The 57671-nt window shown below is 66.9% G+C and carries 41 protein-coding genes, 1 tRNA gene and 2 pseudogenes (1 of these 44 cut by a window edge); 21 read left to right on the top strand and 23 right to left on the bottom strand.

Translation table 11 applies throughout. The features are described from left to right. The 6 genes from pknB to ACIBTS_RS31205 all read right to left on the bottom strand — a co-directional run. A protein-coding gene (gene pknB, locus ACIBTS_RS31230; RefSeq protein ID WP_399323786.1) for a Stk1 family PASTA domain-containing Ser/Thr kinase crosses the window boundary here: on the bottom strand, positions 1–1946 show its 5' portion. 28 nt of this gene lie to the left of the window's left edge; only the first 1946 of its 1974 coding nucleotides appear in the window; it begins with the start codon at positions 1944–1946; its stop codon lies beyond the left edge, outside the window. 169 nt (positions 1947–2115) lie between these two features. Further along, complete coding sequence (locus ACIBTS_RS31225) at positions 2116–3585, bottom strand: peptidoglycan D,D-transpeptidase FtsI family protein (protein ID WP_399323785.1); 1470 nt, start codon at positions 3583–3585, stop codon at positions 2116–2118. After that, positions 3582–5021, bottom strand: coding sequence for an FtsW/RodA/SpoVE family cell cycle protein (locus ACIBTS_RS31220; RefSeq protein WP_399323783.1), 1440 nt, complete (start codon positions 5019–5021; stop codon positions 3582–3584). The genes ACIBTS_RS31225 and ACIBTS_RS31220 overlap by 4 nt, the downstream gene beginning before the upstream one ends. Positions 5022–5048: 27 nt before the next feature. Then, positions 5049–6632 carry a Stp1/IreP family PP2C-type Ser/Thr phosphatase gene (locus ACIBTS_RS31215; RefSeq protein ID WP_399323781.1) on the bottom strand — a complete coding sequence of 528 codons (1584 nt, stop codon included), beginning with the start codon at positions 6630–6632 and terminating at the stop codon, positions 5049–5051. A 92-nt stretch (positions 6633–6724) separates the two neighbouring features. Next, the gene (locus ACIBTS_RS31210) at positions 6725–7243 is read right to left on the bottom strand and encodes an FHA domain-containing protein (RefSeq protein ID WP_069769333.1); all 519 of its coding nucleotides are present in this window, start codon (positions 7241–7243) and stop codon (positions 6725–6727) included. Between the two features lie 10 nt (positions 7244–7253). Next, positions 7254–8147: an FhaA domain-containing protein gene (locus ACIBTS_RS31205; protein ID WP_399323778.1), complete on the bottom strand. Its 894-nt coding sequence runs from the start codon at positions 8145–8147 to the stop codon at positions 7254–7256. A 447-nt stretch (positions 8148–8594) separates the two neighbouring features. Between ACIBTS_RS31205 and ACIBTS_RS31200 the strand changes: the two genes are divergently transcribed. Continuing rightward, positions 8595–8681, top strand: a tRNA-Leu gene (locus ACIBTS_RS31200). A 199-nt stretch (positions 8682–8880) separates the two neighbouring features. On the opposite strand, the gene ACIBTS_RS31195 is transcribed toward ACIBTS_RS31200, so the two are convergent. Together ACIBTS_RS31195 and ACIBTS_RS31190 are read right to left on the bottom strand one after the other, a co-directional pair. Beyond that, complete coding sequence (locus ACIBTS_RS31195; RefSeq protein ID WP_399323776.1) at positions 8881–10641, bottom strand: hypothetical protein; 1761 nt, start codon at positions 10639–10641, stop codon at positions 8881–8883. A gap of 2 nt (positions 10642–10643) precedes the next feature. Continuing rightward, positions 10644–11555, bottom strand: coding sequence for a hypothetical protein (locus ACIBTS_RS31190; RefSeq protein ID WP_399323774.1), 912 nt, complete (start codon positions 11553–11555; stop codon positions 10644–10646). Between the two features lie 111 nt (positions 11556–11666). Here ACIBTS_RS31190 and ACIBTS_RS31185 point away from each other — a divergent pair, with 111 nt between their 5' ends. Beyond that, positions 11667–11978 (top strand): helix-turn-helix domain-containing protein, encoded by a 312-nt coding sequence (locus tag ACIBTS_RS31185; RefSeq protein WP_399323772.1) that lies wholly within the window; start codon positions 11667–11669, stop codon positions 11976–11978. A gap of 206 nt (positions 11979–12184) precedes the next feature. On the opposite strand, the gene ACIBTS_RS31180 is transcribed toward ACIBTS_RS31185, so the two are convergent. Both ACIBTS_RS31180 and ACIBTS_RS31175 read right to left on the bottom strand, forming a co-directional pair. Next, positions 12185–12814, bottom strand: coding sequence for a hypothetical protein (locus ACIBTS_RS31180; RefSeq protein ID WP_399323770.1), 630 nt, complete (start codon positions 12812–12814; stop codon positions 12185–12187). A 155-nt stretch (positions 12815–12969) separates the two neighbouring features. Then, the gene (locus ACIBTS_RS31175; RefSeq protein WP_399323768.1) at positions 12970–15534 is read right to left on the bottom strand and encodes an AAA family ATPase; all 2565 of its coding nucleotides are present in this window, start codon (positions 15532–15534) and stop codon (positions 12970–12972) included. Between the two features lie 328 nt (positions 15535–15862). Here ACIBTS_RS31175 and ACIBTS_RS31170 point away from each other — a divergent pair, with 328 nt between their 5' ends. The 4 genes from ACIBTS_RS31170 to ACIBTS_RS31155 all read left to right on the top strand — a co-directional run bounded on the left by ACIBTS_RS31170 (position 15863) and on the right by ACIBTS_RS31155 (position 24329). Continuing rightward, entirely contained in the window at positions 15863–16315 is a 453-nt protein-coding gene (locus tag ACIBTS_RS31170; RefSeq protein ID WP_399323767.1) for an NUDIX domain-containing protein, read from the top strand. A 28-nt stretch (positions 16316–16343) separates the two neighbouring features. Then, a complete protein-coding gene (locus ACIBTS_RS31165; RefSeq protein WP_399323847.1) occupies positions 16344–16802 on the top strand; it encodes a hypothetical protein in 459 nt (152 codons plus the stop codon). Between the two features lie 322 nt (positions 16803–17124). Then, entirely contained in the window at positions 17125–20337 is a 3213-nt protein-coding gene (gene drmD, locus ACIBTS_RS31160; RefSeq protein ID WP_399323765.1) for a DISARM system SNF2-like helicase DrmD, read from the top strand. After that, entirely contained in the window at positions 20334–24329 is a 3996-nt protein-coding gene (locus tag ACIBTS_RS31155; protein WP_399323763.1) for an Eco57I restriction-modification methylase domain-containing protein, read from the top strand. The genes drmD and ACIBTS_RS31155 overlap by 4 nt, the downstream gene beginning before the upstream one ends. Positions 24330–24366: 37 nt before the next feature. On the opposite strand, the gene ACIBTS_RS31150 is transcribed toward ACIBTS_RS31155, so the two are convergent. After that, positions 24367–25236, bottom strand: a complete 870-nt coding sequence (locus tag ACIBTS_RS31150; RefSeq protein ID WP_399323762.1) for a type IIL restriction-modification enzyme MmeI — start codon at positions 25234–25236, stop codon at positions 24367–24369. 133 nt (positions 25237–25369) lie between these two features. Here ACIBTS_RS31150 and ACIBTS_RS31145 point away from each other — a divergent pair, with 133 nt between their 5' ends. The 8 genes from ACIBTS_RS31145 to ACIBTS_RS31110 all read left to right on the top strand — a co-directional run bounded on the left by ACIBTS_RS31145 (position 25370) and on the right by ACIBTS_RS31110 (position 36158). After that, positions 25370–26155 carry a tyrosine-type recombinase/integrase gene (locus ACIBTS_RS31145; RefSeq protein WP_369390615.1) on the top strand — a complete coding sequence of 262 codons (786 nt, stop codon included), beginning with the start codon at positions 25370–25372 and terminating at the stop codon, positions 26153–26155. A 241-nt stretch (positions 26156–26396) separates the two neighbouring features. Then, positions 26397–30119, top strand: coding sequence for a DISARM system helicase DrmA (drmA, locus tag ACIBTS_RS31140; protein ID WP_369390616.1), 3723 nt, complete (start codon positions 26397–26399; stop codon positions 30117–30119). Beyond that, a complete protein-coding gene (gene drmB, locus ACIBTS_RS31135) occupies positions 30116–32143 on the top strand; it encodes a DrmB family protein (protein ID WP_399323759.1) in 2028 nt (675 codons plus the stop codon). Before drmA ends, drmB begins: the two co-directional genes overlap by 4 nt. After that, entirely contained in the window at positions 32136–32876 is a 741-nt protein-coding gene (gene drmC / locus ACIBTS_RS31130; RefSeq protein WP_369390618.1) for a DISARM system phospholipase D-like protein DrmC, read from the top strand. Before drmB ends, drmC begins: the two co-directional genes overlap by 8 nt. A gap of 156 nt (positions 32877–33032) precedes the next feature. Then, a complete protein-coding gene (locus ACIBTS_RS31125; RefSeq protein ID WP_399323757.1) occupies positions 33033–34136 on the top strand; it encodes a helix-turn-helix domain-containing protein in 1104 nt (367 codons plus the stop codon). Further along, positions 34133–34672, top strand: a complete 540-nt coding sequence (locus ACIBTS_RS31120) for a hypothetical protein (protein ID WP_369390620.1) — start codon at positions 34133–34135, stop codon at positions 34670–34672. Before ACIBTS_RS31125 ends, ACIBTS_RS31120 begins: the two co-directional genes overlap by 4 nt. A gap of 175 nt (positions 34673–34847) precedes the next feature. Next, positions 34848–35168 (top strand): hypothetical protein, encoded by a 321-nt coding sequence (locus ACIBTS_RS31115; protein ID WP_399323754.1) that lies wholly within the window; start codon positions 34848–34850, stop codon positions 35166–35168. Positions 35169–35300: 132 nt separating this feature from the next. Beyond that, positions 35301–36158, top strand: coding sequence for a methionyl-tRNA formyltransferase (locus ACIBTS_RS31110; RefSeq protein WP_369390622.1), 858 nt, complete (start codon positions 35301–35303; stop codon positions 36156–36158). On the opposite strand, the gene ACIBTS_RS31105 is transcribed toward ACIBTS_RS31110, so the two are convergent. The 4 genes from ACIBTS_RS31105 to ACIBTS_RS31090 all read right to left on the bottom strand — a co-directional run bounded on the left by ACIBTS_RS31105 (position 36159) and on the right by ACIBTS_RS31090 (position 43568). Next, entirely contained in the window at positions 36159–38558 is a 2400-nt protein-coding gene (locus tag ACIBTS_RS31105; RefSeq protein ID WP_399323752.1) for an ATP-binding protein, read from the bottom strand. Continuing rightward, entirely contained in the window at positions 38555–39139 is a 585-nt protein-coding gene (locus ACIBTS_RS31100; RefSeq protein ID WP_399323750.1) for a DUF6879 family protein, read from the bottom strand. The genes ACIBTS_RS31105 and ACIBTS_RS31100 overlap by 4 nt, the downstream gene beginning before the upstream one ends. A gap of 28 nt (positions 39140–39167) precedes the next feature. After that, positions 39168–39434, bottom strand: a complete 267-nt coding sequence (locus ACIBTS_RS31095) for a hypothetical protein (RefSeq protein WP_358597452.1) — start codon at positions 39432–39434, stop codon at positions 39168–39170. A 330-nt stretch (positions 39435–39764) separates the two neighbouring features. Continuing rightward, positions 39765–43568, bottom strand: coding sequence for an AAA family ATPase (locus tag ACIBTS_RS31090; protein WP_399323748.1), 3804 nt, complete (start codon positions 43566–43568; stop codon positions 39765–39767). A gap of 179 nt (positions 43569–43747) precedes the next feature. On the opposite strand from ACIBTS_RS31090, the gene ACIBTS_RS31085 reads away from it, so the two are divergent. From ACIBTS_RS31085 to ACIBTS_RS31075, 3 genes are all read left to right on the top strand, one after another. Then, a complete protein-coding gene (locus tag ACIBTS_RS31085) occupies positions 43748–44632 on the top strand; it encodes a DNA-processing protein DprA (protein ID WP_399323746.1) in 885 nt (294 codons plus the stop codon). A 13-nt stretch (positions 44633–44645) separates the two neighbouring features. Then, a complete protein-coding gene (locus ACIBTS_RS31080; protein ID WP_399323744.1) occupies positions 44646–45395 on the top strand; it encodes a hypothetical protein in 750 nt (249 codons plus the stop codon). A 215-nt stretch (positions 45396–45610) separates the two neighbouring features. Continuing rightward, positions 45611–45799: a hypothetical protein gene (locus ACIBTS_RS31075; protein WP_399323742.1), complete on the top strand. Its 189-nt coding sequence runs from the start codon at positions 45611–45613 to the stop codon at positions 45797–45799. A gap of 324 nt (positions 45800–46123) precedes the next feature. Here the strand turns inward: ACIBTS_RS31075 and ACIBTS_RS31070 are convergent, their stop codons facing one another. Then, positions 46124–46537, bottom strand: coding sequence for a hypothetical protein (locus ACIBTS_RS31070; RefSeq protein ID WP_399323740.1), 414 nt, complete (start codon positions 46535–46537; stop codon positions 46124–46126). A 900-nt stretch (positions 46538–47437) separates the two neighbouring features. Here ACIBTS_RS31070 and ACIBTS_RS31065 point away from each other — a divergent pair. The 3 genes from ACIBTS_RS31065 (at position 47438) to ACIBTS_RS31055 (ending at position 50513) form a co-directional block, all read left to right on the top strand. Continuing rightward, the gene (locus ACIBTS_RS31065) at positions 47438–48946 is read left to right on the top strand and encodes a DUF2252 domain-containing protein (protein WP_399323738.1); all 1509 of its coding nucleotides are present in this window, start codon (positions 47438–47440) and stop codon (positions 48944–48946) included. 333 nt (positions 48947–49279) lie between these two features. Then, positions 49280–50077 (top strand): hypothetical protein, encoded by a 798-nt coding sequence (locus tag ACIBTS_RS31060; RefSeq protein WP_334578699.1) that lies wholly within the window; start codon positions 49280–49282, stop codon positions 50075–50077. Positions 50078–50183: 106 nt separating this feature from the next. Beyond that, positions 50184–50513, top strand: coding sequence for a rhodanese-like domain-containing protein (locus ACIBTS_RS31055; RefSeq protein WP_079661136.1), 330 nt, complete (start codon positions 50184–50186; stop codon positions 50511–50513). A 190-nt stretch (positions 50514–50703) separates the two neighbouring features. Here ACIBTS_RS31055 and ACIBTS_RS31050 read toward each other — a convergent pair whose 3' ends face one another. The 7 genes and pseudogenes from ACIBTS_RS31050 to paaA all read right to left on the bottom strand — a co-directional run bounded on the left by ACIBTS_RS31050 (position 50704) and on the right by paaA (position 57180). Further along, positions 50704–51870: an acyl-CoA dehydrogenase family protein gene (locus ACIBTS_RS31050; RefSeq protein ID WP_399323735.1), complete on the bottom strand. Its 1167-nt coding sequence runs from the start codon at positions 51868–51870 to the stop codon at positions 50704–50706. 134 nt (positions 51871–52004) lie between these two features. Further along, positions 52005–53248 (bottom strand): annotated as a pseudogene (locus tag ACIBTS_RS31045) (RNA-guided endonuclease InsQ/TnpB family protein). 195 nt (positions 53249–53443) lie between these two features. Beyond that, the gene (locus ACIBTS_RS31040) at positions 53444–54505 is read right to left on the bottom strand and encodes a 2Fe-2S iron-sulfur cluster-binding protein (RefSeq protein WP_399323733.1); all 1062 of its coding nucleotides are present in this window, start codon (positions 54503–54505) and stop codon (positions 53444–53446) included. After that, on the bottom strand, positions 54505–55050 hold the full coding sequence (gene paaD / locus ACIBTS_RS31035; protein ID WP_399323731.1) for a 1,2-phenylacetyl-CoA epoxidase subunit PaaD: 546 nt from the start codon (positions 55048–55050) through the stop codon (positions 54505–54507). Before paaD ends, ACIBTS_RS31040 begins: the two co-directional genes overlap by 1 nt. Continuing rightward, entirely contained in the window at positions 55044–55862 is an 819-nt protein-coding gene (paaC, locus tag ACIBTS_RS31030) for a 1,2-phenylacetyl-CoA epoxidase subunit PaaC (RefSeq protein ID WP_399323729.1), read from the bottom strand. Before paaC ends, paaD begins: the two co-directional genes overlap by 7 nt. Next, entirely contained in the window at positions 55859–56146 is a 288-nt protein-coding gene (paaB, locus tag ACIBTS_RS31025; protein WP_319337667.1) for a 1,2-phenylacetyl-CoA epoxidase subunit PaaB, read from the bottom strand. The genes paaC and paaB overlap by 4 nt, the downstream gene beginning before the upstream one ends. Then, positions 56143–57180, bottom strand: a complete 1038-nt coding sequence (gene paaA / locus ACIBTS_RS31020) for a 1,2-phenylacetyl-CoA epoxidase subunit PaaA (protein WP_399323726.1) — start codon at positions 57178–57180, stop codon at positions 56143–56145. Before paaA ends, paaB begins: the two co-directional genes overlap by 4 nt. 285 nt (positions 57181–57465) lie before the next feature. Between paaA and ACIBTS_RS31015 the strand changes: the two are divergent. After that, a pseudogene (locus ACIBTS_RS31015) lies at positions 57466–57671 on the top strand (hypothetical protein); the annotation flags it as partial.

The following is a 57671-nucleotide window of genomic DNA, read 5'->3' as shown; positions in this document are numbered from 1 at the left end:
TTGTTACCGCCGTTGTTGTTCTTGAAGGCGATCAGATTGACCGTCTGCCCCCGGTTGACGGTGCTGCCGGGCGCCGGGTCCGAGCCGATGACCTGGGCGTCGTCGTCCGAGGAGCCCGCGATCTGGCCGACGTTCAGGCCCGCGTCCCGCAGCGCCTTCTTGGCGTCCTTCACGCTCATGCCCTGGAGGTTGGGCGGGACCTGGGTCTGCTGGGGCTGGCTGCTCTTGCCGATCTGGATCTGGACCGTGGAGCCCTTGTCGGCCTGGGAGCCGATGGACGGGACGGTCTGGATGACCTTGCCGACCTGGTTCGGGTCCTGGGTGTCGACCTCGACGCAGTTGCCCTGCAGGTCGTTCTGCTGCATCTGGGCCTTGGCGTCGTCACAGCTCTTGTTGGAGACGTCGGGGACGGTCGCCTTCTCCTCGGCCTTGGCGATGGTGAGGGTGATGGTCGTGCCCTTCTCCACCTCTTCGCCGAGTTCCAGGCTCTGCTTGATGACGTTGCCCGCCGGTTCCGCGGAGACCTCTTCCTTCGTCTCCACGACGAACAGGTACTTGTCGCCCTCCAGGAGCTTCTTGGCCTCGTCCTGGGTCTTGCCGAGGACACTCGGGACGACCACCTTCGGCGCACCCGTCGACACGACCAGGTTCACCGTGTCGCCCTTGTTGACCTTCTGGCCGAGCGCCGGGTTCTGCGAACAGATGTTGCCCTTGGCGGTGCTCTCGCAGGGCTTCTGGGTGAAGACCGCCTTCAGCTCGACGTTCTTGGCCATCGTCGTGGCTTCGGCCTGCGTCTTGTTCACGAAGTTCGGGACCGCGAACGGCTTGTTGGCGGCGCCGTCGCCGGTGAACACCCACTTGCCGATCAGGATCGCGCCGACGAGCACCAGCACCGCGGCCAGGACCAGCAGGATCGTCGAGGCGTTGGACTTCTTCTGGCGGCGCCGGGCGGGACGGTCGTCGTAGCCGTAGCCGCCGTCGTCCGGGTTCATGGGCGGCAGCATCGACGTGGCGCCGGCGTCCGCGGAGCGCATGGCCGTGGTCGCCTGGTCGTCGCCGTACCCGCCGTAGCCGACCGAGCCCATCGCCGCCGTCGCCGCGACCGGCTGGCCGTCGAGGCAGGCCTCGATGTCCAGGCGCATCTCGTCGGCCGACTGGTAGCGGTAGTTCGGGTCCTTGACCAGCGCCTTCAGGACGATGGCGTCCATCTCGGGGGTGATCTCGGGGTCGAAGACGCTCGGCGGCTGCGGTTCCTCCCGGACGTGCTGGTACGCCACCGCGACCGGGGAGTCCCCCACGAACGGCGGCCGTACCGTCAGCAGCTCGTAGAGCAGACAACCCGTCGAGTACAGGTCGGAGCGCGCGTCGACCTGCTCGCCCTTGGCCTGCTCCGGCGAGAGGTACTGGGCGGTGCCGATGACCGCGGACGTCTGCGTCATCGTCATGCCGGAATCGCCCATCGCACGGGCGATGCCGAAGTCCATGACCTTGACCTGGCCGTTGCGCGTCAGCATGACGTTCGCGGGCTTGATGTCGCGGTGGACGATGCCGGCTCTGTGCGAGTACTCCAGCGCCTGGAGGATGCCGATGGTCATCTCCAGCGTCCGCTCCGGCAGCAGCTTGCGGCCGGAGTGGAGCAGCTCGCGGAGCGTGGAGCCGTCGACGTACTCCATGACGATGTACGGGATCGAGACCCCGTCGATGTAGTCCTCGCCCGTGTCGTAGACCGCGACGATCGCGGGGTGGTTCAGCGAGGCGGCGGACTGGGCCTCCCGGCGGAACCGGGCCTGGAAGGAAGGGTCGCGCGCGAGGTCCGCGCGCAGCGTCTTCACCGCCACGGTGCGGCCGAGGCGGGTGTCATGTGCGAGGTAGACCTCGGCCATGCCACCACGGCCGAGCACATGGCCCAGCTCGTACCGGCCGCCGAGGCGACGCGGCTCTTCCATAGCTACCTACCAGCCCTCTCCGTCGGTCCCGACCGGCACACGTGTGCGGCCGGAGGCTGCCGTCCGGGCTTACCGTACCTGGACGGAGCAGTGTGACCTGGCCAAGCCCGTCACCCGATACAGGACCGGTATCGCAACGTGCACCGATGTGTAGGCGACGTGATGGGGGTCACTTCTTGCTGTCGATGACTGCCTTCATCACGTCCCTTGCGATCGGACCGGCGAGACCGCCGCCGGTGATGTCCCCGCGGTTGGCTGCGCCGTCCTCCACGACGACCGCGACGGCCACCGGCGCGCTGCCGTCGGACAGCTTCGCGTACGAGATGAACCAGGCGTACGGCTTCTCGCTGTTGTTGAGGCCGTGCTGGGCGGTACCGGTCTTGCCGCCGACGACGGCGCCGTTGATCTTGGCCTTGCCGCCGGTGCCCTGCGGGTCGTTGACGACCGTCTCCATCATCTCCTGCAGGGCCTGCGCGGTCTTGGAGGAGACGGCCTGGGACAGTTGCTGGGGCTCGGTCGTCTCCAGGGTGTCCAGGTTCGGGGCCCTGAGCTCGTCGACCATGTACGGCTTCATCAGCTTGCCGTCGTTGGCGACCGCCGAGGCGACCATGGCCATCTGCAGCGGGGTGGCCGCGTTGGAGCCCTGGCCGATGCCGTCCAGGGCGTTCTGCGGCTGGTTGTCCTTGGGGTAGACGGACTCGGCGGCGCGCACCGGGGTGTCCAGCTTGGCCTCGTTGAAACCGAACTTCTCGGCCTGCGCGATCATCTTCTCGTTGCCGACGTTGTCGGCCATCTTCGCGAAGACGGTGTTGCAGGACACCATGAGCGCGTAGCGCAGCGTGGCGTTCTCGCAGTCGCCGTGCTCGTTGCCGAGCTTCTTCGTGGACTGCGGCAGCGGGAACGGGTCCGGGGTGTTGGTCTTGGAGTCGATGCCGTCGACCTCGCCGTTCTCCAGCGCCGCCGCGGCCGTGACCACCTTGAACGTGGAGCCGGGTGGGTAGGTCTCGCGCAGCGCCCGGTTCAGCATCGGGTCGTCGGGGTTGTTCTTCTTCTGGACCGCGTTCCACGCCTCCTGGTCCTTGTCGGAGGACCCGGCGAACTTCGACGGGTCGTACGACGGCGTGGAGACCAGCGCGAGGATCTTGCCGGTGGACGGCTCGATCGCCGCAACGGCGCCCTTCTTGTCGCCCAGGCCGGTGTACGCGGCCTTCTGCGCGGCGGCGTTGAGGGTGGTGATGACGCTGCCGCCCTCCTTCTCCTTGCCCGTGATCATGTCCAGGGTGTTGCGGAAGAAGAGCCGGTCGTCGTTGCCGCTGAGGATGCCGTCCTCCAGCTTCTCCAGCTGGTTGGCGCCGAACGCCTGCGAGGAGCGGCCGGTGACCGGCGCCCACATGGCGCCGTCGGTCCAGGTGCGCTTGTACTTGTAGTCGCCGCTGGTCTCCACCGAACCGGTGATGGCCTTGCCGTCGACGATGATGTTGCCGCGCGGGGTGGAGTAGCGCGTGATGTTGACGCGGCGGTTCAGGGTGTCGCCGGCGAGGCTGTCCGCCTTGACGTACTGCAGGTAGTTGTCCCGCAGCAGCAGGGTCAGCACGAGGAGGCCGCAGAAGATCGCGATCCGGCGCAGGGGCTTGTTCATGACGGGCGGACCACCTGGGTCATCTCGGCGTCGGGGTTGGAGGCGGGGGCGGGCGCCGGACGGCGCGCGGTGTCGCTGATTCTGAGCAGGATGCCGATCAGCGCCCAGTTGGCGATGACGGACGAACCGCCGTACGCCAGGAACGGCATCGTCATACCGGTGAGCGGGATGAGCCCCATCACACCGCCGGCGACGACGAACACCTGCAGGGCGAACGCGCCGGAGAGACCGATCGCGAGCAGCTTGCCGAACGGGTCGCGGGCGGCGAGGGCGGTCCGCACGCCGCGCTCCGCGATCAGGCCGTACAGCAGCAGCAGCGCCATGATGCCGGCCAGCCCCAGCTCCTCACCGAAGGTGGCGAGGATGAAGTCGGAGTTGGCGGCGAACTTGATCAGCTCCGAATGGCCCTGGCCCCAGCCGGTGCCGAGGGTGCCGCCGGAGCCGAACGCCCACAGCGCCTGCATGGCCTGCTCGGAGTGGCCGCCGACACCCGCCTGCGAGAGCTTGTACTCCTTCATCGGGTCGAGCCAGGCCTGGACGCGCTGCTGGACGTGCGGCTCGACGCTGGCCACGCCGACCGCGCCGGCCGCGGACATCAGCAGACCGAACACGATCCAACTGGTCCGCTCGGTGGCCACGTACAGCATGATCACGAACATGCCGAAGAACAGCAGCGAGGTGCCGAGGTCCGTCTCGAAGACCAGGATCAGGATCGAGATCAGCCACACGACGATGATCGGACCGAGGTCACGGCCGCGCGGCAGGTAGAGGCCGAGGAAACGGCGGCTGGCCAGGGCCAGGGCGTCCCGCTTCACCATCAGATAGCCGGCGAAGAAGATCGCGAGCACGATCTTCGCGAACTCACCGGGCTGGATGGAGAAACCGGCCACCGAGATCCAGATCTTGGCGCCGTAGATGTTCTGGCCCAGACCCGGCACGAGCGGCAGCAGCAGCAAGAAGATCGCGCCGACCATCGAGATGTACGTGTAACGCTGCAGAACGCGATGGTCCTTGAGGAAGATCAGCACCACGATGAACAGGGCGATGCCCATCGCCGTGTACAGCAGCTGCCGCGGCGCGGCCGTACCGGCCTGCTCGGCCTGCTGCAGGAACTTCGACTGGTCCAGACGCCAGATGGCGACCAGACCCAGCCCGTTCAGCAGCGTGGCCAGCGGCAGCAGCAGCGGATCGGCGTACGGCGCGAACTTGCGGACGACGAGATGGGCGACGCCGGCCAGCAGACCGAGGCCCAGCCCGTAGGCCAGGAGGCCGGACGGCACCTGCTCGTTGATGGCCAGGCCCACGTTGGCGTAGGCGAAGACCGGGATGACGACGGCGAACACCAGCAGCGCGAGCTCGGTGTTGCGCCGGCTCGGCGTACCGATCGAGCCGATCGTGGACGTGTGGTGCGTCGGCGAGTTGGTAGTACTGCTCATCGTGTGACGGGGCCTCTCACGGCTTGCCTACTGCTCACCGCACCGCGAGACGACCTTCTGCTCTTCCTCCGAAAGGCTGGGGCCGGGGGTGGGAGTGGCGGTCGCGGATACGGACGGGGACGCGGTTGCCGAGGGGCTCGGCGATGCCTTGGACGCGAGCGACGTGGGGGTGGTTCCCGTGGTGCCGCCGGCCTCGCCCGTGCCGGTCTTCGAACCGGTCTTCGAGCCGGTCTTGCCCGCCGGGGTGGCGTCGGCCTGCTTCTTGCAGGCGGAGGCCTGGACGGCCAGCTCGTCGATCTTCTTCTGGGCGGCGGACAGATCGCCCTCGGCGATCGTCGACTCGACCAGCTTCTGCTGGTACTCCGGGAGGTACTTGAGTTCGATCTCGGGGTGGTCCTTCTCGACCTTCGACAACGACACCCACGCCAGGTCCTGACTGATACCCCGGTACAGGGCGACATGCTCGTCCTTGGAGCCGACGTAGTACTGCGTCTGCGTCCAGCGCCAGCCGCCGTACAGTCCGCCGCCGATCACGGCGAGCGCGAGCACGCTGTAGAAGGATCTCTTCAGCCACTTACGGCCCTTGCGCGGCTTCACGAAGTCGTCGTCGGTGTAGTCACCGAAGCCGTCGGTCGGGATGAAGCCGGTGATGTCGCCGCCCGAGCCGGGCGGTCCGAACTCGCCGCCCCCGCCATGCCCCTGCTGCCTGCGGCCGAGACCGGAGGCCCGGCCCGCCGGCGTCTGCATGATGCCGTTGTCGTGCAGCTGCAGCTGGTTCTCGGCGACCGCGCCGACCACCACCGGAGTGTCCGACAGCTGCCCGGCGAGCGTGTCCCCGGTGTCCAGGTCGAGGACGTCGGCGACGATCACGGTGATGTTGTCGGGGCCGCCGCCGCGCAGCGCGAGCTGGATCAGCTCCTGCACCGTCTCCTGCGGGCCCTGGTAGCTGGCGAGAGTGTCCTCGAGCGTCTGGTGGGAGACGACGCCGGACAGCCCGTCGGAACAGATCAGATACCGGTCGCCGGCGCGGACCTCCCGGATGGAGAGGTCCGGCTCGACATGCTCGCCGCTGCCCAGCGCGCGCATCAGCAGCGAGCGCTGCGGATGCGTGGTGGCCTCTTCCTCGGTGATACGGCCCTCGTCGACGAGGCGCTGCACCCAGGTGTGGTCCTGCGTGATCTGCGTCAGCACGCCGTCACGCAACAGATAGGCACGCGAGTCGCCGACATGCACCAGACCCAGCCGCTGGCCCGTCCACAGCAGAGCGGTCAGCGTGGTCCCCATGCCCTCGAGCTGCGGATCCTCCTCCACCAGCGCGCGCAGCTGATCGTTGGCGCGCTGGACGGCGGTACCGAGCGAGGTCAGAACATCGGAGCCCGGGACGTCGTCATCGAGGGCGACGATCGTGGAGATGGCCTCCGAGGAGGCGACCTCACCCGCGGCGGCGCCACCCATGCCGTCGGCGATGGCGAGCAGGCGCGGACCGGCGTAACCGGAGTCCTCGTTGCCCTCCCGGATCATGCCCTTGTGCGATCCGGCGGCGAAACGCAGTGACAGACTCATGCGCACCTCGCCCGTCGGCCCCGGGTACAGCCGGTCGTGTCGAGCCACACTGCCCACCCTCCGCTCGGGAGCACACCGGGGCCCTGAGTGCCGGCCGCCGCCGCGTGCTCGCTCCGCTCGCGCTCACTCATGATGCAGCACTACTTCCGAAGCTCGATGACGGTCTTGCCGATACGGATCGGCGCGCCCAGCGGGATCGGTGTGGGAGTCGTCAGCCGCGATCGGTCGAGATACGTGCCGTTGGTGGAGCCCAGGTCCTCGACGATCCACTGACCGTCGCGGTCCGGGTAGATCCTGGCATGGCGGCTGGAGGCGTAGTCGTCGTCCAGCACGATCGTGCTGTCGTGCGCCCGGCCCAGCGTGATGGTCTGGCCCTGGAGCGCGACGGTGGTGCCGGTGAGGGTGCCCTCGGACACGACCAGCTTCGTCGGTGCGTTACGGCGCGTGCGACCGGCGGCGGCCGGCTGCTGGCGCTGCTGCGGGGGCGCCTGCTGGCGCTGGGCCTGCTGCTGCGCCCGCCCCGCCTCCCGGCGCGAGCCGCGCTGGGTGACCCGCGTACCGAACAGGTCGCTGCGGATGACCTGCACGGCCACGATCACGAACAGCCACAGTACGGCCAGGAAACCCAGCCGCATGACCGTGAGGGTCAGCTCTGACATTGCCCCCGCTTCACCCTTCGGCTTGCCGGTAAATGATGGTGGTGCTGCCCACGACGATCCGCGAGCCGTCGCGGAGCGTAGCGCGCGTGGTGTGCTGTCCGTCCACCACGATGCCGTTGGTGGAACCGAGATCCTGGATCGTCGAGGGCGAACCGGTCCGGATCTCGCAGTGCCGGCGCGACACGCCGGGGTCGTCGATCCGCACGTCGGCCTCGGTGCTGCGGCCCAGCACCAGCGTCGCGCGGGAGATCTGGTGGCGGGCACCGTTGATCTCGATCCAGTGGCGGGTGCGGGACCCGGGCTGCGGAGCCCCGGCCAGCCCCCCACCTGCCCCGCCGGGGCGCTGCGCGCCGGCGGCGGGCGGGTAGCCGTAACCGCCGGGACGGGCGCCGGGGGCGCCCGGCGGCGGAGCGGACGGCATGGGCGGAGCCGCGGCTCCGGCGCCGGCGCTGAGATACGGAGCGCTGCCCGGTCCGCCGGGCCGCTGTCTGCCGCCCGCGGCGGGCGCCTGCTCCGGCGCCTGGCTGCTGGAGGAGGCGAGCGTACGGCTGCGCACCCGGTACAGGCCGGTGTCGAGGTCGTCCGCCTTCTCCAGGTTGACCTTGATCGGTCCCATGAAGGTGTAGCGCTGCTGCTTGGCGTAGTCGCGCACCATGCCGGCGAGCTCGTCGCCGAGCTGGCCCGAGTAGGGGCTCAGTCGCTCGTAGTCCGGCGTGCTCAACTCCACGATGAAGTCGTTGGGGACGACCGTGCGGTCGCGGTTCCAGATGGTCGCGTTGTTGTCGCACTCACGCTGGAGCGCGCCGGCGATCTCGACGGGCTGGACCTCGGACTTGAAGACCTTGGCGAAGGTGCCGTTGACCAGACCCTCGAGACGCTGCTCGAACTTCTTCAGAACTCCCATGGGGCACCTCCTCCGTAGTGGCTGCCGTCCTGTGGCGTGCCGCTTGCCTTGCCGGTCACGTTGCCGCTTACCTGGTACTGCTTACTGATCGTATCCACGCGCCGGTGAATCGGCTGGTTCCCCCTGTCGGCCCCGTCGACGGGTGTCGACTCCCTCGTGCACACCTGCTTCGGACTCTCGCTTCTGCCCAGGATCGTAGAGGCGGCCGTGGACCAGTGTCCCGCACCTGACTGTGCTCCTGGTCCGGCTCCTGGGGAGACGGTCGCCATAGGTACGAGGTTGATACGTGAACCAGTCACCACGGAGACGTACGGGGTCGCCGACCGTCCCCCACCTGCTCCCTGCCCGCGAAATAGGGATGTGAACGCACCCTGGACCGCGTGCTAATGTTCTGCGTGTCGGAAGGCGGCGGGCCGAAAAGCCCACAAGCCCGAGGACACACCCAATGCGCGGGTGGCGGAATAGGCAGACGCGCTGGATTCAGGTTCCAGTGCCCGCAAGGGCGTGGGGGTTCAACTCCCCCCTCGCGCACCAGGGAGCACCGACGAAAGTGCTCTGGTTGCACCGACGGAACGGGCGGCATCGTGATCACGATGCCGCCCGTTCCGCTTTGTGTGGGCAGAAACACGTGGACCGCCGACGGCTTGAGGCCGTCGGCGGTCCGGTTTCCGGGTGTGGATCTTCGGGTGTTCTGCCGGGGGCTACGGGTGGCTTGTGAGGAAGGTCTCAGGGCTTAGGGCTGGGTGACGTAACCCTTGGGGGTCCAGGTGCCCAGTGGCTTGGTCTTGCGGCGGCGGGTGGGCCGGCGGTGGGGTCGGTCGTCGTGGAGAGCGATGGAGTCGGCCCAGGCCCTGAGCTTGCGGCGGTTGGCGTGGGCGAGCTGGAAGGCCAGCAGGAGGGTCTGGGCGGCGATGCCGCGGATCCGGCGGGTGCCGGCGTCTTCGAGGCGCTCGTAGAGGGTGTCCTTGGCGAAGCCGTTGATGCCTTCGACGCTGTTGCGGAGCCGGAAATACACGCGCTGCCAGGCTTCGGAGCCGTACTGAAGTGGCTGCCAGAGGTTGGCTGCAGCTTCCGGTGGGACGGTGACGGTCTTCTGGCTGCAGCACGGGGGTGAGCCTGCGGGGCTGGGAGCGGGGTCGACGAGGGGCAGGTGGATGCCGCGGCCGAGGGTGTAGGTCTTGAGGGGGCACTGGGTGCGGTTGGCCTCGGCAGGGCACATCACGCGCCGGTGACCTTCGGCGTCGGGGCGCTGCTTGGGCATGAAGAGGTACGCGGCTCGGGCACGAACGCGGTCGATCCAGGTTTGCTTGTCGATCTTCTTGGCGATCAGGTCCTTGGTGGCGTCCTTGAGGTCCTGAGGCATGGAGGGGCAGTACCAGTTGCCCTCGACGAGTTGGGCTCCGGCGAAGCCGGCCTGGACGCCCAACTGGTCCCTGGCGTAGTCGTAGACGGGCTCGTAGCCCATGGCGCGGATGGGGAGCTGGAAGTTCTCCGGCCTCTGGCCGTTGTAGGCGCGGTCGCCCGCCAGGTAGCCGCGCGGGAGGCTGCCGTCGATCTGCTGGAGGGCTTCGACGGCGACGTGGCCGGGGCGGTGGCTGGGCTTGTCGACGGAGAAGGCGATGACCAGGGCGGGGACGACGTCGGGGTCGGCGGAGCCGTCGGGCAGGGGGACGCCGTTGCGGCTGGGATCGCGGGCGATGACGAGGGAGGCGTCGTAGCCGAACAGGCGCTTCTTGATGCGCTCCGCCTGCTTCTGGAGCCTGGCACTCTTCTTGTCCTGCAGGGCGGGCGCGAGGTCGTCGAGGGCGAGTGGGTCCTTGTGCTTGGTGGTGCGCACGTACCAGGCGGCGTCGGGGTCGGTGGCGGTGACGGGGCTGTCGGCAGCCAGGCCCTTGGAGTAGGTGCCGACGGCGGTGGCGTCGACGCAGACAGAGCCGTCCCAACGGTCTTCCAGGAGAGCCATCGCGTCACGCAGGGACATGGCCAGGATCAGGTTGGCAAGCTTGATCATGAGACCGCGCTTGCGGGCGAGCTCGCCCGTGTCGGCCTTGGCCAGGAGTTTCTCTGCATGGCGGCGGGCAAGGCGGTGGTTCTTGGGCAGCGGGGACGGGTCGATCGCTTCGAGGATGCTGTGCAGGCGGCGGCGGACTGTGGCGTAGGCGGCTTCGAAGCCGCGGTCGTGGTCGGGGTAGCGGCGCAGGCCGAGCTGCTCGCGCATCGGCTCGGAGAGGGAGAAGAACAGCAGGTCGGTGACGGCGGTGAAGGTGACGACGCCGCCGTTGCGGGCGGAGGCCAGGCTCATGCCGACCAGCAGGGCCTCGACAGGGAGCTTGCAAGGGCAGCCAGTGCGGCGTGCGACGAGCGGTGCGATCTCCTCGATCAGGCCCGAGCCGGCCACTTCGTCGCGGATCCGGGCAACTTCGGGGTCGGGAACGAGGGCGCGCTGGGAGCGCAGGCGGGCGATACGGGTGTGACGTGCGAGGCGGCTGGTCATGGTCAGAACTCCTTGAGCGCGGAGGCGGCCTGGTCGGGCGAGAGGTTGCGGACGTGGGGCAGGACCCGGTCGATGGAGCGCAGGGTGGTCAGGCCTGCGGCGGCCATCAGGGTGGGTAGGTGCATGCGGGCTTCGATGGCGTCGACGAGCCAGGTGGCACGGGCCCGGCCTATGACCAGCAGAGGTGTCCCTGGCGGCTTCTTGGTGCGGGCGAGGAAGTTGGTGACGGTGTTGGTGCCGCGGGCTTGGCTGCTCGGGCGGAAGAGGTAGCGGGCCTGGCCGGGGAGGGAGGCCCAGGCAGTGGCCTCAGTGAGGACGGGGGCCCAGGCGGTGCGGCACAGCACCACCCGGGAGCGCTGTCCGCGGACCGCGACGGCGACGGCGCCGTTGGGTGCCTCGCGGACGTCGTGGGTGCGCAGCGGGATGATCTCGGGTGAGTCCAGTGCGCAGCCCAAGCCGAGGGCGAGCAGAGTCAGGAGGCCGTTACGGAGTTCGTCGGTGGGCTGGGCGCGGGCGGAGGCGTACAGCTGGGCCTGTTCCGGCTGGGTGTAGGGGCGGGAGGCGTCTGAGCCTGAGTAGGCGGCGGGGTTGCCGGTGATCAGGTCGGGGCCGAGGAGGGCGCGGCGGAGTTTGTTGAGGCGGCAGCGGCGGTTGGAGCGGGAGGGCTCCTCCAGGTGCAGGCAGCCGGTGGCCAGGTACCACTCGATCGCCTCCGGGGTGAGCAGGTGCTCGGCCTTGGTGGGGCGCCCGCAGGCGTCGGCGTGGGCGGCGGCGTGAGCCAGGGCGCCGAGCCAATCGCGGGCTTCCTTGGGCGTGGCGGGCCCGGCCTTGGCGATGGCGCGGCGGCAGTCGGGGCCGATACGTGCCCAGACGGGCCCCGGCAGCTTGGGCCGGTAGCGCTCGATCGCGTCCATCGTGACTCTCCACCAGGAAAGAACCCCGGGAGGGGTGTGTTTGGAATAGCATGCGGTGGAGTTGGCGGACGCTGTCATCCCTGGAGGGCCGGATGGGCGACACTCTTCGCTGTGCCACGAGGAGACAAGCGACGACGCAGCCCTGCCGAGTACGTGACCGACGGCGCGTGGCCGCACGCCGTGCTCGATGACCACCACGGCGCCCGAGTGGCGCAGGAGGTGGCGGCGAGGCTGCGCAGGGTGATCGGCGAGAGGGGCTGGTCGGTCGCCGAGGTGTCCCGGCGCAGTGGCGTGTCCCGCATGACGGTCGCCCAGGTGCTCGACGGCGCGGTGTGGTGCGACCTGCTGACGATCGCGAACCTGGAGAAGGCGCTGGAAGTGGACCTGTGGCCCGGCCGTGAGCCGGGCAATCCACCGAAGTGAATTCGCATGGGCATTCGGTTCCTCGGGAAAGAGGCAGGGGAAAATGACCGAATGCCGAACACACTCGGGCAGTGCCGGGTAGTGTCGGAAACGGCCTGTACGGTCACGACCGTCGCCGCGGATCCAGGTTGCCTCCTGGGTCGCTACATGCGGCGGCGGTCATAAAACAGCAATACTGCGTGTATCGCTTGTCGTGGGTGGAATGGTCAGTCGAACTTCCAGTTCATCCGTGGACGGTAGTAGACGTGCCGGTCGTCCTCGCGCGTGACGCGTTCCAGAGCGCCGATCAGCGTCAGAGCACGAAGGCGGTTGCGTAGCCTTTTGCGGCCCCGGGGGTCCTCTTTGGGGATTCCCAAAACTTTGGCGATGTCCTCACTGCCCCAGGGCAGGTCGGGACGCGCGGCGATGACGTTCAGGATTTCCTGCTGTCTGCTACTCCGGATCGTGATGGCGGCCGGCGGATGTCCCGCATCCGTCGTTGTCGGTGCGGGTTCAGGGGACGCGGGCGGCTTGCTGTCCGATGCAGATTTTTCGCGGTCCTGAGGTTCTGGGACGATGTGCAGCGTTACCGGAGGGGTGGGCTGGCCGGTGAAGATGCCGTGCTGCCTGGCCTGTTCGTGCATGGTCCGCAAACGAGACTGCATTCCCACCAGGCCTCGCGCCTCATCGCGGTGAGCGATCAGCGCCTCACACTTCTCGGTTTCCTCGCGCAGCGCCGTACTCAGCCGTCCGATGACCGCTTGGGACTTCTCGATCAGCGATTCGTACTGACGGACCACATGCTCCGCTTCGTCCCCGTCAGGAGGGGGACTCGGGAAAGTCTCCTGGTACGTCATGCCCATCAAGGTAGGGGTAAAGCCAGTTGGCTGTCTGGCCTTTGGGGGACCAGTTGGCTTTTTGATGGCTGCAACCCTGATAGAGCGCCCATTTATCGTCTGTATGTTCGTGCTTCGCTTCTGTGGATGGTATTTCTGGGTTCTCAGAGAGGTCTTCACCAGGTGTTGGGAAGAGGTAGCTCGGAAAGTAGGGGGAGGGTCAGTTGTTCGGTGCCTTCGCGGATGGCGCGGACGGCTCCGGTGCGCAGGAGAAGGGCCAGTTGGCCCACGTTTCCGCCGGTGCGCTGATGAAGAAAGGCGGCCTGGGCGGTCAGGGTGCCTGGCTCGTGCGCGTGCAGACGCAGCGCGTCTTCGAACCGGCTGATGACCTTCTGCCAGACCTCGCCGTCCGGCAGAAGGTCCAGGCGTACCGACAGCAGTCGGCGGTGCGGTGTGTGCGTGACTGTCGTGGCGAGGGACTCGGGGCTACCGATACCGGCAAAGGCGAACGTCGCCGGGATGCGGTCGCAGAGGTAGTCCAGAATCTCGGCCACGGCGGTGTCGGACCAGCCCGGACTGCGGAGATTCTGGGCCTCGTCCACCAGGACGAGAGCGGTGCGGGCGGTTGTCATCGCCTCGCTCACCCAGGCCGCCAGGTCGGCGGTCGTGGGCGAGCCGCGCAGGGGGATGCCGAGAGCGCGTGCCAGTTCGGCCAGCAGCAGGCGCGGTGAGGTGGCGGGTGGCAGCCGGACGTAGACCACCGGCATGGCCGAACTGCCTGGCTTCTCCGAGCGAATGCCGGGCAGTTGGGCGGTGTAGCGGCGGGCTGCTTCCAGCAGGGCTGTGGTTTTGCCGGTACCGGACACTCCGTGCAGCAGCATTCCGTGGCGGGCGCCTTTCTCGTACCGGTTGAGGTCCAGCAACTCCCCGATCCACCGCGCGGCGGACACGACGTCCGGCACGCGCAGCAGGAGCCCGGCGTGATAGGCCACGCGGGAATAGTCTGGTGCCGCGTGTGAGCCGTCCTCCTGGTCCGAAAGCGGCGAGAACGAGGCCGCCCAGTCACGACAGGACGGCCCGGCCCAGGAGATAGGCGAGTGCGCGCTCGTGTTCGGGGCCGGATCCGGCCGTTGCCGGGCGATGGCGGCGTAGACCTCCGTGTGTTCAAGCGGCGCGTGATGCAGGACGGCCGCAACGGCGGGCCGGGCAGCAGACGATACGGCGGGAATCGTGATCCACTCGTCGTCCTCGGACCGCAGCCACACACGGCGGGGGTCATACGGGTCCCAGCGGACCTCGAACCTGCGGCCTTTGTCCTGTGACGCCGGGGAACGCAGGGGATCCAAAGCCGAGGAGTTGTAGGTCTGTCCGCTGAGCCGCAGCCCCTGGCCTCCGACCGCTCTCCAGGCCACGCTCAGAAGTTCCGCGAAACCGTGAGGAGGCAAGGGCGTCGATGTCCATCCCGCTGAGGCGGTCAGCGTCTCGTGACGGGTTCGCGGCGTGTGAGCTCCGTCTGAGGGCGCGGTCGGCACCGGGGCGTCCGGCCAGACCTGGGCCACCCATACGTCGAGCAGGTCCTGCACCATCTCGGGCGGCCATCCAGTCTCGTGCGCGGCCCGCCCGGCGGCGGAGAGTAGATGGTCGGTGAAGAGGGACACGAAGTGGTCCAGCGTGCGCTCCACAGTCTGGCTGTACGTGGGCCACAGACGCTGCGTGTACCGCACGTGGATGCCCAGTTGCGTGCAGGCTGGGCGCAGTGCCCGCAGGCTGGGCGCGTGGTCCTCGTCGACAACGATGCTGTCCGGGCGGACGAGCAGTGAGGACGTGGGTCGCCGGTCCGTGCGACAGAGTCGTCCGGACAGGAGGGCGCCCCAGTCCGCGTGCATCCCGACGGGGACGAGCATCCGGGCGAGCAGCGTCGCGTGCAGTGGAGGCCGGTAACCGGTGTGAACGATGGCGGCCACCACGAGACTGGTAGCCTCGTCCAGAGCGATCAGCAGTCGAAGAGGCTCCCTCGGGCCCGCCCTGCTGGATGGCAGCGGCAACTCGACTGTCTCCAGATGAACACGCTCACCAACGGCCACATCACCCACCCGGCGGAGCCGCCGCTTCCCAGCGCCGACAAGCATCTCGGCAGCGAGCCGCCGGACGGCAGCCCGGGACGGCCTGGGCAACTCACCCGCCGAGATGGGCTCAGTCAGCCGGGCCAGCACCTGATCGTGCAAGTGTCCGGCCATCAGGGGGGCTCCCGACCGTTGCGCGGCGAGCACCTCCCGGACAGTCGCCCGCACTCGAGGGTCCAGCCGGGCCACGTCGGTTATATGCCGACTGGCCCTGCCGTCGGCGAGCCCGGCCAGGCCCTGCTCCTGATACCGCTGCCGCTTGCGCCGCACCGTCCGCGCGGAAGCTCCGCGCACGCCTAGGTCGGCCAACTCCTGTGCTTTGGCTTCCTCGCGCTCGGCCAATGTGCGGTGTGACGGATCGTAGGCCGGGAGCGGCTCGGTGCCGGCCGGCGCGTCATGCGGCACGCCGTTGAGCACCTCGGTGACGTGCCGCCGCCACCAGCGTGCCCGCTCCAGAGCCGCATCCGGCAGGGGTGGCGCCGACTGCTCCGGAGGCGGCCCTGCTCCCCGCTCCAGGAACTCGAAGCCCTCCGAAGACAGCAGGGAGACCACGTCGACGTGCTCGGTGGCGCCGAGTCCGTCCAGCAGCGCGACGTGCCCGCCGTGTACGCCGGTCACCGTGCACACCTGCCCGTCGAACCGGACCCGGTCTCCCACGACCAGCCGGTCGGGCCACACCCTGTTCCTCCCCTCCCTGATCGTCCACACCCGGCCGGGCCGAACGGTGCCAAGCCGTGCTCGTGCGCGTTCACACCGCCCACGAGCACGGACCGCCACCGCTCGGTCCGGCCAGATCGTCCTCGTATCTAGTGAACTGGATACGAGGGTGCGTCCGCCCACACAACGCATCCAGTTCGCTGGATATGCATGCCGGATCCTGCCCTGACACACCCGTATGGAACACATCGATGTGCCATTCCAATAACATGCGGGCAGGGTGGTCGATGTGATCAGCTCAGCCTTCCCGGCAGCCGCATGCGTCCGTCCCGTCGTCATCGACCCGGCCGCACGCAGCTTTCTGCTGGTGCCCGACCGCGCCGTGCCCCCGGCCACCTGGAGCGTTCCCAGGTACTCGATACGGCCGGGCGAGTCCTTTCGTCGGGCCGCGGCGCACCACCTTCGCCGTGAACTGCGGCTGCCCGCACTTCGGATCGCCCCGGTCACAGGGAGGCTTCCCGCTTCCAGGGATCGCCGGTGCGAGGAGTACTTCGTGCTGGCGGCCCCTGCGGCAGAGGGCTGGCCCTGCGACGTCCGCGCCCTGCTGTCCCCAAGCGCGCGATGGTGGACGACGGCCGAACTGCGGGATGCGGACGTGCAGGTGCAGCCGCAAGTGCTGCTCGACCTCATCGACGGTTACTGGGAGGGATGGCTGCCCGACGGGGTGGTCTCCCTCGAGTGAGCCCTGGGACAGGAGAAGCACAGTGCCCATGTACGCCATCGAGATCGTCCTGACCCGTGCCGTGGGCGCGGTCGAGCTGAGGGCCGCACAGCAGCGAAGCCGTCTTGCCATGGCGTCCTCCGATGACGGCAGTCGCCTGGTGGTCCTCGTATCCGCGGAGAGCGAGCCAAGAGCCGTACGGAGGATCTGGAAACGGCTGGGAGACACACTGCCCGTTGACGTGCTCTGCGGACTGTTCCCGGGCATCGACGGCAGCTACCTCATGAGCATCCCGATGGAGCCGGATACCGAGGAACGGCTTCGCAACCTCGCGGCGGACGCCGGACAGACCCCGGAGGAGTACCTCCACGCGGCCATTGCCCAGGCACTGGCCCGTGACCGCTCCTCGCGGCGGGCACGGCTGGCCTGCGCTCTGAGCTGGCTGTTCCGCGAGTTCACGCCCGAGGAGATCACGGCGGAAGCAGCGCAAAGGATCAGCAGGATCTGACGAAGTCATGCGCTTGTGAAGAGGTCGCAGCCGGGAGGCCTTGGCGAGCAGAAGGCGATCCCAAGCCGACTGGACTTCGCGCATGGCATCACGTGGCGGTGGGCGGCGGCGTCACCCCCCCACAGTGAGCGCACTGCTGCCGGTCCGCGTTCCCCTTCCACCCGAGGTGAAGCTACTCTGCGCGACTTCTCCCAGCGCTCGCCAGAGTCGGGGATACTGGTTCGCTGGTGACCCACCTGCCACTCACGGGGCTCGTTGTGACTGGCTTCAGAGGGGGGATCGCAGGGCTGGGTGTGAGGCGTCGATGAAGGAGTCTCGTCAGGTGGGGACCGCTACGGAACGTCCGCAGGAAGCGGAGAGCAGCGCCGGGCGGACGGTGGCGCTGCCGCCGGTCCCCGAGCCGGGGCAGGTCGTCAAGGTCCGGGGTTCCACGTGGGCGGTGTCGGACGTCCGGCGCCAGGGGCTTCCGCGGAGTCCCGCTGACGAGGGGCGCCCTGGTCTGACGCATGCGGTCAGCCTGCAGTCGCTGGACGAGGACCGACTCGGCCAGGAGCTGACCGTGGTCTGGGAGCTGGAGCTCGGCCACACCGTCGAACCGGATCAGGGGCTGCCGGAAGCCGTACGACCCGAGGCATTCGACGATCCGAACACACTGGCCGCGTTCGTCGACGCGGTGCGCTGGGGCGCGGTGACCTCGGCGGACGCCAACTCGTACCAGGCTCCGTTCCGTAGTGGTGCGAACGTCGAGGCGTACCAGCTGGAGCCGTTGCGCAGGGCGTTGCAGTCTTCCCGAACGAACCTGCTGCTGGCTGACGACGTGGGCTTGGGTAAGACCATCGAAGCCGGTCTGGTCGTGCAGGAGTTGTTGCTGCGTCACCGGGCACGGACTGCCGTCATCGTCTGCCCGCCGAGCCTGGCGTTGAAGTGGCAGGACGAGATGCGGGAGAAGTTCGGCCTGGAATTCGTGATCGTCAACAGCGCGCTGATGGCGAAGGTCAAGCGCAGCCACGGACTGAACGCGAACCCGTTCCGGCTGTACCCGCGTGTCATTGTGAGCATGGCCTGGTTGCCGTCGCTGCGGGCGCAGCGTCTGCTGCGTGAAGTCATGGCTGATGTGCGCAGCGCGTCGACTGCTCGGCGGTTCGCCTTCGACATGCTCGTGGTCGACGAGGCGCACCATGTGGCGCCGGCCAGTCCGACAACGGCTCCGGGACAGCGCGGGTACGCGGTAGACAGCCAGCGCACCACGGCGACGATGAGGCTGGCGGAGGCATGTGAGCACCGCCTGTTCCTGAGCGCGACGCCACACAACGGCTACTCGGAGTCGTTCACGGCCCTCTTGGAGATGATCGACAGCCGCCGGTTCACCCGGGGCGCCAGCATCGACGAGAAGGCGCTGCGCGACGTGGCAGTACGACGCCTGAAGAGCGAACTGCCGGAGAAGGGATTCAAGGCTCGCCAGCTCAAGACGATTCAGTTCGAGCCGTCGCAGGGGGAGCAAAAACAGTTCGAGAGACTGGAGCAGCTGCTTGCCGAGAGCGCCCGCGCCAACGGAAAGGGCAGGGGCGGCGACATCGTCTCGATGCTGCTGAAGAAGCGTTTCCTGTCCAGCCCTTGGTCGTTCGCCCGGACACTGGAGCTGTACGAGGCAGCCGATCCAGGCGACCGCCAGCTGGACCTGGACGACGACGCCGGCTACTACGCCGAGGTCATGGGCAGCGGACAGTCGGACGAGGAGGAAGGCGACGCCGACCACCCCGAGTTCACAGCCCTTCGGCACTCCAAGGGCTCGGACGCGTTGGTCGCGGCCACCGAGAGTGAGATCGTCTCGCTGATCGAGTGGGGTCTGAGCTACGAGCACAAGCCGGACTCCCGACTTGAGGCCCTCATCTCCTTCCTCAACGCCCACTGCCGTACGTCCGACGGGAAACTCTGGACGAACGAGCGTGTGGTGGTCTTCACCGAGTACGCCGCCACACTCGACTGGATCGCCGGTGTTCTGCGCCAGCGTGGCTACAAGGACAGGTTCGAAACGATCCAGGGCTCGACCCCGGCCGAAGAGCGCGAGAAGATCCGGGCGCGGTTCACCGAGAGCCCCGACAAGCATCCGGTGCGCGTCCTGCTCGCTACTGATTCTGCGGGCGAGGGCATCGACCTTCAGACGCACTGCTACCGCCTGGTCAACTTCGACATCCCGTTCAATCCTTCCCGCCTCGAACAGCGGATCGGCCGGATCGACCGGTACGGGCAGACACAGAGCCCCGAGATCTATCACTTCGTTCCCGAGTCGACCTCCACGACGTACGCCGCGGACATGCAGTTCATGGGGATCATTGCCACCAAGGTGGGAACGGCGACCAACGATCTCGTGGGCAAGGTCAACCAGGTCATCGACTCCGACGTTCAGGAGCACTTCAGCCCGTCCGGCGGCAATCGCAAGTCGCGGCCCACCCCGCCTGACGACGGAAACGAAGTCATCAACCAGGCACTGGCCGGCGGAGTCGGGCTGAACCGTCAGCTCACCGAACTCGCCCGAAGCTACGATGACCGCAAGACGGCGATGCACCTGACACCGGCCAACGCCCGACGCGTAGTGGACACCGCGCTCGCCCTGGACGCTCAGCCGCCCCTGGAAGAAATCGGTGACGACCGGACCGAAGCGCCGGTCTTCGGGGTTCCCCACCTGGGCCGATCCTGGCAGTTCGCCCTGCGAGGCCTGGACACACGCCTGGATCCGGGAGTGCTGCGACCGATCACCTTCGATGACAAGGCGGCACAAGGACGCACGGACCTCGTCCACATCCACCTCGGCCATGCCCTGATGCAGCGGGCCACCCGCACCTTGCGCAGCGCTCTGTTCAGCGTGAACTCGCAGATCAACCGGGTCAGCGCAGTCGTCACCCCCGGTCTCACGGAGTCGTGCGTAGCCGCTGTGTCCCGTCTCGTCCTCGTTGGCCGCGGAGGCCTGCGGCTGCACGAGGAAGTTTTCCTCACCGGCATTCGACTGCGGGGGCGGGCGCTTGCCGAGGCCAAGGTCGAACAGGTACTGGATAAGACCCTGGATGCCGACGACCTGGAACTGGCCGACGAGCAAGTACGCACCCACCTTTCCGCTCTCTGGAACGACGACGGGGCCCGTCTGCGTCCCCGGCTGCTGAACGCAATGGAGCGCAAGAGCGAGACTCTGCAGGAGAAGGTCACACAGACCCTCAAGGACCGCGAACAGACAGACATCAAGCGGGTCCGTGAGATCTTCGACGCCTTTCGAGTCAACCTGCGGGACTCCCGGGACGCGCTGGAGCGCGCCATTCGCGCGGAGGAAGAAGACGTCCTCTTCAGCGACGACCAGCAGAAGCAGCGCCGCCGGGACCTCAACCACATGAACGAGCGCCTGGAGAGCCTGGACAACGAAGAGGCCCGCGAGCTCGCCTCGATCCGGGAGCGCTACAGCGACATCAAGCCGTACGTTTCGGCCGCCGCCGTGGTGTTCGCACTGACCCCTGAAGACGCGAGGAACGGAATGGTCGAGGCATGAGCCGTAAGTACCCCCCGACTGCCGCCAGCTTGCACCGCGCCTGGCTCGAGCTGGTCGACACAGACGGCCCGTTCCTCGCCGTGCCCGCCCTCGAACGAGTCTGGCCCCAGGGAATCCCCCAGCCGAACCCCCGGGCCCTCGATGCACTCAAGGACGCCAAACCCGCCTTCGAGAAGGCATGGGAGAACTGGGACACCCACCGCGAGGACACGGCCGCCCTGGATCTGTACCGCGAGGCCCGCGACACCTGGGTCGACCTCGTACTGCGCCAAGGGCTGCGCTGGGTCAACTCCTACACCGTCCCCGCGCCGGCCGCCGCGGAGGTGCGCTCACCCGACTACACCGTGACCGTCCGTGCCGACGGCGCCCTCGTCGACGGTGAGACGACGGGTGCGCTCGTCCTGGTCATCGACCCCGTCGACTCCCTGCGTGATCCGCTCACCGACGGCTGGTCCGCGAGCCCGATCGACCGCATGGAGGAACTGCTGCGCGCCTCCGAGATCCCCATCGGCATCGTCACCGACGGCCGCTGGTGGGCGATCGTCAGCGCCCGTCCGCAGACCATGGTCGCTTCCGGCATCGTGGACGCCCAGGACTGGATCGCGGAGCCCCAGACCCGTAACGCCTTCATCGAACTCCTCCAACGTCGGCGCCTGGTCGGCGGTAAACCGGCCGACCGGCTCACTGAACTGTTCGGTGAGTCCGTCACCGCTTCAGAGAAGATCACCGAGGCGCTCGGTACCCAGGTTCGACGCGCTGTCGAACTCGTCGTTCAGGCCTTGTCCGAGGGCGGCCTGGACGCAGCGCGCGGAGGCGAACCCGATCCGCTCCCGGACCGGCGCGGCGAAGTCTACGAGGCGGCCGTCACCGTCATGATGCGCGTCGTTTTTCTCCTCTTTGCGGAGGAACGAGGCCTGCTCCCCGAGAACGAGCTGTTTGCGATGGGATACGGCGTCAGCGACGAACTCGATCAGCTCGACGCCCGGCAGAACGAGGAAGGCGACCAGGCCCTCGACGCCACCTACCTCACCTGGCACCGTCTCCTGGCCACATCCCAGGCCCTCTATAAGGGCGCCACCTTCGAGGACCTGCGTCTCCCTGAATACGGCGGCTCGCTCTTCGACCCCTCCCGCTTCCCTTTCCTCACCGCTCGCGACTCCCAGGGCGCCTTGGCCATCACCGTCAGCGATCGCGTGATGCACGAGGTGCTGCGCGCCGTCCAGATCGCGCAGCTGACCGGTGGCGCCCGCCGTATCTCCTTCCGAGACATCGACGTCGAACAGATCGGCTACATCTACGAGGGCCTTCTCGGATACTCCTGCGAGAACGTGGACGAGGTCATCGTCGGACTCGCTGGCCGGGCAGGCTCCGAACCCGAGATGCCGCTCGCCACACTCGAGGAGCTCGCCGAGGCGGCACCAGACGACAGCACTCTCGCGGAAGCCGTCCTGGCATGGGTCAAAGAGAACCAGCCCGCCGCCAAGCCTCCGACGAAGGCCGCTCTCACCAAGGCGCTAAAGACTGCGGATACCCTCGACGACACCGAGAACGTCCTGCGCGACCTCACCGATGACGAAGACCTGCGCGAGAGACTGCGCCCGTTCATCGGCATCATCCGCAGAGACCTGCGAAACCGGCCCCTGGTGGTTGAGCCCGGCGGTGTCCTCCTGGTCGAGACACCGTCGCGTGCCTCGGCCGGCGCGCATTACACACCACGCTCGCTCGCCGAAGAGGTCGTACGCCACGCTCTGGAACCTCTCGTCTACTCGCCCGGACCCCACCAGACGGCCGATCAGGACGCCTGGCAACTGGTCTCCTCGGACGAGATCCTCGATCTCAAGATCGCAGACATCGCGTGCGGCTCAGGCGCGTTCTTGGTCGCTGCAGCCCGGTACCTGGCCGCTCGGCTTGTAGAGGCATGGCGCCGCGATCACGTGGCCACCGGAAACGCACACGACCTGCATGTCCGCGCGATAAGGAAAGTCGTCGCGCGGTGCCTCTACGGCGCGGACATCAACGGCATGGCTGTGGAAATGTGCAAGCTGTCGCTGTGGCTTGTCTCCCTCGACCCGAAACTTCCCTTCTCGTTCGTCGACGACAAGGTGCTCCACGGCAACTCTCTGCTTGGACTCACGGACGCCGAGCAGATCCGCGCGCTTCACATCACCCCGGGCAAGGGTGCGGCGACCCCCCTCTTCGACCTCGATGATGGGGCAAGGGCGATCCGACACCTCGACATCGATGGTGTGCTCACCAGGGCATCGAGGCTACGGCAGAGCCTCGCGAGCGAGATCAATATCGATGACCCACAGCGTTCAGCCACCACCAAACGACGGCAGTGGCGTGAGTATCAAGACCTGACACGGCAGCTCGCAGAGGTCGCCGACAGTGTGGTCGCGGCCGGCCTACGCGTTGGAGGTAAACCCGGCAAGGCACTGACCGAGGCATACGAAAACCTTCGTATCGCGGTCAGCCTGGCCCACCCCGCGGAGGACGGCGGTAGGTCCAACCGCACCATGCTCGACGGCATCCTCGCCACAGGCCTCACCCCCACAGTGGAGACCGACTACACGCGCTGGAAGCCGCTGCACTGGATCCTTGCCGTGCCGGACGTGATGGAGCGAGGTGGGTTCGATGCGATCATCGGCAACCCACCGTTCCTGGGCGGCCAGAAGCTCACTGGGACCATGGGAACGAACGTCCGCGACTGGTTCGTCTCCGTGATCGCGAACGGCCGTAAGGGAAGCGCCGACCTCGTCGCGTACTTCACCCTCCGAGCGCATCAGCTTCTCGCGGCCCGCGGATACACGGGCCTCATCGCCACCAACACGCTCGCCCAGGGCGACACACGAGAAGTGGGACTCGACCACATTACGGAGAGCGGCGTCGAGATCCGAAGGGCTGTCAAGAGCGCGCCCTGGCCGTCCGCCTCGGCGGCGCTGGAGTACTGCGCGGTGTGGACCAGCAAGGAGCCGCTTACGCCCGAAGCGACTCGTGTCCTGGACGGGGAGGAGGTATCCGGCATCACATCCTCACTCGACCGCAAGTCCCGAGTCTCGGGTCGGCCGTTCCGTCTGGTAGCTAACCGGGGCAAGTCCTTCCAAGGGGCCAACGTGCTCGGCAAGGGCTTCATTCTCACGCCCCAGCAAGCTCGGGAGCTGATCGAGCGCGATTCCCGCAACAACGACGTCCTCTTCCCCTACCTGAACGGCGAAGACCTCAACTCCCGGCCCGACTGCTCGGCGAGCCGCTGGGTGATCAACTTCCATGACTGGCCCGAGGAGCAGGCCCGGAGCTACCCCGAAGTATTCGACATCGTCGAGCGCCTCGTGAAACCCGTGCGGATGTCGAATAATCGCAAGGTCTACCGCGACTATTGGTGGCAATATGCAGAGAAGCGCCCGGCGATGATCAAGGCAATCTCGGGACTGGACCGAGTCTTGGCGGTAGCGCGTGTAAGCCGAACCGCGATGACTACCATGATCCCAACGGGGCAGGTCATGAACGAGAAGATCGTTGTATTTCCCACTGATCAACTGGAAACGCTGGCAGTACTGGACTCTACGTTCCACGTGCTGTGGGCTTGGAGCTATTCAGCCACGCTGAAGGCTGACCTCCAGTATGCGCCGTCTGACGTTTTTGAGACCCTGCCGCATCCAGAATATAAGAGCGCCACGCTCCGAGATCTAGGAAATAGCCTTGACAAGACTCGCAGCGAGATAATGCAGAACCGCAATGAGGGCCTAACTAAGCTGTACAATGCGGTTCATGACAGCTCCGTGACCGACAGCGAAATTCAGCATCTGCGACGCATTCATGAACTCATTGATTGCGCCACAGCCGAGGCCTACGGATGGCTAGACCTTGACATTTCTCATGGTTTCCATAGAACGAAGCAAGGGCAGCGCCACACGGTCGCGCCAGACGTGCAGGCTGAGATTCTTGATCGCCTCCTAGAGCTGAATCATCATCGGCATGATTCAGAAGACTAAGACATAGTGTCGTCGGCAAAAGTTGACGGGTTACACACTAGCCTGCTGACCCATGACGCTCCTGATTCAATTCCAGCAGGAGGTCGAGGATCTCCGCCTGGGCGGATTTATTAAAGGTTCGACGCGACCCACTCTTAGTCTTTTGGAATACGTATTCCAGGTCGAGGCCTTCCCATCCGTACGCGCTCGTTACAGCTTGATCCACTTGAGCGTGAACATTTCTCAGCTCAATTACCTCCCTTTCTCTAGCTGTAGGGTCATGAAATTTGCTGTACAACTTGGTCAAGCCGAGGTCGAGGTCTAGCATTGCCGCAGATCTTGTCTCACTAAGAAAGCGTCCCAGGTCGGTTAGATTCTTCATCGCTGAAGAGTCAGGTTGAGGGAATGTCTCATACACGTCCGACGGTGTATATCGCAAGTCTCCCTTGAGGCTGGATCCCCAAGCACTGGCCCACAGGTAGTGGATACTGCTGCTTGGCAGCGCAAGTCCTGCGTATCCCTCCGTGAAAACTCCCAGCATATGCGAGAAGACCTGGCCAGTCGGGACGGAGGAAGGCATGGCTGTCTTGCTGACGAGCGCTACCGCCAAGACTCGGTCCAGTCCCGAGATTGCCTTGATCATCGCCGGGCGCTTCTCTGCATATTGCCACCAATAGTCGCGGTAGACCTTGCGATTATTCGACATCCGCACGGGTTTCACGAGGCGCTCGACGATGTCGAATACTTCGGGGTAGCTCCGGGCCTGCTCCTCGGGCCAGTCATGGAAGTTGATCACCCAGCGGCTCGCCGAGCAGTCGGGCCGGGAGTTGAGGTCTTCGCCGTTCAGGTAGGGGAAGAGGACGTCGTTGTTGCGGGAATCGCGCTCGATCAGCTCCCGAGCCTGTTCGGGCGCGAGGACGAATCCCATACCCAAGACGTATGAACCGATGAAGGAACGCCCATGGTTAGCTACCAGACGGAAGGGAATCGGCCTATTAACTTACTGGGTTGCGAGTTGACTACCAGGAATAACCGCCCCGCGGTCGGTCAAGGAATGCGGCATGGTGATCGAGAGGTATGTAGCGGCTCAGCGTGCGGACGGCTACGCTGCCAATACCATCCGTGCCCGAGTGAACTGCATCAAGGCGATCGCAAAGCATGCAGGCTTGGCGGTCGACGGGATCCGCGCGGAGCACGTTCAGGCGTATTTCTCGACCCGCGCGCTCACGAACTGGACCCGGCGTACCTACCTCAATCATCTGGCATCTTTTGGCAGGTGGCTCGGCAGCAACCTCATTGACGGCATCCGGAAACCGCCGGCTCCCCGTGCCACCCCAGATCCCATTGCGGAGCGCGACCTCAAGGATTTGCTGGGCTCCACGACTCGGCCTGATCACCGTGCGTGGGTGCTGCTCGGAGCCTACTGCGGGCTCCGTGCGCATGAGACGGCCAACCTGTCTGTCGAGGATCTGCATGACAGTAGTGACGGGCAGACGCTTCTGCGCGTAGTGGGCAAGGGCGGGCGGACCGACGTGGTCCCGGTGCCGCCTGTCGTGCTCGCTGCGCTCAACCGTCAGAGCAGCGGGCGGTTCTGGCCGGATCTTCGTCCTGAGAAGGTCTCGCGCTCCATCTCACGGATGGCCAAAGCCATGGGGATGAAGATGCGCTATCACCAACTTCGTCACCGTTTCGGGACCGCCGTCTACCGGGCTTCCGGGCAAGATCTCTTGATGACTCAGAGGCTCATGCGGCATGCCTCCCCGGCGACCACGGCTGGTTATGCAGCAGTTGCTGATGATCGGTTCCAGGAAGTCGTCCGGGATCTTCCCGGAGCCCTTCACACGTGAGCTCGGTGCGCTGCGCGGCGGCGAGGCCGAGGGAAGCACATGCGCGATCGGGGTTCGACTGTCAGTGCTACGCGATAGCGTCAGTCGCAGTGATCACGAAGAGGTGGGGTGAGGCTGTGACGTTCCCGAGGGCGGCTGAAGGCGCTGCAGTACTCTGCAGCAGAGTCCGTTATGCGGCGCAGGAACCACCCCGGACGGCTTTGGACAGGCTGCGGACGAGCCTGGGCGAGGAGCATGCCAAGTGAGTGTCCCCCACCCTCCGCACGAGCCGTCCTACCCGCTCGACTTCGAGCCGGACGGACGGTCCTGGACGGCCCGGGAGAACCTGGTCGACATTCTGAGGCGAGAACTCCTCGGTCCGGCCGGCGGCCCCGAAGAGATCATCGAAGGTGCTCCCGACTCTGCGTACCTGGTCGGCCGTATTGCCCCGGAACGTCTCACGGCCGGCGAGGCCAACCCGACCCAGGCAGATTCCGACGATGCCGCCACCGATGTCGGTGATGCTGTCGATGCGGCCGAGAGCCGGGGCATCCCGTTGACTGCAGTCGACGACAGCAGTGCGTCTTCGGAGGAAGACGACGTAGACGATCAGCCGCAGAAGCGCGGGCTGATGATTCCGGCTTCGATGGGGCTGCGCTGCCAGGTCCCGGAAGACCTCGATGCGTTCACGGTGGTCACCGAGTTCGGCACGTATGAGCCCGTGAAGGAGAAGCAGGGCGAGGGCGACGAACCAGCTTCGCGCCTACGTCGGTACCAGCGAATTCCGCATCGCTTCGGCACGACGATCAAGATCGCGGACCTTACGCCGTCTCAGACCAAGACGTACGTGCTGAAGGATCAGGTCCTCCTGCGGGTGGACCGCTATGACGACGGCGAGCGAGGCTGCCGCCTGATCGAGATCGCCCTGTGTAATGACAGGGAGACACCACGCCAGATTCCGGTGGAAGCGTGGCTCTACCAGACACAGCTGACCGTCAACGCGTTGGACGGGTCACCCGTGTTCTTGCCGGTGAATGACGTACTCCTGGATACCCACGAGGAGCTGGACGACGAGCTCCGTCGCCTGCGGCTGCAGTACAGGAACCGACTGGAGTTCGCAGTGGGGCGGACCTGCTCGGTGGACTGGACGGAAATCCAGGGCACCCGCCGCGCCTCCGAGGTTCGGACGACGTGGCTGCCGGTTGCCGAGACACCGCAGACAGCGGCCGAGGAAATCGGCTCTGCCATGCTCGATATGCGGGCGCTGGAAGTTGCAACCCCAGCCGAACTGCGCGCTGGCCTGGAGCCCATCGTCGAGGGCTATGCCACCTGGCTGGAAGCCGAGGAGCAGCGTGCTCGTGAGCTCCCTGACCACCTGAGCCCGGAAGGACTTGAAGCCGTCGCCGACGCGCGCCGGGTACAGAAGCAGCTCAGGGAGGGCCTGGAGTTCCTACTGGCCGACGGGGAGAACTCTGCGGAAGCCTTGCTCTGCTTCCGGTTCATGAACCGGGTGATGGCCGATCAGCGCGTCCAGTCCCAGGTGGCTCAACGGCGCGCCGGCCAGAGCGAGGAGAGCCGGGAGAGCATCGACGAGGCCATCAACGCGATCATTGAAGCCGAGGGCATCAGGGCTCACTCCTGGCGAACCTTCCAGATCGCCTTCATCTTGATGCAGCTGCCGCTGCTGTTCGACCCGGCAGCCGACAAAAGATCAACTGACCTGGCCAAGGCCCAGCTGCTGTTCTTCCCGACCGGTGGTGGCAAGACAGAGGCGTACCTGGGGCTGGCCGCATACACCTTCGCTGTTCGGCGGCGTCAAGGCATAGTGGACGCTTTTGACGGTCCACTGGACGGTCGTTCTGGCGTGGCTGTGCTGATGCGGTACACGCTTCGGCTGCTCACCGCTCAGCAGTTCCAGCGAGCCACCGCTCTGGTGTGCGCAGCGGAACGGGCACGCAAGCAGGAACCGGAGATCTGGGGCGACGAGCCGTTCCGCATCGGGCTGTGGGTCGGCACGGACGTGAGTCCCAAGCGATATGACGAGGCCGCCAAGCAGCTGGAGAGGGCCAATCAGGGACATGGCTTTCGCTTGACGGTGCTGCAGGTTCAGCGTTGCCCCTGGTGCGGTACTCCCATCGAGGCGCGGAACGTCCGAGCCGATGATGCTCGACGTCGAGTGTTTGTGTACTGCGGTGATGAGCTCGCGGACTGCCCCTTCGCGGACGGCGGGGAGATCGACGAAGGGCTGCCCGTCCTGACTGTTGACGAAGAGATCTACCGCCTCGTCCCTGCCTTCGTGATCGCGACAGTGGACAAGTTCGCCCGCCTGGCCCGTGAGGGGGAGGCGGCCTCGCTTTTCGGGTACGTCTCGCGGCGCTGCGAGAGGCACGACTTCGTCCACCCCGATTACTCACAGTGCTCGATCAAAGACGGCAGTAAGCATCCGAAGAAGGACGGCATGCCAGCCGCCGCAGTGCACTCTGTGGCCCGACTGCGGCCCCCGGACCTGATCATCCAGGACGAGCTGCACCTGATCACCGGAGCTCTCGGTACGACTGTCGGCTTGTTTGAAGTGGCCATAGACGTGATGACGCACTGGCAGACCAAGGACGGACGTCCTGTGCGCCCGCTGCTGGTCGCCTCCACGGCGACTGCCCGCAACGCTGCGGATCAGGTGACGGCACTGTACGGGCGGGGCACCACCATCTTCCCGCCGCAGGTTCTCGACGCCGGGAACACTTTCTTCTCCAAGGAGATCGAGGTCTCGAAGGAGGCTCCTGGACGCCGCTACATCGGGATCAGCACGACAGGGGTACGGCTCACCACGGCCGAGATCCGTGTCGCCGAAGTTCTCATGGCAGGCGGCCAGTTGCTGCTAGATCGCTCGGGTAAATCCGCGGATCCGTACATGACCTTGGTCGGCTACTTCAGCGCGACCCGGGAACTGGCCGGTATGGCCCGGTACATGGGCGACGACATCCAGACGGCACTTGCCAAGCGCCGCCCCTGGTCCAGGCTGCCCAGTCGCACCGGTACCAACTTCGGTGCCCTGCATGTCGCTGAGTTGACCTCCCGCGTGGCCAGCGCGGACATCACCTCCACCCTTGACCGCATGGCCGTGAGGTTCGATCCCGCCTTCGACTCCACCGCCGGGAAACGGAACTTGCGCGCCCTGCGAGACAACAAGTCCCGCACGCCCGAGCGGGACGTAAACCCGTACGACGTCGTGCTGGCGACCTCCATGCTCCAGGTAGGTGTGGACGTGACCAGGCTCGGACTGATGCTGGTGGTCGGTCAGCCGAAAAACACCGCCGAGTACATCCAGGCCTCATCGCGTGTCGGCCGTGACGGGGACCGCCCCGGACTGGTTGTGGCACTCGGTAACTGGGCCAGGCCCCGAGACCTGGCGCACTTCGAACAGTTCCGCCACTACCACGAGACGTTCTATGCCCAGGTCGAAGCACTGTCCGTCACCCCGTTCTCGGTGACGTCGCTCGAGCGTGGCCTGGATGGTGTCCTGGTCAGCGCAGCCCGCGTTCGCCAGGCGATCCGGACCCAGAGCCTGTCCCCGGAGTCCGGAGCCGACCGGATTGAGACCGAGCGGAACTTCGTTGTGGATCTCGTTGACGCGCTGGCACGTCGGATCGCTAAGGCCGGGGACGAGGACGCGGCCGAACGGGCATGGGAGCTATTGACCAACCGACTCGACCAGTGGGGCAAGCGCCGCAACCACCTCATGATCAACCGCAAGTCGCTGGTCTACGAGAAGGTACTCGACGACTCTCAGCACGAGGCACTCATGATGAGTGCCGAGGATGCCAAGGCCGGCCGTTACAGCCAAGACGGTCCCCCGTTCGTCATTCCCAACTCGATGCGCGAAGTACAGCCCGAGATCAACCTCTTGGTCAGCCCTATCAAGGAACGACTCGTGTACATCGAGCCCATGACTGCGCCCCAGTGGGAGATGCGGGAGGAGAGCTCGTGACTGACGAGGATCGCTTCGTCTACGACGCGAACAGGGCGGTCGACCCGCTGGGCGACCTGGATGAGGAAGCTGAGCGCCAGGCCAAGCACAACAGGGCCAAGGTCGGCTCGGCCCGGCCTTCCTCCCTGCTGTACACCTACGGCCCCGGTTCGATCATGGACCTGCCGCAGTTCACGATCATGTCTACCGGTCTTGATGACTGGGAACGAATCTGGCGCAGGCGCGATTCGCTGCCGCCGGTCATCCACGCACCGAGGCTGAAGGGCGTCGTGCGGATGGCGCTCAGGTCGAACGACGTGGAGCTCCGGCCACACCCTTGGCAGCCGAAGAAGCACAGCCGGTCTGCTGAGGGCAATGACCTCGGAGTGCCGGCCCGCGTCTTTCCGCAGTGGTTGCGGTGCACTGGTTGTGACCTGCTGGGAAAGCTCTCGCAGTTCGACTACAAGAACACTCATCCATTCCGTACGGACCTGGCCACGTTCGAGCACACGAAGTGCACGGGCCGTTCCGGCAACCGGAACAGACGACCGATGCGCCGCCCCGCGGTGCCCGCCCGCTACCTCCTGGCGTGCGTCGACGGGCACCTGGACGAGTTCCCATACGACCTGTGGGTTCACCACGGCCAGCCGTGCGCCAATGCAGAGCTTCCAGTCCTCAAGATGACCGACCATACCGTTGGTAAGGGTGCCTCGGCTGTCATCCGCTGTGAGTCCTGTGGGATGCGCAGGCCGATGAACGAGGCCCAGGGCGAGGCTGGCAAGAAGAAGCTGCCGAAATGCCGCGGACGTCATCCACACCTGGACGCTTTCGATCACCGGGGCTGCCGCCACCAGACACGTCTGATGCTGGTGGGTGCCTCCAACCTGTGGTTTCCCGCCACCTACTCGATCATCGTCATGCCGGAGTCTCAGCAAGAGAAGGAAAGCGATCTGGCCGACCGGATCCGCACCACGCTGGGAGAGCGACTCGGCAAGTATCGGGAGAACCTCGACATGATTCGGGACTTGCTCGTGGACCGCGTGGACGTCACTGGGTTGTCGGACTCTGAGCTTGCCGCAGCAGTCGAGGCAGCCTGTGCTCCTCAGCCCACACCGGAGGAGCACGAGGAAAGATTCGGTGACTGGGACCCAGTCGACCTGCTGGTGCCAGAATGGCGCTATCTACTGCTTGATATCAACGGTGCTCGAGTCGAAGACCCCAAGAGCGGACTCACACTGGCTACGAGGCAACGCGGACCCGAGCTGAGGCCCGAGATCACCCGTGTTCTCGCTGTCGAGAGGCTTCGTAAGGTCAATGCGCTCGTCGGGTTCACACGTATCGATGCCATGGATCGCGCCGGAGATCTGCAACGCCGCTTGGCACCTCTCACCAGGACCCGCCGTCCCTCGTGGACAGTAGCGACCGAGGACCGTGGTGAGGGCCTCTTCCTCCAGCTCGACGAAGACTCCGTCGCTGCTTGGGAGGAGCGCATCGGCAAGTCCGACGTATGGGAGGCGCATCGCGCAGCCCATGAGCGGAACTTCAACCGTCGCTTCTCAGAAACGGCTGAGAAGGTCAAGGCCGACAGCCGACTCAAGCCCCCGCGTTACTGGCTTATCCACACCTTTGCCCACACCCTGATCCGAGAACTCGCCCTCAGCTGTGGGTATTCGGCTGCCAGCCTCAGCGAACGCCTGTATGCCTGGCCCGAAGCCGACAATAGGGACCCCGCGGCTGGCCTGCTCATCTGCACCACGGCCTCTGACAGCGACGGAACCCTGGGCGGGCTCGTTCAGCTCAGCGACCCTGAGCGGTTGCAGCGCGTCGTTGCTGACGCCTTGCGCAAGGCACAACGCTGTTCCTCCGACCCCATCTGTGCGATGCGCACCCCGCAACCCCCGGAAGACTTTCTCCACGGTGCCGCCTGCCACTGCTGCGTCATGGCCTCGGAGACCTCTTGCGAACGGGCGAACCGGTTCCTCGACCGTCGCTTCCTGATCGACCTGCCGGGCAGCAACCTCGGATACTTCTCGACCGATGAGTGACTCCCAGGCTGCTCTGCTCCTCGGCAGACTCCTCACTCGCAGCGAAGCCAAGGGCGTCGCGGACAGGCTCGTCGACGGCGACACGCTCACTGCTGCCCTCAAGGCAGTCGCCCCAGGCCGACGAGTTGAGGCGAGGAGATTCCTGGCGGAGGCCGGCGAAGGCCCTGGGGCTGAGGCCCAGCGCATCGCCCTGCTGCGGGCGATAGAGGGGGCACGGACCCTACCCACCACGCTCACACCCTTGTGGACGATGCCTGGGCACCTCGCCCGGAGCGGGCCACTGACCACGTCCGTGCCGTACCTGATCGCTAATGCGCGCCATGCGGTGACCTGCTCCACCTTCAACTTTCAGCGTACGTCTGGCGTGTGGACCGCTCTCCAGGAGGTCGCACAGCGCTCCGAAGTCGCGGTGCGGGTCTACCTCGACACCCGTGCGGCAGACGATCCGGGCGGCGTCCGAGCGCCGACGACATCCGAGGTTGCCCAGCATCTCAAGCCAGCCGAGGTGTGGCGCACCAAGACGTTCGGCGGCGCGTACGTCCGCAACCACGCCAAGTTCCTCGCCGTCGACCACCACCTGCTCCTGGTGACCAGCGCGAACTTCTCCTGGAGCGCGGAGAACAGCAATGTCGAGTTCGGTGTCGTGATCGACAACGCGAACCTCACGGAGACCGTCGAACGCGAGATGCGCGAAGTCGAGGGGACCCTGTACGAACAAGTACAGGAGGGGTAAGTCGGTGCGATGTGCTAATGAAGCTCAGGGGTGCTGCAGCTGCTGCTGAGGGTCAGTCGGTGAGTCAAAAACGTCGCTCATCAGGTGACTTGAAACATCACGGCGCTTGTTGTCACTCCTTGTGCAGTGCGCAACGAGCCGACTACTGTCCTATCGGTGTCCAGCATTCCCGACCGAGTCCTGAGCCTGATCGAGAAGTCAGGTTTGAGCCGCGCTGACTTCGCTCAGCAGATCGGCTTGGCCGAAACCCAGCTCACTGATTCCCTCGACGGTCCACGAGGTTTCTCGACCGTAGAAGTCGCGCGCATCGCGCAGGCGTGTGACGTCTCCGTGAAGTGGCTGATCACCGGAACCGAGCCCCCACTGGCGGTGGCGGGCAGGACCACCACGGGGCAGGCCGGTGAGGCCGTCGCGGTGGCCCGCCAGTACACCTCGAGACGTGCGGACCTGGCCGGCATCGGTTATCCGCAGCCCTGGCAGCCCGTATCCGTGAGTCTGAGCGAGGGTAGCTACTCCGACCAAGGAGAGAGGCTGGCCCGTAAGGCCCTCGGAGTAGTGGTCGGCGCGGGCCGTTCGACATGGGACGGCGATCTGGCAGAGCTCCTCGAGGAGGTCTTTGGTGTCGATGTGACTGTCGAGGAAATTGGTGAGGGTTTCGATGGCCTTGCCACCGCAACCCGTGAAGCCAAGCTGATCCTTCTGGCCACCACCTCCAACCCGGCACGGCAGCGCTTCACCCTCGCCCACGAGCTGGGGCACCTTCTCGCTGAGGACGATCAAGAGGTCCACCTCGACCGAGACATCTTCGACCCGGCCCAGAAGAAGGCACCGAGCGAACAACGTGCCAACGCCTTCGCATCCGCGTTCCTCATGCCAGAGCCTCTTCTCCGGGAAGACATCGCGCGCCGTGGCAGCCTGACGCAGGTTGATCACGCTGCCCTGGCCAGCCGGCTGATGGTGACACCCGAAGCGCTTGCGTACCGGCTGCTCCGCCTACGCATCATCGACGCCGGTACCTGCGACCGCTACAAGCGAATGTCTGCCAGTGAGGCGGCGGACCTCGTCGGCCGAGGTAAGGAGTTCGAGCGGCGATCAGCCGAATCGACAATGCGTAGACGCCCGGGCCCGCTCCTACGTGACACGCGTGCGGCCTACGAAGCTGGCCGGTCCACGCTTCGACCGTACGCCAGCCTGATCGGGGTGGATGTCGACGAGCTCAGCCGCAGGCTCGAGGAACAGGCAGCCGGTGGTGAGTCATGAGCGAGTTCCTCTTCCCTGACAACACGGTTCTGTGTAACTTCGCCGCTGTCGACCGTCTCGATATCTTGCGTGCGGCCTTAGACGGCCGGGGTAGATGGACGGCCGCCGTCGCCAACGAGGCCCAGAACTCGGCGAGATGGATCCCTGCTTTGAGCAGCCTCGAACGGCACGGGTGGCTGGGAGAGGCCATCCGGATCACGACTGCAGAGGACATCGAGAAGATCTTCGATGAACGGAGCGCGGTGTTCGGTGGCACTCCTGAGAGGCTCCTCCAGCACCTTGGTGAGGCCGAAACGCTCTACATCATCAAGAACTGGGACGATTTCTCTGGCTCCTGGTGGATCTCGGACGACCGGGAGTCCCTGCGCTATGCCCAGCGACAGGGCATCACGACTGCGGAGACAGTAGACATGGTCCGTCTTGCGGTGGGCGACGGGCACATCGCAGCCCAGGACGGCTTCGACCTGATGAAGCAGATGTGGGATGTGAATCGTCGCCCACGGCTGCCTGACTCCGTCACGGATCTGAAGCCGTAACGATGTTCGTGCCGAAGTCCGTACTCATGGGGGGCGTTCTGTGGAAGCTGAGTTGACAGCCCTGGCAGTTTCCGGGGCCACGACACTTGTCGGGCTGATGGTCTCGGAAACCTGGACACAGACGAGGGATCGAGTCGCTCGATTCTTTGCACGTGGCGGGGACCAGGGCTCTGCTGTGGAGGAACTGGGCCGGTCTCAACAGGAGCTCATGGCGGCTCGTGCTGCCCAGGACGAACTCGCTGGAGCGGACATCGAGGCCGAATGGCGGATACGACTGCGTCGTGTTCTGCAGGCCGACCCCCAAGCTGCCGAAGAACTTCGGTGTTTGCTAGCCGAGTTGGAACCGAACATCGATGACAACCACGGTGCTTCCGTGCACAACAGCATCAGCGGGGGCGTGCAGAACGGCCCGGTCGTCCAAGGGCAGAACTTCTCCGGCCTGACCTTCGGCGTCCCGGGACGAGTTTCGCCCGAGCAGGGAGCCGGAGGACAGTGAGGAGCGAGAGTCCTGAGGGATTGCCTCAAGGTCTACAAGCCAGAAACGAGCTGTCCGGGAGGAGCGGATCGCCGGGGGCGAAAGGCCGAATGGCAGCTCGCAAGGGGTACGCGTCCCACTAGGCTCCTGCTCATGGCGGACGGCATGCGTATCGGCTTGATCTCCTTCGGCACGGCAGAGTTCGCCGCTCTGCACGAAACGTGCGCCGCAGCGGGCCATGACCCGGTCGTCTACGCGTTCTCCCGTTCTATGCGCCCCCGCAAGCCCACGGACGAGAGTGCGGCACGCGTTGCAGGCGAGATCACCGCAGCGCTGCCGGCGGGCGTCGACCTGCTGCTGCCGGGCAGTTCCGAAGGGCTGGGTGCCTCGTTAGACGGATACGGTCTTGACCTGCTCGTCTGCTATGGATTCTCGTGGCGGCTGCCACGATCCGTGCTGCAGATCCCGCGCCACGGCGTGCTCAACATTCACTCCTCGCTGCTGCCCAAATACCGCGGCCCGGCCCCAGTGCTCTGGGCGATCCGCAATGGCGACCCGGACCTGGGCGTGACAGTTCACCGTATGGACGAGGAATTCGACACCGGCCCGGTGCTGACCCAGCAAGGCGGCGTTCCGCTGCCGGACGATGTGACTCCCCGGAGCCTGTGGACTGACCTGTCCCCGGTGCTGCGCGAACAGCTGAGCATTGCCCTGGACCGGGTGCGAGACCCATCGGCAGGCGAACCGCAGTCCGCCGACGGCATCAGTTATGCGGGGTTGCTGGAACCGGAGTTCTTCGCAGTCGACACCAAAATGACCGCGCGCCAGGTCCACAACCAGGTGCGGACGTTCCATTTCATGGGCCCGAACCTCGGCCCTACGGCAACGGTCAACGGCCGTCGGTTGAAGGTCCTGCGGACCAGCCTCACCCCAGTCAACGGAATCCGTCTGGACTGCGCCGACGCGCCCGTATGGATTACGGCTTCGGAGCCCGTAGTGGCTGACGATTAGCTATCTGCCGTCATCACCCAGGCACTGTGCCACCTTCTCTGTGAGGGCGATAGCTCTGGGATCGTCGAACGAATCGAGCAGGTGGAGCGCTTTCTCTCGGGCGGCGCGTGCCGATTCGTGATCGCCCAGGGACGTCAGCGCATCGGCCAGATGCGCCTGGGCGCGGGCGAGTTGCCAGTGGGAGTCGAGCTGGTGGTAGGTACGGGTGGCGCGTCGGTGCAGCTCTGCTGCCTCCTCGAAGCGTCCGAGCGACTGGCATGCCTCGCCCGCTCCGTCCAGTGCGGCAGCCTCCCGGGACGCATCACCGAGCTTCTGCTGAACGGCAGCGGACTTCTGGAACAGGCGGAGGGATTCTTCAGGATTCCCGAGTGCTCGCTCGACTCGTGCCGCTTCGGTCCCCCAATGCCCCTGCCACACCCGGTTGTTCTCGTCATCAGCGATCGACAAGGCATTGCGGATCGAGCGGGCAGCAGCTTCGGGCTCGCCTGATGTGTGCTGTGCCCAGCTCAGCAGGCACAGAGCATTGCCCTCGCAAGCGCGATCACCGAGTTGGCGGAAGTCGTCCAGCACCTGCTCGATGAGGGCCCAGGCCTCCTCGCCCTGGCCGAGTTCGCACAGCGTCTCCGCGAGGTTGCTCCGCACCAATGCCGTCCATCGGCGGTCGCCCAGTTCACGGAAAATCTCCGCGCCGTCCGTGAAGTGCGCCCTGGCCTCGTCGAGTCGTCGCCGACGCAGTCCGAGCAGGCCGAGTGCGTTGATGGACACCGCCATGCCACGGCGGTCGCCGATATGCCGGCGAAGGGCCAGCGAGGCGCGGTGATGCTCCTCCGCCTCATCGAGTCGCAATGCCTGGAAAGCAGCCTTGCCCAAAGATTCGAGCGCCTCCGCCTCACCGTGCTGCTCTCCGGTGCGTGCTGCGGCCTCGACGCCGATGCGAGCAGTTGCCTCCCAGTCGTCGAAGGCGTTCTGGTGCATGTAGACGGCCCGCAGCACCACGGCCAATCGCCATGCGATCTCAGGGAATCCGGCATCAGCGGCGGCGCGAGTGGCGGTGACGAGGTTGGCGCTTTCCACGCGGTACCAGTCGAACGCTGACTGGTAGTTCTCGAAGTGGAGGGCCGTGGCGGGTGCGGGGATCCGGTCGTCCAGGTCGTAGCGGTCGAACGGCGCCATGGCGCACTGTGCCGCGTACGCGGTGTGGAGGTACCAGGCGAGACAGCGCCCGAGGATCTCTGTTCGCTCCGTCTCGCTCTCCTCCCGCCGGACCTGCTCCGCCGCATAGGCCCGCAGCAGGTCATGGAACTCGTAGCGAGCGGCGGGGCGTCGCTCCAGCAGATGGGCTCGCACCAATGTGTCCAACAGGCCCCGTACATGGGCCGGATCGCTTCCAGCGAGGCTCACAGCGGCGGGTAGGCCGAACTCGTTGCCAGGGTGCAGGCCGAGCCGTCGGAACAGCTGGGCCGCGGGGTCGGACAGCGCTCGGTAAGACCACTCGAAAACGCTGCGCATTGCGTCGGACCCCTCCTCGGCCTCGGCTGTTAAAACGCTCCACCGGGCCGATTCGTCGCGCAGGTCGTCGATCAGCTCGCCGAGCGGCATGGATGGCCAGCCTGCCGCGCGTTCGGCGGCGATACGCAGTGCCAGAGGCAGTCCTGCGCACAGTCGGGCCAACGCCGCCAAGTCTCCCCGAGGGTCGCTGGTCCGGTAATCGGCGGTGGCGGCACGCAGCAGTTCCACGGCGTCCGCCGTGGGGAACGTTGTGACGTCCAGGCGCAGTGCGCCCTCCTGGCGGACCAGGCCGGACAGGTCATCCCGGCTGGTCACCACAACGAGACAACCGGAGGTGGCGGGCAGCAGCGGGCGGACCTGCGAGCTGTCCGCGGCATTGTCGAGTACGAGCAGCACGCGGCGCTCGGCGAGCAGCGACCGGAACATCGTCTCCCGGCGCTCCGGTTCGGCCGGCACATGCGTGGCGGGGACGCCGAGGTCCTCGAGAAAGCGGCCCAGTACTTCCTGCGGTGTAACAGGGGAGCCCGCAGTGTAGCCCCGCAGATTGGCGTAGAGCTCACCACCCGGGAAATGCGACCGGATGCTGTGCGCCCAGTGCAGTGCCAGTGAGGTCTTGCCGACCCCGGCAGTCCCGGTGATAGCCGCTACGCGCACCACATTCGGCTCGTCATGCCGGTCCGCCACAAGACTGCTGAGGCGGGCTCGTTCCTCGGACCTGTTGACGAAGTGGCGTACAGAGCTCCGTAACTGATGCGGCACGATGACAGGCGCAGGCAACGGCACCTGGTGATGAAAATGCACCCCGCCGCTGACCTCGCCAGCCTGCACGACTGTGTGTGCCGAAGCCGAGCCGTCGAACCGGTTGACGTGTCCCGGGATGTCGTCTCTCATCTTTGCGCTTGTCGCTGCGGGGGCGGAAGGGGCGCCACATGTCCGTCAAACCAGTGCGCCAAGGGTTCACCGGCGTTGTAGACGCTCACGATGAGCTCCCGGCAACGCAGGACGAGTTGGCGGTCGACAAACTTCCGCGCAGCTACCAGGATGCCCCGTTCGTCGTAGAGCGCCTGATACATCACTTGGTCTCCGAGAGTGGAGATCTCCGGCAGAGGGCCGTCTTGCTCGTACTGGGCCACGCGGTCTGCGTCGGTGACATGGATAGGGCCCCCGCACTGGTCCCGGATACGCAGCGCGTGGAGCTCCCACTGCATGTAGTTGCTGAGCGGTTCCTCGACCACGCGGGCCCGCCGGGCCACGAAGCCGTTCTGCTCGACTTTGCGGTGGTACTCCGTCATGTCCGCGCGGCCCGCTTCCAGCAAGCGCAGGGACTCATCCCAGTCGCCACGCCAGAATGCCTCCCAGCTGTCGTAGCCGGGTTCCTGGAACGTCTGCTGCCGTTCAAGCTTCCAGAATCCGAGATCGCCGCAGTGCCAGAAGTACTTCTCGAAGTCGGCGTAGTAGTCCTTGAGCGCCATGCGCTCTCCCACCGCACCATGCAGCGGACTACGCATCCGGGATGTCCGCCTTGGCCGCGAGGATCGTCGCCCGGGGGATGATGACCAGCCGCTCTCCGGGATCGACTCGTACGTCGTCCGGAAGCCGCCCCTCGTAGGAAGCGGTCAGGTCCGCACCGATGACCGCGACATCTCCGTTGTCCAGCTCCCACATGTCAGGACAGCCGGTGTTCCCGGAAGTCTGCCCCAGCTCAAGAGACGACTTGCCCAGCCGCCGTGCGAAGGACGCTTCGGGATCGGCTTCCCACTTTGCCATGTCTCCTCCAGGTGCCAGCATCTGATGAAGGCTCAGCTCTGAGCGTGACGACATTATCACCTAGAGTGTTTGTTCGACTTCAGGATTCCCGCTCCTTCGTGGCGGCAGGCCTGCAATGCCCTACCCACTGACGCGGTGGAGTAGTCACCCAGGACGCAGACAGCGGTGATTCAGAGTCTGCCACCACCCGCCGAGCGGAACGATGGCCTGGAGGCTGGCACGCCCAGGCGTTGTCCAGCCACACGCGTACCTGGTCCAGGTCATGCCATACCAGGTCGCCGGCCATGCCTCGGCCGCGTAGCCAGCCCGGCAACGGTAGCGATTACCCGACTATGAACTTGGACGCCGCGGTGCTGTCTTCTTGGCGACACGTCGTGCCGGACCCGGCCCAGCGCCCGCCGGGGGCGGCAGTACAGCCGACGTGAGCCCCAGGATCTCAGAGGCCAACTCCAACCAGGCCTGTGCGTCTGCGCCGTTGAGGTCGTCCGTCCACATGAGCGAACCGTTCGGTCCGCCGCCCTGGGCGTGCGGAAGGATGCCGCTTTCTGCGTACCAGGCCTTCTTCAGCTCCCATTTCCGCGCGTAGTCGGGTAGGTCGAGCATGCCCGCATGCTCCCAGTAGACCGTCCGGCCATCATCGGCTGAGATGGTGAAGTCGGGCAGGACGATGCGTCCGTCGGTGCCGGTGAACGGCTGCTCGTACTGCCAGCGGCCAGGCACGAGTCGGTCGAGGATCCCGGCGATGATGACCTCGTTCTTCGACGCCATCGCGATGCCGTTCGCCGACACGTGCATGAGTTTCCGGTCGAAGCGGTGCGCGGTGCCCTGGACGTCGAGCGCGATCGGGTGGGGTGCTTCGAACAGATCGGTCAAGCGTCGGGCCGTCTCCGAGCGCCAGGGCTGCGCGAGGTCACGCAGGTCGGAGAGTGTGCCGTCGTGGAGGATAACGACCTTGTCCTTCTGCCGGGTGAGGGCGGTGTACATCAGTTCACGGGAGACATTTGCCCGGGCGGGGAGGACGAGAAAGGTCGTGCCGAACTCCGATCCCTGCGACTTGTGGACCGTGACCGCCCACGCGAGTTCCAGCAATGCGTCGTCGGAATCAGTCGGCCAGTACGAGTACTGGAATCCGGGTTGGGAGGAGAACTCGACGTGGAGACGGAGCTGGGACTTGGATGCCTTCTTCCTCGGCGTGACGATTCCGATCGCGACGCCAATCTCGCCGTTCGCGACGTAGTTCATCGCGTCCTGTTTGGGCCATGCGCTGAGTCGCTTGTTGGTGGTCTGCATGACCTTGTCGCCGCGAACGATCAGCTCGGGGCCGATCGGCTTCGGGATGTTGCCGCGCCAAGTATCGCGCTGAGCCCAGGAGGTGTCGCTCGACCGGTACGTGCGCTTGATGTGACGGTTGAGTTCGACGGTGCCGAACGCCCGCGAGCGGGTCGGGGAGAGAATCTGCCAGTCCTCGGCATGTTCGCCCGCGCCGATCTGCCAGTTGAGGTACTTGTCATTGATGACGCCGCCGTATGTGAGCGCAAAGGCTCGTGCCGGATCCGGGTCGCCGTCGAGAGCCAGGTTGTAGCTGAGTTCATCGGTCAGCGCATCGACGACAGACCTGTTGCCCCAGGGCACGTATTTCACGGTGGGCAAGTCAGGGTTGGTGGCCAGATCCGCCCAGATGGACTCGTCGCCGGCTCCCCGCGTGTTGTCGCCGAAACACGCTGCCAGTTCAAGGTCGTGTCGAATGCCGTGACTGCCGTCGGCAAGTTGACGCCGGGGTACCTGCAACTCGACGTAACCTGGCGCCACCCGCACCCAGTCACTGAACTTATCCGGACGCAGCTTGTTCACCAGGTCGACGAAGGGGCGACCCGCACCGATCGGCGGGAGCTGCCGTGGGTCGCCGACCAGGATGAGTCGCTTGACCCCTGTGAAGGAATCGAGGGTGGCCGCGAGCATCTCCTCGGTGAGCATCGACGCTTCGTCGATGACAACCAAGGAATAGCTGTTACGCGGCTGCTGGTCCCCCCACACGAGATACCGGCCGGTCTCTCCGTCGTACCGGTGAGTGGCGCTCAGGTGCGAGGCCAAAGTCTTGGCGGGCAGCCTCACCTTGGTTTCCAACTGGACCTTCGCCTTGCCGGTGGGCGCAAGAAGGAGGACGCCACCTCCGGCTACGCCCGGGTACTCGACCAAGGCGCGTAGCAGTGTTGTCTTGCCGGTTCCCGCCGGCCCGATGAGTACCGAGAGTGGCGTGTCATGAAGGGCCGAGAGGCCAGCGGCCTTCTCTGTCCGGGCTCGCTCCTCCAGTTCGTCTAGCTCTCCCGTGACCTTCTGGTGCCGGTCGAGCGCGGTGTCCAAGACGCCTCTGGCGTCCGTAACTGGGCCGAGACTCTCTCGATCCTGCTGAGACCTGATCCAGTCCCGGATGACCGAAGAAGTCTCCTCGAACCGCGTGAGCTTGTATGCGGGAGTGCCGTCCGAGAGCGGCACACTTGCCAGAGGCGACCAATCAGTCCACTCGTTGATGCCGTGGTGGTCCAGATCGAGGCCGGTCAGGATGATCTTGGTCAGGAGAGGCGGTTGAGCTAGTGAAACATCGTTCGCCAGCGTGATGGACTCGCCTTCCGGTACGACCGTGTCGCCCTGCCGGCCCTGCCGCTCAAGGACATCGGTCAGCAGTGCTTCGATCCGACGACGGTCGAGGTGGCCCTCAAGCGCGACCTCGTCAGGCACCGGTGGCGTCCAGGTGACGTGGGATGGTGGGAACAGGGCGCGGTCGATGGTTGTGAACGGTACGTGTTCTTTCATCCCGTATGTGCATGTCGAGGCGAAGTACGGGTTTTCCAGCAGTTCCTCGGCGGTCATCGCGACCTCGGTGTTGCCGTCCAGCAGCATCTGCACCTGGGTCGGTGAGATGTCGAACCCGGCGAGCAGACGCAGCACAGCCCGGCGCTCGGGCGTCACCTTCTTCCAGATCCTGGCCTGGAGGGAGCCGATGTGCGGCTTTATTGCACTTGGCACGCTGGACGGGTTCGCCAGAACCGTCTCAAGGAAGTTCCACGGGTCGGTGCGGTCGCCTGCCTCCGCGATGACCGCTCTCGCCGCCACGTACGGCTGCTGGACACCGATCACCTTCAGGACACCTGGCAGGCCGGGGACGGGGCCGCGCATCTGCCAGAGCCGCTCGATCTGACCCTGCAGCCACTTTCGACCAGTGTCAGGCAGCTCCAGCCCCAGTTCGCTCATGCCGTCGACGGCTGACTGCAGCGAGGTCAGCGCCTCGATGGCGGCATCGTCGGACAGATGCTCGGTGACATAGGAGAATTCGACTACGCGGCCCTCAGGGGCCCACGCGAGCGCCTTGTCGACGTCATGGCCCTCATCCATCAGTCGGACGAGCTGCTGATAGGGCAGCAGGATCCCGTCGGCCATGTCAGGGCGGAGTGAGTGCTCGACAACCGTCTCCCACATAGAGGAAGTGAAAGGCGGGTTCCCGGACTGGTTCCACATCGGCGGAGGCGTGGCGCGGGTAACTCGCGCGGCGCCTACCAACAGCCGGTCGGTGCGCTGCTCCTGAAACGGGGAGTGCTTCAGGTAGGCGAAGACCAATGAGTCACCAGGGGCGACGGGCTCGAAAAAGGCATCGATGACGGCACGCTGGTTGTCTCCGTCCATCACCCACAGTGGCGCGGAGCCCAGTGCAGCGTCAGCGGTTTCCTCCGCGGTCTGGCTGAACAACGGGACTCGCTCATGACCGACCTCCTGCGCGAAGACCTGGCGGTTCATCCAGCGGAAGGGAACTGCCTCGAAGGCGTATCCGGGGAGTGTGACGTGGGTGTCGTGGATCTTTCCCTGTAGTGCACGGTGGTCTCGGTAAGGATGCTGCTTAACGACCGTGTACCCGAGCGGCGACATGAACGTCGCACGCTCGCTGAGGCAAGGAAGCCAGTTCTGATCGAGGCTGTCGATCCCGGCACCGGCGTGGGCGACCTCGAACGAGTCCTCCCTACCCTTGCCGATTGCCGCGAGCAACGTACAGGACGAGTTCCCCAACGGGTCGTCGCAGATGAACTGGTCCCAGGGGCGGTCCCGCCACGGAACCCTCATCGACAGGTGCTGAATGCCGGCCATAGAGGAGGTCTATCACCTGGCGCTGACAGTCCAGCCATCCGATTTTGTGTTCGATAGTGTTACCCGCGCGGGAGTCTCGGGATCCGGACGCCGCACTCGCGGGGAAGGGCAACACGGTCGTGCCTCTTCCTCCAAGCGTTCGGGTGCCCGGCGCGGGCAGGCCTTTCTATACTTTCGCCATGGACCAGGAACTGGAGCGGGCTGCGCTTGTCGCGCTGCTGAGGCGCGGGGATCGTTCCTGGCCCGATCTAACCGATCAGATCGAGACCGTGGGCAGTGCCCGCGAAGTCCTGGATAGCGCCCTTGACGGTTCAGGACAAGCCGCTCTCTTCGATACCGGGCCGGCAGCGGACCTGGAGGCTGTTGCGGCCGAGATCGCCGCATGGGAGCGCGAGGGCATGCGGTTGGTGACGATCTTGGACGAGGACTACCCGCTCTATCTGCGGTTGGTCCACCAGCGCCCGCCGTTCCTATTCCTGCGTGGCCGACCCGTCGAAGACGATCTTCGGGTTGCCGTTGTCGGCACCCGCACCCCCACTCAGGAGGGCATCGACCATGCCCGCGCCATCGCGGGAGGGCTCGCGGAGCGCGGCGTGACGGTGGTTTCCGGCCTGGCCGTCGGCATCGACACCGCCGCGCACGGCACCGCGCTCGCCGTCGGTGGCCGTACCGTCGCTGTCATAGGCACCGGCCTGCGCCGCACCTACCCGGCGCAGAACGCCCGCCTGCAGCAGGAGATCGCCGAGCGAGGGCTGGTGATCTCCCAGTTCTGGCCGGACGCGGCACCTTCGAAGGCGTCCTTCCCTATGCGTAACGCCGTGATGAGTGGCTACAGCCTGGCCACCGTTGTGGTGGAGGCCGCGTACCGTAGTGGTGCGCGTATGCAGGCTCGCCTCGCTCTGGAGCATGGCCGCCGGGTCTTTCTCATGCGTTCCCTCATGTTCCACGAGTGGGCGCGGGAGTATGCGACGAGGCCCAACACGACGGTCGTCGACGGCCCTGACGAGGTCTTCAGCAAGCTCGACTCCCTCGTCCCGTCCACGGGCGAGCTCACCTGGGTGTAGTGGGAGGACCCGCGTGGCCACCGTCGGCGAGCTGTCCGATCGCTACGCCAACTTCCTCGTCCACCCTTTACTACCCGGCACGGGTGTCTGCAAGGTGTGCCGCGGCACGGCGAACGCCGGATACCCGACATGTCGGCAGTGCCAGCAGGCCGGTGCCATTCTGGGTGCGGGCCTCGCCGATGCCGTGGTGCCGGTGAGTCTGGCGCTCAAGGGGGAGCAGTACGCGAACGAGCTTTGGCGCTACAAGAACGCCACAGGCCCGCAGCGGCAGTACTTCCGCATGGGGCTGGCGGCCGTCCTGTGGCGCTTCCTTGCCGCGCACGAGAGCTGCATCGCGAACCACTGCGCCGTCCCCGGATTCGGCATCGTCACGACCGTTCCCAGCACCAGTGGCCGCGACGCACACCCATTGCGCACGATGACTGCCGAAACGGTCGGCGCCACCCGCGACCGCTACCGCGACCTGCTCACCCCGGAACCGAACGCGGCAGCCCTCGGCCGCACCCCCTCACGCGCCCGCTATCGCTCAACCGCACTGTGGGGCGAAGACGTCCTGCTCATCGACGACACCTGGGCCAGCGGCAACCACGCCCAATCCGCCTCCGCTGCTCTGAAGGCCGCCGGCGCAGGCAGCGTGGCCATCGTCGTCCTGGGCCGGCACCTCAACATCTCCTTCGGCGACACGGCCACCCTCGTGGAGCAGGCGCGACTGCGCAAATTCTCCTGGGAGACCTGTGCGCTACGACCCTGGAGCCACGCATGATGCTCCGAGTCAGGGGAGGTGGGGGCAAACGAAGATGGGCGCGTATCTTCCGGGTGTTCCTCTTCGACTGCATGGACAACGAGACAGCGGATGTGCCTGGTCACTGATTCGGCCCGGTAGTTTCGCCCGACCCGATATTCTGCCTTGGGCGTAGATCTTTCGGGGGTCCTGGCGCTCCGGTCTGGGCTCCGCCGCATCGCAGCAAGGAAGACGGCATGAGTTTCGTCGCGAAGTACGACAGCGGCACCTGTCCCAAGTGCCGCGCACCGATCGCGGCCGGCGAGGAGATCGAGACCTATAGCGTGGGGCGGATCAACCGCTACGAGCACGTCCTCTGCCCGAAGACCGCCGATGTGACGTGCAGCATCTGCGGCGGCAGGTGGATTGAGTGCGACTGCCCCTGAAATAGCGCGGACTCGCGTACGCCTCGACCGCCCGATCTGGCTTGGGTGCATATCGTCCAAGGGTTCGGATGCAGCTGGGCTGACCTGCACATGCCCGGAGTGCGTCGGCGAGCCGGCGGCCTTTAGTGCTCGCGGTAGCGCTGGGCTTGGCGGTCGACGTGGCGGCCGAGCCGCTGTCGTCCCTGCCGCACTGTGTCGCCAACCCCAGGATGAGCGCGACGACCAGGAAGACGCTGTATCCCAGCTTCGACTCGCTGTTGCTCTTGCTGCCGCCCATGTACTCGATCTCCATGAATTGCAGGAGGAGGGTTACCGGCGACCTGGCTACTTGGGCAGTACCTGGCCCTGGTCGGTCACGTAATAGCTACTCAGGCAGTCCAGGAGTGCGGCTTCCGACACGTTGTACGGGCCGCCAGCCTCGGTGTTGCAGAACTTGTTCAGCAGTTGACTCTTCTGGGCGAAGGTCAGGCCGACCGGCTCGTTGTTCTGCTGCCGACTGTTCTGCGACTGGTCGCCCGCCTGCTCCTGCACCCATGAATCAGGGGAGGAGGGACCCGAGTTGTCACTGGAGCTCCCGACCCAGACGCCGATGAAGAAGACCGCGGCCGCGGCGACGGAACCGCCCGTAGCCAGCGCCACCGGCCGTTTCCACCATGGCTTCTCCAGCCTAGCGAGGATGGCCTGGTACTCGGGGTGACTCTCGTACTCGTCTCGCCAACCGTTCGGCGTCCCGTCCATGCCAACCCCCTCAGCCCGGACCGGCACCTCGTTCGTGCGCGAGGAGTCGGGTGGCACAGAATAGGCACAAGATCCATATGGTCTCCGCGTGCGGAACCCGACCGTGATCAAGCCGTGAGATTCGGCCGACGGCTGCCAGCCCTCGAGTCGACCTCCCTCTTGGCTCATTTCCAGGCTGAACTGGGTGAATGATCATTCTCGCTGTCGTCGGCTGAGCACAGGCCAGACGCTGAGGGGGCTAGATCGAGCCATGCTAGACAAGGTGTCGGTTGTATGAGCCCCTCATTCGGCTCCTACCGGATGAGGGGCCGCCCCGGATCTGGCCTCCCTTGTAGCCGGGCCTCTCGCCGCCTCACCGCCCGTCGTGAAAATGCCCCTGGCCTGGAGCGCGGGAAAGCGGGCCCGACAGCGTGGGAAACGATCTTCGCAGGCACCTTCATCGGCCCTGACCAGCGAGTTCCGTCGGTGCCCCACCAGCTGAAAGCCCCACAGGTCCTGGACCTGTGGGGCTTTCGCGTATCCCGGAGCGCGCGCCCGCACTGGAGAGTGCAGGCGAGCGCAGGCGAGTACTGGCCACGGTTGCTCACGGTGTGTGAGGAACATCTCAGGGTGCTGACCGGCGTCAGGCGGGGGTGTAGCGGACTGCACCGCGCTCGCGGCGACCATGATCCGGCAGACAGGGCGAGCCGCTCACCGGCTCGCTGCGTCGGCGGGTGCGCACCGCGGTGTCATGTTTCACGTGAAACACCTGTCGGTTGGCAGGGGTCCACAGAGGCATTGTCCACAGGTGGGGAGTTATCCACAGGGGCTGCCACCCCTTGGCCGCCGGGCTGTACGGTCGGCACGAGTTGATGTTCGGCTCGTCGAGCCGATGGACGTATGCGTGCGGGGGAGGCGGTCATGGCGACCGAGGCAGTCGGTGGTGCCGGTGTCCGTGGGGGCGCTGGCACCGGTGCAGGGGCCGGGGCGGAGACGGGTGGGGCGCGCAGGCTTCCCCGGGTGCGTGGGTTCGCGGAATGGCCCGTCGAGCGGTCTGCTGATGGGGCGGGGCCGACGGCGGGGGACGGTTTGCGCTCGCCCAAGGAGGAGGGCAGGGCGCTGCGTGGTCGGGTCTCCCGGTCGGCGCATGCCGCACTCGACCTGCACGCCTCCCGCCCGGACGCAGTGACGGCGGTCGAGGAGTCCAACCAGGGCCGCATCCCGGAACTGACGCCGATAAGGGTCGGCCGGATGGCGGCGACGCCATTCGCGTTCCTGCGCGGCTCCGCGGGCCTCATGGCGTACGACCTGGCCCGCACCCCGATGACCGGGATCCGCGCCCAGATCTGCGGTGACGCCCACGCCGCCAACTTCGGTCTGTACGGCGACGCCCGCGGCGGACTGGTCATCGACCTGAACGACTTCGACGAGACGGTCGACGGCCCCTGGGAATGGGACCTCAAGCGCCTCGCCGCCTCCCTGGTGCTCGCAGGCCGGGAAGCCGGCGCGGACGAGGACACCTGCCGCAGAGCAGCGCACGGCGCGGCCGGCTCCTACCGCCGCACCATGCGGCTCCTGGCCAGGCTTCCGGTGCTGGACGCGTGGAACGCCATCGCCGACGAGGAGCTCGTCTCCCACACCGACGCCCACGACCTACTGGGCACCCTGGAACGGGTCTCGGAGAAGGCGCGGGCCAACACCAGCGGGCGGTTCGCGGCCAAATCGACCGAGCCGACGGAGAACGGCGGCCGCCGCTTCGTCGACGCGGCACCAGTGCTGCGCCGAGTCCCGGACGCGGAGGCCGCCGCGGTGGCCGCCTCCCTGGAGCACTACCTGACCACCCTGTCCGAGGACCGCCACCCCCTCCTGGCCCGTCACGCCGTGCACGACGTCGCCTTCCGTATCGTCGGCACGGGCAGTGTGGGCACCAGGTCGTACGTGGTGCTGTTGCTGGACCATCGGGGAGAACCGCTCATCCTCCAGGTGAAAGAGGCCCGCGCGTCGGCCCTGGTCCCGCACCTGCTGACGGCCGGCTTCGAGGCGCCGGAGGTGGACCACGAGGGTCGCCGGGTGGTGATCGGGCAGAAGCGCATGCAGGTCGTCAGCGACATACTTCTGGGCTGGACGACGGTCGACGGTCGCCCCTTCCAGGTACGGCAGTTCCGCAACCGCAAGGGCAGCGTCGACCCGTCCGCGCTCGCCGCCGACCAGGTCGACGACTACGGCCGCATGACCGGCGCCCTGCTGGCCCGCGCCCACTCCCACAGCGCCGACCCGCGCCTGATCGCCGGCTACTGCGGCAAGAACGAGGAACTCGACGACGCCATCGCCACGTTCGCCGTCGCCTACGCCGACCGCACCGAAGCCGACCACACGGACCTGGTGACGGCCGTACGGGCGGGACGGATCGCGGCCGAGACAGGAGTGTGAGCAGGGTTCGCCGACGTACGTCGACCTCGGCGGGCAGACCTCACGACCTGAGGCACGTGATCTCGACGGGCAGGTAGGTCGATCTCGGCGGGCAGACCAGGTGTCTGCCTGCCGCCCCGGGACGCCGGTGGCGGCCCGCCGAGACCGGGAAGCGGGGTGGGCGGGTGAGGGGTGGGCGGGAGCGGGGGTGGGGGCGGGGAGGGGGAGGGAGGGGGAGGGAGGGGGAGGGAGGGGGAGCCCCCCCCTGAGCCGTTCGAGCCGCCCGAGCCCCCGGCCCGGGTCGGTCGGTGGTTGGCAGCGGTGGTTGGGGTGGCGTTGGCCTAGGCTGGTCGGGTGACGACCCCCGAAGCTGAGCAGCCCCGGCCCGAGGCGCGGCTGGAGCAGGCCGTGCGGGCCGCCGAGCAGGCGTTGATCGAGTTCGAGATCGCGGTGGAGACCTTCCGCGTCGAGGTCGAGAACTTCTCGCGGCTCCACCACCAGAAACTCGGTCCGATGTACACCCGGCTCGACGAGCTGGACGCGCAGATCGCCGAGGCCAGGGCTGCCCGCACCGGTGATCCCGAGGACCTGCGCAAGGCGGCCGAGGCGCGGGCGCGGGTGATGCCGATGCCCGGGGTGGAGGAGTTGTTCCACGGCTGGATGGACGGCGAGGGGCTGTTCCCGGAGGCCGCGGCGATGCTCACGGAGCAGTCGGTGAGGCCGCCGGAGCGGGTGCGGCCGAGCGAGGAGGCCCGCAAGCTGTACCGCGAGCTGGCCCGCAAGGCTCACCCCGACCTGGCGCAGGAGGACGCCGAGCGGGCACGGCGCGAGGAGTTCATCACCCGTGTGAACGCGGCTTACGCCCGCGGCGACGAGGTGCTCCTGCGTGAGCTGGCCGAGGAGTGGGCGGCCGGTCCGGTGCCCGCCGAGCGCAGCCCGAGCCCGAGTGAGGAGCTCTACGCCCGTCTCGAGTGGCTCGCTCAGCGCAAGGAGATGCTCACGCTGGTCGCTCGGGAGCTGGAGGACAGCGCGATCGGCTCGATGCTTCGGATGGCCCCGGACGACCCCGATCGTCTGCTGGACGAGATCGCCGACAAGCTTCTCGCCGATGTCGCCGCTCGTGAGGCGGAGCTGGCCGAGCTGGTGGGTTAGCGCCGAGCTGGTGGGTGCCGATGCCGGTGTCGGGCCGGTGGGCTGGTGGGGGCGTCGTGGCGGTTGCGGGGTCGGGTAGCGTCGGGGCATGAGTTTCGGAGCTGGTGTGCCCACGGTCGAGGTCGGAGACCTCAAGGACGGCGATTTCCTGCTGGACGTCCGTGAGGACGACGAGTGGCAGGCGGGCCACGCCGAAGGGGCACTGCACATCCCCATCAGCGAGTTCGTCGCCCGCTATGGCGAGCTGACCGAGGCGGCTCCGCAGGACGGGCGGGTCCATGTGATCTGCCGTTCCGGCGGGCGTTCGGCCCAGGTCACGATGTATCTCGTCCAACAGGGCCTGGAGGCCGTGAACGTCGACGGCGGCATGCAGATCTGGGCCGCCGCGGGCCGTCCGGTCGTCACGGACGAGGGCCGGCCGGGCTTCGTTCTGTAGTCGGCAGTCGGCAGTCGGCAGGCGGCAGGCGGCAGTCGGCAGGCGGCAGTCGGCAGTCGGCAGTCGGCAGGCGGCAGTCGGCAGTCGGCAGTCGGCAGTCGGCAATCGGCAATCGGCAATCGGCAGGCGGCAATCGGCAGGCGGTAGCCGACAGCAGGCAGGTGAGTCCTGTGTGGGCGTGTCAGGTCGGTCAGCCGAGGGGGTGGGCGGCCAGTAGGTCGCCGAGTGCCTCCTCGTGTGCCGCGGCGGGGCCGAGTGACAGTTCCAGGTGTTTGGCCCAGGCGTGGTAGCGGTGCAGTGGGTAGTCGACGTCGGCGCCGAAGCCTCCGTGCAGATGCTGTGCGGTCTGCACGATCCGCCGTACGCCGTCGGAGGCCCAGATCTTGGCCACGGCGACGTCACCGGAGGCGGGCAGTGCTCCCGGGGCCCCGGAGGCGATCCGCCAGGCGGCCTGCCACAGGGTGACCTCCATCGCGCGCAGGTCGATGTAGCGGTCGGCGGTCTGCACGGCGACGGCCTGGAAGCTGGCGATGGGGTGCCCGAACTGCTCCCGCTTGCCGGCGTAGTCGCTGGTCATCGCTAGTGCGCGTTCGCTCAGACCGAGCGCCAGGGCGCAGGTTCCGGTGGCCAGCAGGGCGCGCAGCCACTCCCAGGCGCCGTCGGCGGTGATGACGTCCCGGGCGGCGATCCGCGCCGAGTCGAGGCGTAGTTCGCCGAGCCGTTCGCCGTTGGTGGAGATCTGTTCGGCGAGCTCGACCCCTTCGTGTTGGCGGGGGATGACGGCGAGGATGCTCCGGTCGTCCCCGGTGCGTGCCGGTACGACGACGAAGTCGGCGTCGTACGCCCACGCCACCGCTGTCTGCACCCCGTCCAGCACCCACTGACCGCCGGAGTCTCCCGCACGGCTCATGGCGTCGGTGGGGTCCTGGCGGGCGGTGACGGCCAGTTCGGCCGGGTCGTGGCCCGTGCGGCCGTTCGTGGCGACGGTCAGGACGACCTCGCCCTGTCCGGCCCGGGTGAGGAGGGAGGACTTCAACTGCGGGCTGCCGTAGGCCTGTACGGCGGCCATGGCGGCGCTGTTCTCCAGCAGCGGTACCCGCGCGAGCACCTTCGCCGACTCGCGCAGGACCAGGCAGAGCGCGATCGCGTCGAGGCCCGCACCGCCGGACTTTTCGTCGAGGAGCAGGCTCAGCAGGTCCGCCGCGGCGAGCCTGGACCACAGTGCGCGGTCGAAGCCGTCGGCCACGGCGCCCTTGGTGAGCGCGGGGCTCGGCACGGCGTCGGGCGCGACTCCGGCGAAGACTCCCCGCGCCGCCTCGGCCGCGGCCTGCTGCTCCTCGGTGAAGGTGAAGTCCACGGCCTGTCCTCCCGACGGGTCAGCTGATCTGACGGAGCGTCAAGATAGAACAAGTTCTAGAAGAAGGGAACATTGACATGCTCCTCGCCCTGAAGGGCGAGGATTCTGGCCTTCCCTGACTGGTTGCCGTGCCGCTACGCGGCACCCGGTTCGGTCGGGAATCCGTGGCTTCCTGTTTCTTCGCGCTGTGCCGGGATCGCTCCTGGTCTTACCGGCGCTCCGCAGGCCGATGCCGCCAGTCCGGCGGCCGTCTTCACGTTGATCGCGGCGTTGTGGTCCCGGTCGTGGACGGCGCCGCAGGCGGCACACGTCCATTCCCGCACGTTCAGCGGTTTGGGCCCGTCCACGGCGCCGCAGGCAGAGCAGGTCTGGGAGGTCGGCTCAAACCCGGCCGATCTTCACCAGGGTGCGGCCGTACCGCTGCGCCTTGTACTCCAGCATGTGCACGAACGACGACCAACCCGCGTCGTGAACGGACTTGGCCAGCTTCGTGCGGGCCAGTCCCGCCACTGCCAGGTCCTCCACGGCGATCCCTTGGTTCTCGCAGATCAGCTTCGTGGAGAGCTGGTGGTGGAACTCGCGGCGTGCGTCAGCGACCTTGGCGTGGGTGCGGGCGACCTTCAGGCGGGCCTTGGACCGGTTCTTGGAGCCCTTCTGTTTGCGGGACAGCTCCTTGTGGGCCTTCTTCAGTTTCTTCTCTGCGCGCCGCAGGAAGCGCGGGGAGTCGATCTTCGTGCCGTCGGACAGGACCGCGATGGGGGCACCCCCTCTGGGGGAGTGTGAGGCCGAGGTCGATGCCGATGGTGCGGTCGGTGTCGGGCATCCGGTCCGCGTCGGCGGCGGGGTCGGTGTCGATGACGAAGGAGGCGAAGAATCTGCCCGCGGCGTCCTTGACGACGGTGACGGAGGAAGGGACGGCGGGCAGCTTGCGGGACCATTTCACCTTCACCGCGCCGATCTTCGGCAGGTTCAGACGGCCGCCGGCGGTGACGCTCCAGCGGGCGTTGGCGGTGAACCGGATCGACTGCCGGGCGTCCTTGCGGGACTTCAACCGTGGTGCTCCCGCCTTCGGTCCCTTGCGGGCGCCCTTGAGGGAGGCGAAGAAGTTGCGGTAGGCGGTCTCGGCGTCCCGCAGGGACTGCTGGAGCACCACCGCGGACACCTCACCCAGCCAGGACCGCCCGGCCGTCCGCTTCGCCTCGGTGATCAGCTTCCGGGACAGGTCACCGCCCGTAGGGAACGGCTGCCCGGCCCGACGGGCGTCCTCGCGGGCCCGCACGGCGTCGTTGAACACGACACGGGCGCACCCGAACGCCCTTGCCATTGCTGCCTGTTGAGTGGCGTCGGGGTACACGCGGAAGCTGTACCGGAGCTGTATGACGATCACACTAGACAAGTCGAACCCACGCCGCTATCGGGAACATGTGAACGATCCGTCACCGACACGGCAGCAGGGTCCGGCTCCGCCGGAACGACACCGCGACGCTCCGCGTCGCGGCCACGAGATTCGCTTCACCTCCGGCCTGAAGGCCGGAGCACTGCGAATGATGTCCGGTAGCCGGGGCCCTGCTCCTCACCGGTCGAAGTCCACCTCCACCGCCTCCGTCAGCGGATGCGACTGGCACGCCAGCACGTACCCGGAGTCCGTCTCCTCCGGCTCCAGCGCGAAGTTGCGGTCCATGCGCACCTCGCCGGAGACCAGGAAGGCCCGGCAGGTTCCGCACACGCCGCCCTTGCAGGCGTAGGGCGCGTCGGGCCGGTTGCGCAGCACCGTCTCCAGGACCGACTCCCCGTCCCGCACGGGCCAGCTTCCGCCGCGGCCGTCGAGCCGGGCGGTCACGGTGCTGTGGGCGGGGGCGGCCGTGCGTGCCGCGGGTGCCGCGACGTCCACGTGGAAGATCTCCTCGTGGATCCGGGACCGCGCGACCCCGAGCTCCCGCAGTGCCCGCTCCGCGCCCTGTACGAGCCCGAACGGTCCGCACAGGAACCAACCAGCGACGTGTTGCACCGGCAGCAGCGACGGGAGCAGCCCGGTGAGCCGCTCCTGGTCGAGCCGCCCGGAGGGGAGTCCCGCCTGCTGTTCCTCGCGGGAGAGGACGGTGACCAGGTGGAGTCGCTCGGGGAATCGGTCCTTGAGGTCGGCGACGTCCTCCAGGAACATCGTCGAGGCGGCCGTACGGTCGCTGCGTATGAGGCAGAAGCGGGCCGCGGGCTCGCGGGCCAGCAGCGTGGAGGCGATCGACAGTACCGGGGTGATGCCGCTGCCGCCGACGATCGCCGCGTACAGACCGGGCGCGGGGTCGAGGGTGAACCGGCCGGCCGGAGTCATGACCTCCAGCTCGTCGCCGACGTTGATCTCCTTGAGTGCGTACGTCGAGAAGGCTCCGTCCTCGACGAGGCGTACACCCACTCGCAGCGTGCGGGGTCCCTCGCCGTCGGGGTCGGGTGCGGGCGAGCAGATCGAGTACGTTCGCCGGATCTCGACCCCGTCGGCCACGCGGCGCAGGCCGAGATGCTGTCCGGGGGTGTGCCGGTACTCCTCGCGGAGTTCGTCGGGGACCGTGAGGGTGAGGGCGACGGAGTCGTCCGTGAGGCGCTCCACCGCGGCCACCTGGAGCGGGTGGAAGCGGGCCATCACAACTCCTTGAAGTGGTCGAAGGGTTCCCGGCAGGCGAGGCAGCGACGTAGCGCCTTGCAGGCGGTGGAGGAGAAGCGGCTGAGCAGTTCGGTGTCGGCGCAACCGCAGTGCGGGCAGCGGACCGGTTCGGGCGGCCCGTTTTCCGGTTCGCTGGGGAGGGTGTGCGTAGGGCCCAGCGTCAGGGGCACCGGGCCCGGGACGGCCCGGGTGCTGCGGGGTGGGGCGATGCCGAACTCCCGCAGTTTGCGGCGTCCTTCGGCGGAGATGTCGTCGGTCGACCAGGCGGGTGTGAGGACGGTGCGCACGGTGACCTCGCGTACCCCGTGCTCGTGCAGCGCCCTTTCGATGTCGACGGACATCGCCTCCACCGCTGGGCAGCCGGTGTAGGTGGGGGTCAGTTCGACTTCGACGGTGTCCGTGTCACGGATGTGCACCGCGCGCAGCACGCCGAGTTCCTGGAGGGTGAGCACGGGCAGCTCGGGGTCGGGCACCGAGCCGGCGACCGCGAGGAGTTCCGCCTCCAGCGGGGTGAGCGTCACCATGACGCCCCCGGGTGGCTGCGGTGCAGGTGTTGCATCTCGGCGAGCATTCGGCCGAACGACTCGGTGTGCAGGCCTTCGCGGCCCGCGCCGGCGCTCCAGGCTCCGGTGCGCGGCCCGTCGGGGACTGCCAGGCCGGCCCGCCCCAGCACGTCCTTCACCGACTCCAGCCAGGCCGAGTCCAGGTCCGTCCCGGCCGGGGACGACCCCTCCGGGGCCGTTCCGTCGCGGTCTGTGCCGTCGGGGTTCGTGCGGTCGAGGTCCGTTTCGTCGAGGCCCGTGCCGTCGAGGTCGAGGCCGTGGAGCGGGCGGAACATCTCTCCGGTGAACCGCCACAGCGCATCGCAGGCGCGCTGCATCCGCTCGTGGCTGAGTTCGGTGCCGTCGCCGAGCCGCAGTGTCCACTGTTCGGCGTGGTCGCGGTGGTAGGCGACCTCTTTGACGGCTTTCGCCGCGAGCCCGGCGAACGGGCCCTCGCGGGCGGCCAGTTGTGCGTACAGCAGGTGCTGGTAGGTGGAGAAGTACAGCTGGCGGGCGATGGTGTGGGCGAAGTCGCCGTTGGGCTGTTCGACCAACTGCAGGTTACGGAAGGCGCGTTCCTCGCGCAGGTAGGCCAGCTCGTCCTCGTCGCCCGCCATCGACAGCAGGATCCGGGCCTGGCCCAGCAGGTCGAGCGCGATGTTGGCGAGGGCGACCTCCTCCTCGAGGACGGGCGCGTGACCCATCCACTCCCCCAGGCGGTGGGAGAGCACCAGGGCGTCGTCGCCGAGGGCGAGGGCGGCGGCGTGGGTGTGCGTGTTCGTTGTCGTGGTCACAGGTGCTTCACCCCCTCCGGGATCTCGTAGAACGTCGGGTGTCGGTAGGGCTTGTCGGCGGCCGGTTCGAAGAACGGGTCCTTCTCGTCGGGCGAGGAGGCCGTGACCGCGGAGGACGGCACGACCCAGATCGAGACGCCTTCGCCGCGCCGGGTGTAGAGGTCGCGGGCGTTGCGCAGGGCGAATTCGGCGTCCGGCGCGTGCAGGCTGCCGGCGTGGGTGTGGGAGAGGCCGCGCCGGGAGCGCACGAAGACCTCCCACAGGGGCCAGTCGGTGTTCGTCATGCCTGCTCCACTTCCGTTTTCGTCCCGCTGGCACGCTTGGCCGCGTGGGCCGCGGCCGCCTCTCGTACCCATGCGCCCTCGTCGTGTGCGCGCCTGCGTTGGGTTATCCGCTGTTCGTTGCAGGGGCCGTTGCCCTTGAGGACTTCCTTGAACTCGGTCCAGTCGATGGGGCCGAAGTCGTAGTGCCCCTGTTCCTCGTTCCACTTCAGGTCCGGGTCGGGGAGGGTGAGGCCGAGGGACTCGGCCTGGGGGACGCAGATGTCGACGAAGCGCCGGCGCAGCTCGTCGTTCGAGTGGCGCTTGATCTTCCAGGCCATCGACTGCGCGGAGTGCGCGGACTCGTCGTCGGGCGGGCCGAACATCATCAGCGAGGGCCACCACCAGCGGTTCACCGCGTCCTGCGCCATCGCGTGCTGCTCCGTGGTGCCGCGGCTGAGGGCGAGCAGCAGTTCGTAGCCCTGGCGCTGGTGGAAGGACTCCTCCTTGCAGATGCGGACCATCGCGCGCGCGTACGGGCCGTAGGAGCAGCGGCACAGGGGGACCTGGTTGGTGATCGCGGCGCCGTCCACCAGCCAGCCGATCGCGCCGACGTCCGCCCAGGTCAGCGTGGGGTAGTTGAAGATGGAGGAGTACTTCTGGCGGCCGGTGTGGAGCTTGTCGAGGAGTTCCTCGCGTCCGGTGCCGAGGGTTTCGGCCGCGCTGTACAGGTAGAGGCCGTGGCCGGCCTCGTCCTGGACCTTCGCCATCAGGATGGCCTTGCGGCGCAGGGAGGGCGCGCGGCTGATCCAGTTGGCTTCCGGCTGCATGCCGATGATCTCGGAGTGGGCGTGCTGGGCGATCTGGCGCACCAGCGTGGCGCGGTAGGCGTCGGGCATCCAGTCGCGTGGCTCGATGCGCTCGTCGGCGGCAACGGTGGCGTCGAAGGCGCGCTCGTACGCCTCGTCGGCGGCGCCTCGGCCGCTTTCGTCGCGTCCGCCGTTCCGTGCGGTGTGCGGCTGTGTGCGGGCCGTCTGGTGCGCGGCTGCTGTCGCCATGCGGTCCCCCTTCACCTTGGGCCTGGGCTCGGTGCCCCGGCCTCGGCTCTGCCCGAGCCTTCTCCCGACCGATCGTTCGGTCCGTGCGATTCCATGGTGGGACGGCCGTCGTAGGGTGTCAACCGCTGTGGATAACCTGCGGGCGTCCCCTGTGGACAACACCACCTCGCCCCGCCCAGGCCCGGGCGCCGCGGGGGGAGGGCTGCGCCGAACGGGTGAGGCTGAGTACCGTTCGCGATTGCGCGACGCAGCGCGAAGACGACCGGGATCGGGGAACGGGGCGGAATGGACGCGTACGACGGAGGCTCTGGCGCTCCGCAGGGGGCCAATACGCCAGGGGAGGCGGACAAGGAGACGGCAGCCGGGACGGAAACGGCAGCGGAAACGGCGACGGAAACGGCGACGGAAACGGCGACGGAAACGGCGACGGAAACGGCGACGGAAACGGCGACGGAAACGGCGACGGAAACGGCGACGGAAACGGCGACGGA

It is taken from the genome of Streptomyces sp. NPDC050121 (assembly GCF_044460385.1).
GTDB classification, from domain to species: Bacteria; Actinomycetota; Actinomycetes; order Streptomycetales; family Streptomycetaceae; genus Streptomyces; species Streptomyces soliscabiei.
This window is presented reverse-complemented; position numbering and strand designations above follow the sequence as displayed.

Excerpts from the sequence above, each read along its gene's own strand:
- ACIBTS_RS31225 (WP_399323785.1), bottom strand. The coding sequence starts at position 3,585 with ATGAACAAGCCCCTGCGCCGGATCGCGATCTTCTGCGGCCTCCTCGTG.
- ACIBTS_RS31220 (WP_399323783.1), bottom strand. The coding sequence starts at position 5,021 with ATGAGCAGTACTACCAACTCGCCGACGCACCACACGTCCACGATCGGC.
- ACIBTS_RS31210 (WP_069769333.1), bottom strand. The coding sequence starts at position 7,243 with ATGTCAGAGCTGACCCTCACGGTCATGCGGCTGGGTTTCCTGGCCGTA.
- ACIBTS_RS31205 (WP_399323778.1), bottom strand. The coding sequence starts at position 8,147 with ATGGGAGTTCTGAAGAAGTTCGAGCAGCGTCTCGAGGGTCTGGTCAAC.
- ACIBTS_RS31195 (WP_399323776.1), bottom strand. The coding sequence starts at position 10,641 with ATGACCAGCCGCCTCGCACGTCACACCCGTATCGCCCGCCTGCGCTCC.
- ACIBTS_RS31190 (WP_399323774.1), bottom strand. The coding sequence starts at position 11,555 with ATGGACGCGATCGAGCGCTACCGGCCCAAGCTGCCGGGGCCCGTCTGG.
- ACIBTS_RS31180 (WP_399323770.1), bottom strand. The coding sequence starts at position 12,814 with ATGACGTACCAGGAGACTTTCCCGAGTCCCCCTCCTGACGGGGACGAA.
- ACIBTS_RS31165 (WP_399323847.1), top strand. The coding sequence starts at position 16,344 with ATGTACGCCATCGAGATCGTCCTGACCCGTGCCGTGGGCGCGGTCGAG.
- ACIBTS_RS31155 (WP_399323763.1), top strand. The coding sequence starts at position 20,334 with ATGAGCCGTAAGTACCCCCCGACTGCCGCCAGCTTGCACCGCGCCTGG.
- ACIBTS_RS31150 (WP_399323762.1), bottom strand. The coding sequence starts at position 25,236 with ATGGGATTCGTCCTCGCGCCCGAACAGGCTCGGGAGCTGATCGAGCGC.
- ACIBTS_RS31145 (WP_369390615.1), top strand. The coding sequence starts at position 25,370 with ATGGTGATCGAGAGGTATGTAGCGGCTCAGCGTGCGGACGGCTACGCT.
- drmC (WP_369390618.1), top strand. The coding sequence starts at position 32,136 with ATGAGTGACTCCCAGGCTGCTCTGCTCCTCGGCAGACTCCTCACTCGC.
- ACIBTS_RS31120 (WP_369390620.1), top strand. The coding sequence starts at position 34,133 with ATGAGCGAGTTCCTCTTCCCTGACAACACGGTTCTGTGTAACTTCGCC.
- ACIBTS_RS31110 (WP_369390622.1), top strand. The coding sequence starts at position 35,301 with ATGGCGGACGGCATGCGTATCGGCTTGATCTCCTTCGGCACGGCAGAG.
- ACIBTS_RS31105 (WP_399323752.1), bottom strand. The coding sequence starts at position 38,558 with ATGAGAGACGACATCCCGGGACACGTCAACCGGTTCGACGGCTCGGCT.
- ACIBTS_RS31100 (WP_399323750.1), bottom strand. The coding sequence starts at position 39,139 with ATGGCGCTCAAGGACTACTACGCCGACTTCGAGAAGTACTTCTGGCAC.
- ACIBTS_RS31095 (WP_358597452.1), bottom strand. The coding sequence starts at position 39,434 with ATGGCAAAGTGGGAAGCCGATCCCGAAGCGTCCTTCGCACGGCGGCTG.
- ACIBTS_RS31090 (WP_399323748.1), bottom strand. The coding sequence starts at position 43,568 with ATGGCCGGCATTCAGCACCTGTCGATGAGGGTTCCGTGGCGGGACCGC.
- ACIBTS_RS31085 (WP_399323746.1), top strand. The coding sequence starts at position 43,748 with ATGGACCAGGAACTGGAGCGGGCTGCGCTTGTCGCGCTGCTGAGGCGC.
- ACIBTS_RS31075 (WP_399323742.1), top strand. The coding sequence starts at position 45,611 with ATGAGTTTCGTCGCGAAGTACGACAGCGGCACCTGTCCCAAGTGCCGC.
- ACIBTS_RS31070 (WP_399323740.1), bottom strand. The coding sequence starts at position 46,537 with ATGGACGGGACGCCGAACGGTTGGCGAGACGAGTACGAGAGTCACCCC.
- ACIBTS_RS31065 (WP_399323738.1), top strand. The coding sequence starts at position 47,438 with ATGGCGACCGAGGCAGTCGGTGGTGCCGGTGTCCGTGGGGGCGCTGGC.
- ACIBTS_RS31040 (WP_399323733.1), bottom strand. The coding sequence starts at position 54,505 with ATGGCCCGCTTCCACCCGCTCCAGGTGGCCGCGGTGGAGCGCCTCACG.
- paaD (WP_399323731.1), bottom strand. The coding sequence starts at position 55,050 with ATGGTGACGCTCACCCCGCTGGAGGCGGAACTCCTCGCGGTCGCCGGC.
- paaB (WP_319337667.1), bottom strand. The coding sequence starts at position 56,146 with ATGACGAACACCGACTGGCCCCTGTGGGAGGTCTTCGTGCGCTCCCGG.
- paaA (WP_399323726.1), bottom strand. The coding sequence starts at position 57,180 with ATGGCGACAGCAGCCGCGCACCAGACGGCCCGCACACAGCCGCACACC.